Origin of the sequence: Salinarimonas soli (assembly GCF_008386575.1) — a bacterium.
Lineage (GTDB): Bacteria > Pseudomonadota > Alphaproteobacteria > Rhizobiales > Beijerinckiaceae > Salinarimonas_A > Salinarimonas_A soli.
Genome location: NZ_VUOA01000040.1, coordinates 159054 through 215807, shown reverse-complemented (window position 1 = coordinate 215807; position 56754 = coordinate 159054). Strand labels below are relative to the sequence as shown.

49 protein-coding genes (2 of these 49 running past the window's edge) are annotated in these 56754 nt (G+C 71.0%); 32 read left to right on the top strand and 17 right to left on the bottom strand.

From position 1 onward, the window contains the following. From F0L46_RS22330 to F0L46_RS22290, 9 genes are all read right to left on the bottom strand, one after another. Nucleotides 1-773, bottom strand: the start of a protein-coding gene (locus F0L46_RS22330; RefSeq protein WP_149821736.1) for a hypothetical protein. The gene continues 1087 nt to the left of window position 1, outside the view; 773 of the gene's 1860 nt are visible here — the first part of the coding sequence; it begins with the start codon at nt 771-773; the stop codon falls past the left edge of the window. A gap of 59 nt (nt 774-832) precedes the next feature. Next, nucleotides 833-1291 carry a glycine zipper domain-containing protein gene (locus tag F0L46_RS22325; protein WP_149821734.1) on the bottom strand — a complete coding sequence of 153 codons (459 nt, stop codon included), beginning with the start codon at nt 1289-1291 and terminating at the stop codon, nt 833-835. Nucleotides 1292-1415: 124 nt separating this feature from the next. Then, nucleotides 1416-2309: a hypothetical protein gene (locus F0L46_RS22320; RefSeq protein WP_149821732.1), complete on the bottom strand. Its 894-nt coding sequence runs from the start codon at nt 2307-2309 to the stop codon at nt 1416-1418. Nucleotides 2310-2340: 31 nt separating this feature from the next. After that, nucleotides 2341-3147: an OmpA family protein gene (locus F0L46_RS22315; RefSeq protein WP_149821730.1), complete on the bottom strand. Its 807-nt coding sequence runs from the start codon at nt 3145-3147 to the stop codon at nt 2341-2343. Nucleotides 3148-3240: 93 nt separating this feature from the next. Then, nucleotides 3241-4188 carry a hypothetical protein gene (locus F0L46_RS22310; RefSeq protein WP_149821728.1) on the bottom strand — a complete coding sequence of 316 codons (948 nt, stop codon included), beginning with the start codon at nt 4186-4188 and terminating at the stop codon, nt 3241-3243. Between the two features lie 26 nt (nt 4189-4214). Further along, nucleotides 4215-4820, bottom strand: coding sequence for an OmpA family protein (locus F0L46_RS22305; RefSeq protein WP_149821726.1), 606 nt, complete (start codon nt 4818-4820; stop codon nt 4215-4217). Nucleotides 4821-4975: 155 nt separating this feature from the next. Continuing rightward, nucleotides 4976-6280: an HlyD family type I secretion periplasmic adaptor subunit gene (locus tag F0L46_RS22300; RefSeq protein WP_149821724.1), complete on the bottom strand. Its 1305-nt coding sequence runs from the start codon at nt 6278-6280 to the stop codon at nt 4976-4978. Then, a complete protein-coding gene (locus tag F0L46_RS22295; protein WP_240540106.1) occupies nt 6277-8094 on the bottom strand; it encodes a type I secretion system permease/ATPase in 1818 nt (605 codons plus the stop codon). Before F0L46_RS22295 ends, F0L46_RS22300 begins: the two co-directional genes overlap by 4 nt. A gap of 280 nt (nt 8095-8374) precedes the next feature. Continuing rightward, nucleotides 8375-9886, bottom strand: coding sequence for an ATP-binding protein (locus F0L46_RS22290; protein ID WP_149821721.1), 1512 nt, complete (start codon nt 9884-9886; stop codon nt 8375-8377). A gap of 201 nt (nt 9887-10087) precedes the next feature. Here F0L46_RS22290 and F0L46_RS22285 point away from each other — a divergent pair, with 201 nt between their 5' ends. The 8 genes from F0L46_RS22285 (at nt 10088) to F0L46_RS22250 (ending at nt 21026) form a co-directional block, all read left to right on the top strand. Next, the gene (locus F0L46_RS22285; protein ID WP_149821719.1) at nt 10088-11326 is read left to right on the top strand and encodes an aspartate kinase; all 1239 of its coding nucleotides are present in this window, start codon (nt 10088-10090) and stop codon (nt 11324-11326) included. A gap of 323 nt (nt 11327-11649) precedes the next feature. Continuing rightward, on the top strand, nt 11650-12507 hold the full coding sequence (locus F0L46_RS22280) for a leishmanolysin-related zinc metalloendopeptidase (protein ID WP_149821717.1): 858 nt from the start codon (nt 11650-11652) through the stop codon (nt 12505-12507). A 180-nt stretch (nt 12508-12687) separates the two neighbouring features. Next, the gene (locus F0L46_RS22275; RefSeq protein ID WP_149821715.1) at nt 12688-12999 is read left to right on the top strand and encodes a hypothetical protein; all 312 of its coding nucleotides are present in this window, start codon (nt 12688-12690) and stop codon (nt 12997-12999) included. Next, nucleotides 12996-14954, top strand: coding sequence for a S41 family peptidase (locus F0L46_RS22270; RefSeq protein WP_149821713.1), 1959 nt, complete (start codon nt 12996-12998; stop codon nt 14952-14954). Before F0L46_RS22275 ends, F0L46_RS22270 begins: the two co-directional genes overlap by 4 nt. A gap of 386 nt (nt 14955-15340) precedes the next feature. Next, entirely contained in the window at nt 15341-17608 is a 2268-nt protein-coding gene (gene ptsP, locus F0L46_RS22265) for a phosphoenolpyruvate--protein phosphotransferase (protein ID WP_149821711.1), read from the top strand. A gap of 6 nt (nt 17609-17614) precedes the next feature. Then, nucleotides 17615-18700 (top strand): peptide chain release factor 1, encoded by a 1086-nt coding sequence (gene prfA, locus F0L46_RS22260; RefSeq protein WP_149821709.1) that lies wholly within the window; start codon nt 17615-17617, stop codon nt 18698-18700. After that, the gene (prmC, locus tag F0L46_RS22255; protein WP_188312088.1) at nt 18697-19572 is read left to right on the top strand and encodes a peptide chain release factor N(5)-glutamine methyltransferase; all 876 of its coding nucleotides are present in this window, start codon (nt 18697-18699) and stop codon (nt 19570-19572) included. The genes prfA and prmC overlap by 4 nt, the downstream gene beginning before the upstream one ends. Nucleotides 19573-19955: 383 nt before the next feature. Beyond that, nucleotides 19956-21026, top strand: coding sequence for a DUF4167 domain-containing protein (locus tag F0L46_RS22250; protein ID WP_149821706.1), 1071 nt, complete (start codon nt 19956-19958; stop codon nt 21024-21026). Between the two features lie 91 nt (nt 21027-21117). Here F0L46_RS22250 and F0L46_RS22245 read toward each other — a convergent pair whose 3' ends face one another. The 3 genes from F0L46_RS22245 to F0L46_RS22235 all read right to left on the bottom strand — a co-directional run bounded on the left by F0L46_RS22245 (nt 21118) and on the right by F0L46_RS22235 (nt 22446). After that, a complete protein-coding gene (locus F0L46_RS22245; RefSeq protein ID WP_149821704.1) occupies nt 21118-21333 on the bottom strand; it encodes a hypothetical protein in 216 nt (71 codons plus the stop codon). A 13-nt stretch (nt 21334-21346) separates the two neighbouring features. Then, on the bottom strand, nt 21347-21535 hold the full coding sequence (locus F0L46_RS22240) for a hypothetical protein (protein WP_149821702.1): 189 nt from the start codon (nt 21533-21535) through the stop codon (nt 21347-21349). Between the two features lie 119 nt (nt 21536-21654). Continuing rightward, complete coding sequence (locus tag F0L46_RS22235; RefSeq protein ID WP_240540105.1) at nt 21655-22446, bottom strand: MOSC domain-containing protein; 792 nt, start codon at nt 22444-22446, stop codon at nt 21655-21657. A gap of 209 nt (nt 22447-22655) precedes the next feature. Here F0L46_RS22235 and F0L46_RS22230 point away from each other — a divergent pair, with 209 nt between their 5' ends. The 7 genes from F0L46_RS22230 (at nt 22656) to hrpB (ending at nt 32001) form a co-directional block, all read left to right on the top strand. Next, nucleotides 22656-24215: an ABC transporter ATP-binding protein gene (locus F0L46_RS22230; protein ID WP_149821700.1), complete on the top strand. Its 1560-nt coding sequence runs from the start codon at nt 22656-22658 to the stop codon at nt 24213-24215. Continuing rightward, nucleotides 24205-25281, top strand: coding sequence for an ABC transporter permease (locus F0L46_RS22225; protein ID WP_149821698.1), 1077 nt, complete (start codon nt 24205-24207; stop codon nt 25279-25281). Before F0L46_RS22230 ends, F0L46_RS22225 begins: the two co-directional genes overlap by 11 nt. Beyond that, nucleotides 25278-26207 (top strand): ABC transporter permease, encoded by a 930-nt coding sequence (locus F0L46_RS22220; RefSeq protein ID WP_149821696.1) that lies wholly within the window; start codon nt 25278-25280, stop codon nt 26205-26207. Before F0L46_RS22225 ends, F0L46_RS22220 begins: the two co-directional genes overlap by 4 nt. 31 nt (nt 26208-26238) lie before the next feature. Beyond that, the gene (locus tag F0L46_RS22215) at nt 26239-27327 is read left to right on the top strand and encodes a BMP family ABC transporter substrate-binding protein (RefSeq protein WP_149821694.1); all 1089 of its coding nucleotides are present in this window, start codon (nt 26239-26241) and stop codon (nt 27325-27327) included. A gap of 55 nt (nt 27328-27382) precedes the next feature. After that, nucleotides 27383-28249, top strand: a complete 867-nt coding sequence (locus F0L46_RS22210; protein ID WP_149821692.1) for an Nmad3 family putative nucleotide modification protein — start codon at nt 27383-27385, stop codon at nt 28247-28249. A 63-nt stretch (nt 28250-28312) separates the two neighbouring features. Beyond that, nucleotides 28313-29359: a GMP reductase gene (locus tag F0L46_RS22205; protein WP_149821690.1), complete on the top strand. Its 1047-nt coding sequence runs from the start codon at nt 28313-28315 to the stop codon at nt 29357-29359. Between the two features lie 170 nt (nt 29360-29529). Continuing rightward, a complete protein-coding gene (gene hrpB, locus F0L46_RS22200; RefSeq protein WP_149821688.1) occupies nt 29530-32001 on the top strand; it encodes an ATP-dependent helicase HrpB in 2472 nt (823 codons plus the stop codon). Between the two features lie 306 nt (nt 32002-32307). Here the strand turns inward: hrpB and F0L46_RS22195 are convergent, their stop codons facing one another. Beyond that, on the bottom strand, nt 32308-32685 hold the full coding sequence (locus tag F0L46_RS22195; protein WP_149821686.1) for a methylglyoxal synthase: 378 nt from the start codon (nt 32683-32685) through the stop codon (nt 32308-32310). 132 nt (nt 32686-32817) lie between these two features. On the opposite strand from F0L46_RS22195, the gene F0L46_RS22190 reads away from it, so the two are divergent. From F0L46_RS22190 to F0L46_RS22180, 3 genes are all read left to right on the top strand, one after another. Next, nucleotides 32818-33546, top strand: a complete 729-nt coding sequence (locus F0L46_RS22190) for a metallophosphoesterase family protein (RefSeq protein WP_149821684.1) — start codon at nt 32818-32820, stop codon at nt 33544-33546. 154 nt (nt 33547-33700) lie between these two features. Continuing rightward, the gene (locus F0L46_RS22185; RefSeq protein ID WP_240540104.1) at nt 33701-34273 is read left to right on the top strand and encodes a LemA family protein; all 573 of its coding nucleotides are present in this window, start codon (nt 33701-33703) and stop codon (nt 34271-34273) included. Between the two features lie 31 nt (nt 34274-34304). After that, nucleotides 34305-35363 carry a M48 family metallopeptidase gene (locus F0L46_RS22180; RefSeq protein WP_149821682.1) on the top strand — a complete coding sequence of 353 codons (1059 nt, stop codon included), beginning with the start codon at nt 34305-34307 and terminating at the stop codon, nt 35361-35363. Nucleotides 35364-35542: 179 nt separating this feature from the next. On the opposite strand, the gene F0L46_RS22175 is transcribed toward F0L46_RS22180, so the two are convergent. Continuing rightward, nucleotides 35543-36712: a M20 aminoacylase family protein gene (locus tag F0L46_RS22175; RefSeq protein ID WP_149821680.1), complete on the bottom strand. Its 1170-nt coding sequence runs from the start codon at nt 36710-36712 to the stop codon at nt 35543-35545. A 309-nt stretch (nt 36713-37021) separates the two neighbouring features. Between F0L46_RS22175 and F0L46_RS22170 the strand changes: the two genes are divergently transcribed. From F0L46_RS22170 to F0L46_RS22160, 3 genes are all read left to right on the top strand, one after another. Beyond that, a complete protein-coding gene (locus F0L46_RS22170) occupies nt 37022-38623 on the top strand; it encodes an ABC transporter substrate-binding protein (RefSeq protein ID WP_149821678.1) in 1602 nt (533 codons plus the stop codon). A 111-nt stretch (nt 38624-38734) separates the two neighbouring features. After that, complete coding sequence (locus F0L46_RS22165; RefSeq protein WP_149821676.1) at nt 38735-39715, top strand: ABC transporter permease; 981 nt, start codon at nt 38735-38737, stop codon at nt 39713-39715. Nucleotides 39716-39722: 7 nt separating this feature from the next. Further along, nucleotides 39723-40673 (top strand): ABC transporter permease, encoded by a 951-nt coding sequence (locus tag F0L46_RS22160; RefSeq protein ID WP_149821674.1) that lies wholly within the window; start codon nt 39723-39725, stop codon nt 40671-40673. A 273-nt stretch (nt 40674-40946) separates the two neighbouring features. Here the strand turns inward: F0L46_RS22160 and F0L46_RS22155 are convergent, their stop codons facing one another. Next, entirely contained in the window at nt 40947-41189 is a 243-nt protein-coding gene (locus F0L46_RS22155; RefSeq protein WP_240540103.1) for a hypothetical protein, read from the bottom strand. Nucleotides 41190-41382: 193 nt separating this feature from the next. On the opposite strand from F0L46_RS22155, the gene F0L46_RS22150 reads away from it, so the two are divergent. The 5 genes from F0L46_RS22150 (at nt 41383) to F0L46_RS22130 (ending at nt 47370) form a co-directional block, all read left to right on the top strand. After that, nucleotides 41383-42978, top strand: coding sequence for an ABC transporter substrate-binding protein (locus F0L46_RS22150; protein WP_149821672.1), 1596 nt, complete (start codon nt 41383-41385; stop codon nt 42976-42978). A gap of 251 nt (nt 42979-43229) precedes the next feature. Next, nucleotides 43230-44213 carry an ABC transporter permease gene (locus F0L46_RS22145; RefSeq protein WP_149821669.1) on the top strand — a complete coding sequence of 328 codons (984 nt, stop codon included), beginning with the start codon at nt 43230-43232 and terminating at the stop codon, nt 44211-44213. Nucleotides 44214-44226: 13 nt separating this feature from the next. After that, a complete protein-coding gene (locus F0L46_RS22140) occupies nt 44227-45177 on the top strand; it encodes an ABC transporter permease (protein WP_149821667.1) in 951 nt (316 codons plus the stop codon). A gap of 29 nt (nt 45178-45206) precedes the next feature. Then, nucleotides 45207-46241: an ABC transporter ATP-binding protein gene (locus F0L46_RS22135; RefSeq protein WP_149821665.1), complete on the top strand. Its 1035-nt coding sequence runs from the start codon at nt 45207-45209 to the stop codon at nt 46239-46241. A gap of 124 nt (nt 46242-46365) precedes the next feature. Next, nucleotides 46366-47370: an ABC transporter ATP-binding protein gene (locus F0L46_RS22130; RefSeq protein ID WP_149821663.1), complete on the top strand. Its 1005-nt coding sequence runs from the start codon at nt 46366-46368 to the stop codon at nt 47368-47370. Between the two features lie 246 nt (nt 47371-47616). On the opposite strand, the gene F0L46_RS22125 is transcribed toward F0L46_RS22130, so the two are convergent. Beyond that, on the bottom strand, nt 47617-48840 hold the full coding sequence (locus F0L46_RS22125; RefSeq protein WP_149821661.1) for a peptide ABC transporter permease: 1224 nt from the start codon (nt 48838-48840) through the stop codon (nt 47617-47619). A gap of 185 nt (nt 48841-49025) precedes the next feature. On the opposite strand from F0L46_RS22125, the gene F0L46_RS22120 reads away from it, so the two are divergent. Then, the gene (locus F0L46_RS22120; RefSeq protein WP_149821659.1) at nt 49026-49493 is read left to right on the top strand and encodes a DUF1178 family protein; all 468 of its coding nucleotides are present in this window, start codon (nt 49026-49028) and stop codon (nt 49491-49493) included. Here F0L46_RS22120 and ubiG read toward each other — a convergent pair. Then, nucleotides 49490-50245, bottom strand: coding sequence for a bifunctional 2-polyprenyl-6-hydroxyphenol methylase/3-demethylubiquinol 3-O-methyltransferase UbiG (ubiG, locus tag F0L46_RS22115; protein WP_149821657.1), 756 nt, complete (start codon nt 50243-50245; stop codon nt 49490-49492). The two genes, F0L46_RS22120 and ubiG, sit on opposite strands and share 4 nt — an antisense overlap. 384 nt (nt 50246-50629) lie before the next feature. On the opposite strand from ubiG, the gene F0L46_RS22110 reads away from it, so the two are divergent. From F0L46_RS22110 to F0L46_RS22090, 5 genes are all read left to right on the top strand, one after another. After that, nucleotides 50630-51517: an SMP-30/gluconolactonase/LRE family protein gene (locus F0L46_RS22110; RefSeq protein WP_149821655.1), complete on the top strand. Its 888-nt coding sequence runs from the start codon at nt 50630-50632 to the stop codon at nt 51515-51517. After that, a complete protein-coding gene (locus tag F0L46_RS22105) occupies nt 51514-52542 on the top strand; it encodes an aldose epimerase family protein (protein WP_149821653.1) in 1029 nt (342 codons plus the stop codon). Before F0L46_RS22110 ends, F0L46_RS22105 begins: the two co-directional genes overlap by 4 nt. Nucleotides 52543-52645: 103 nt before the next feature. Further along, entirely contained in the window at nt 52646-55378 is a 2733-nt protein-coding gene (locus F0L46_RS22100; protein WP_149821651.1) for an ABC transporter substrate-binding protein, read from the top strand. Between the two features lie 52 nt (nt 55379-55430). Beyond that, on the top strand, nt 55431-56729 hold the full coding sequence (locus tag F0L46_RS22095) for an AmpG family muropeptide MFS transporter (protein ID WP_149821650.1): 1299 nt from the start codon (nt 55431-55433) through the stop codon (nt 56727-56729). Beyond that, nucleotides 56726-56754, top strand: the 5' end (the start) of a protein-coding gene (locus tag F0L46_RS22090; protein WP_149821649.1) for an aminotransferase. Its footprint extends 1144 nt past the window's final position; 29 of the gene's 1173 nt are visible here — the first part of the coding sequence; its start codon is at nt 56726-56728; the stop codon falls past the right edge of the window. Before F0L46_RS22095 ends, F0L46_RS22090 begins: the two co-directional genes overlap by 4 nt.

Below are 56754 nucleotides of genomic sequence, written 5' to 3'. Positions count from 1 at the left end.
GCGACCACGAAGTCGCGGCGCGCCACGTTGCCCGTCTCCTGGTCGGCGTCGCGAAGCCCCGTGCGCAGGAAGCGCTCGATGCGGCTCGCCATGGCCGGATCCGCCTCGCGCCCGCCGATCTCGGCGCGGCGCAGGAGAACCCGCACCTCGCCTGGGCGGCTTGCATGCAGCCCGTCCGCGTCGCGGCGCAGCAGGTCGCCCGCCGCCATCGTGAACAGGCGCTCGGGCGGATAGAACTGGCGCGGGATCATGTGGGGCGGGATCTGGATGCCCACGGCTTCCGTGCACTCGAAGGCGCCGATCACGGCCCGCAGGTCGAGCTGGTAGTCGAGCCCCCGGTTGGTGACGGTGGCGAAGATTTGGACGTCGACGCTCTCCAGGCGCTCGCGCACGATGCCCTGGACGTCGAGGGAGCGCCCCGATTCCTCGGCGACCTGGAGCACCTGGCCCAATTCGCCGAGGCTGAGGAGCCGCACGCCCGGCAGGCGGGCCACGTTCTCCTCGATGAGGTTGTTGAACACCACCCGGTCGTCGCCCGCGATGGCGCTGGTGCGCTCGTCGAGGCCGCGCGAGTAGACCCGCACGGCGCCCTGAGGCAGCCGGCAGCCCCGGCCGTCCGCCGCCTTGTCGGAGACGCGGCGCCACAATTCCCGCACCCCCGACCCGATCGGGTCGAGGGCCTCGTACCACGTGCCGGTCTGGGCCAGGGCGGCGGGAGCGCCGCCGACGAGGAGGGCCGCGGCGAGCGCGGTTCGGAACAGGGTCTTGCGCATGGTCCTCACCATCGGCGCCGGAGGGGTCCCGTCCCGGGCGGGGACGGGACGGCCGGGGATCAGAGCACCTCGGCCGAGGCGACCTGGCCGCTGGTGTCGCGCACCAGGCGGTATTCCTTAGTGGTCGTGGTGGTCTCGCCCGAGGGCTTGCGGGCGGTGGCGCGCACGACGCGGATCTCGTCCTTGCCGCGGCGATAGGTGCGCACGGGGCGGCTCGTGATCTGGGTGCCGTCGTTGTCGACGCGGGAGACGGCCTGGTTGCGCAGGGCGGCTTCCATGTTGGCCTGATCGATCGCCGCGCCGATGGCGAGGCCCGCCGCGCCGCCGATGAGCGCGCCCACCGCCGCGCCGCGCGCGTCGCCCGTGATGGCCGCGCCGAGCAGCCCCCCGGCGAGCACGCCCGTGCCGGCCGCGGCGGGCACCGCCGAGGGCTGGCCCGTGGCCGTGGTGCAGGCCGAGAGGGCGGTGGCGGCCGCGAGCATGAGGGCGCCGCGGCGGATCGTGTTCAGGTAAGGCATGTCGTCCCCTTGTCGTTGGTTTTCGGATCACGGGTGTCGCCGGCCGGAAGCGGCGGCCACGCTGCCGTCGCGAGGCCCCCGGGTGGCCAGCTTTCCGACACAATCGCTACCGGAACGCGGCCCCTCACGGTGTGCGATTTCTCACAACGGCAACGGTTCCGTCCGAGATTTGCGCGGGCGCCGCGGCGAGCCCGAGAAAGCCCAGCGCTTGGGCCACGTCGGCGGCGACGCGCTCGGGGGTGGTGCGGGCCTCGTACCAGATCGCGCCAGCGCCGTCGGGCAGGGCCATGCGCCGGTGCCGGTCGTAGCAGCGAAAGGCGCCAAAGAAAGGCTCCAGCCGCTCGATCTCGGCGGGCTCGAAGCCGCGCAGCTCGATCATGACGGTCGCGGGCGCGCCGCACTCGGCGGCCGCCGCGGGAGCCGGAGGCGCGGGACGCGGCGCGACCAGATCCTCGAGCCGGACGGAGAGCGTTCCGGCGAGCTCGCGCACGATGGGCCGGGCCTGGTCGCCCAGGCGCTCGAGGAGGCAGTCGGGATCGCAGCCGCCGGGGATCCCCGGCAGGCGCTGGTCGGCCCCGGCGGAAAAGGCCGCGAGCACCCGTCCGTCGCGCACCCCGAGCATGCGGCCGGCGATGCGCATCTGCGGCTGGAGCAGGCCCGTCACGGAGGAGCGCCGGGCGGAGGCGTGGATGGTGAAGATCATCACCACGTCGAGGGGCGGCTCGCTCACCGCGCGGGCGATGTCGACGAGGGCAGCGTCCGTGCGCCGCCCGCCCGCCGGGTCCACGAAGGAGGCCGTGACGGCGGTCTCGTCGTAGAGGCGGAAGCGGCGCTCGCTCAGGGCCTCGTTGAGCTGGGCCACGATGCGGGCATAGAGCCGGTGGCCCCGGGGGACGCTGGTGGGCTCGCCGTCGCTGCCGAGCGCCAGCACGTTGACGCGGATCGGCGCCTGCGCGAGCGCCGGGCCGGCGAGGGCGATGGCGAGGGCGGCGAGGAGGAGGCGGGCGGCGCGGCGCATGGGGCGTTCCTGGAAGCGTGACCCCGCCGCGTCAGCGCCGGGGCCGGACGGGGATGCAGCCGACGATCGGGCCGCCGGGCTGGAAGTCGTCGAGGTCGTGGGTGGGCTGCACGCAACCCTCGGGCGCCGGGCGGACCGCGAGCACCCTGAGGCCCGCCTCGAAGGCGCGCGGATCGCCTACGGGATCGATCGTGGCGATGGGCAGGTCGTCGAGGGCCGAGGCGCCGCGGCGCACGAAACGGGCGGCGGGCTGCGAGCCGAGCGTGCGCAGCACCAGGGCGACCTCGATCCGGCGATGGCTCCCCGAGCGCGGCGGCTGGCCCTCGACGGGGCGCGCCGAGCCCCAGCCCGCCACGACGAGACGTCGCGGATCGATGCGGAAGGCCTCGACCAGATAGTCGCGCACGGCCCGCGCCCGCTCGTAGGAGAGCTCCAGGTTGCGGCTCTCGGAGGCGCCCGTGTCGGCGTGGCCCGCGACGAGGAAGCGCTCGCCCGCGAGCTCGGGCGCGCTCAGCGCCCGGCCGAGCGCACGAAGCTGGGCGCGGGACTCGTCGGAGAGCGCCCTGCCCTCCCCGCCGAAGAACACGGGAAAGCTCACCGCGCGCAGGAAATCGACCTGGTAGCGCGTGGTGACCCGGTCGGCCGTGACGTCCACCTCGCGCAGGGCCCGCGCCATGACGCGGCCCCGGGGCGGAGCGCCCGCCCGCTCGGCGGCGCCGTCGCCGAGCAGGCCGATGATCTCGGCGGTGGCGGGGTCGGCGGCGAACGGCTGGGCCGCGAGCGGCGTGCAGGCGAGAAGGAAGGCGACGAGGGCGGTCAAGCGACGACGCGAGGGCATCGCGGGTACTCCTGGGGAGGGCGCCGGGCGGCGCCGCAGATACACGGGACGGGCGGGGCCCCGTTCGGGCTCCGCCCCGTCGTGGCCGGCGCCTCAGCGCGTGACGGTCTTGCGGATGTCCACCGCGCCGCTGTTGTCGCCCATGGTGATGTTGCCGCGCACGCCCATGAAGTCGAGCATCTGGCGCAGGTTGCGCATCAGGCGAGCCTGGTCGGACCGGGTCTCGTACCAGTAGTCGGCGACGGAGCCGCCGACCCGGGTGGGGCGGTGGCTCTCGTAGCAGGCGAAGCGCACGAGAAGCTCCTCCACCTGGCTCACCTCCTCGGGCTGGAAGTCGCGCAGGCGGATCTGGTAGGCGGTGGGCAGGACGGGCGGGCAGGCCTCGCCGGAGGCGGACATCGGCACGCCGCCACCGGGCGCCGCCACGGCCATGGCCGGGGGCGCCCCCGGGGCCGGGATGCCGATGAAGGCGGTGAGGCGCTCGACGACGCCGCTCGCCACATCGGCCGAGATGAGGTCCGCCTCGGCGCCGACGCGCTCCAGGAGGCATTCGCGGTCGCAGTTCACGGGCAGCGGCGGCAGCTGGTAGCCGCCCGCTTCGAAGGCGGTGACGAACTGGCCCGAGCGGACGTTGAGCACGCGCGCCTCGACCCGCACCTCCGGCCGCGAGATCGCGCCCGAGGGGCTTTTGCGCGACGAGGCGTAGATCCGGTAGACCACCGCGGCGTCGATGGGCACGCGCACGGCGCGGGCGACCTCGATCAGCTCGGCTTCCGAGCGGCGCACCCGGTTCGTCGCCGCCACCTCGAGCCCGCTCGCGGTCTCGTCGTAGACCTGGTAGCCCTTGAGGTTGAGGGTCTCCATCATCCGGGCCTGGACCCGGTTGAAGATGCGGTTGAAGCGCGGCACGGCGTCGGTGTCGGTGTCGTCCGACATCACGAGGATGTTGACCCGCTTGACGGCGGTCTGCGCCTCGACGGGGCCCGCGAGGGCGCAGCCGAGGGCGAGGAGGGGAAGGGCGAGGAAGCGGAGGGAGCGCATGGCGGCGTGAATCCGATCTGGAGAGGTCAATAGCCCGCGACGGTGACCACGAGGGCCACCTCGACGCGCCGGTTCAGGCCCGAGGCGGGATCGCCCGGCACCCGGAGCGCCGTCGAGCCGTAGCCCGACACCAGCAGGCGGTCGGCGGGAATGCCGTAGAAGGCCACGAGATGGTCGCGCACCGCGAAGGCGCGGCGCAACGAGAGGTCCATGTTGTGGTCGAAGTCGCCGCGCGCGTCCGTGTGGCCCGCGACGAGGAAGCGATAGGGGCTGAGCTCGGGCGAGCGCAGGGCAGCGCCGAGCCCCGCGAGCTGGTCCGCCGCATACTCGCCGATCTCGGCGCTGTCGGTGGCGAAGCGGATCGCGAAATCACGGGTGCGGGAGGCGTCCACCGTGACCTGCACCCGCGCGCCGCGGTCTTGCGCGATCACCACGCGGGGACGCCGGGCGGGAGGCGCGGCCCGCACGGGCGCGGCGGCCGAGGCCCCGCCCATGGGGGCGGCAAGCGGCGGGCTCACGGGAGCGAGCGAGCGGATGATCGATGTCGCCTCGCGGTCGGTCTGCGCAAGGGCAGGCGTGGCGAGGCCGAGCACGCAGAGGCTTGCGAGCGCGAGGGCGGTCTTCGACGGCATGGCAGGTCATCCCCCAGAGCGCCCGCGGCTGGCCATCGCCGCCGCAGGCTGTCACGTCTGGGTTCTGGACGGGCCAGAGCCGGTTCCGGCGTGCGCGGGCGCACGCAGCGCGGCCGGACGGCGAAACGGGGCCGTTTCGACCGGCCCCGCCGCGCCTATTCCTCGCGGAAGGCGCGGTTGACCTGATCCATCAGGGGCTTCGTGAAGTAGTTGAGAGCGGTGCGGTCCGCCGTGCGCACGAAGGATTCCACGGGCATGCCGGGGGTCAGGGTGAGATCCTTGATCTTGGCCAGCTCCGAGGCGGGCAGGCTGATGCGGATCGTGTAATGACTCATGCCCGTGCGCTGGTCCGTGCTGACGTCGGCCGAGATGCGCGTGACCTCGCCGTATATCTCCGGCGTCGTGCGCTGGTTGAAGGCGGAGAGCCGCAGCACGGCCGATTGCCCGGGACGGATCTGGTCGATGTCCTGGGGGGCGACGCGCGCCTCGACGGTGAGCTCGTCGCTCTTGGGCACCACGAGCATCATCGGCTCGCCCGGCGAGACCACGCCGCCCACCGTGTGGACGGCGAGCTGGTGGACGCGGCCGGTCTGCGGCGATCGGACGTCGATGCGCTTCAATTGGTCCTCGGCCGTGACCTGGCGCTCCACGAGCTCGACCATCTTGGACTGGATGTCGCGCAGCTCCTTGGCCACCTCCGAGCGCAGCTCCTGGTCGACCTGGAGGATCTGCAGCTCGGTTTCCGTGATCTTGCCCTTGGCCTGGGCGCGGGCGGCGGCCAGGCGCCCCAGCTCGCCCTCGGTGCGCACCGCGTCGCGCTCGATAGCCGTGACGCGCTGGAGGGTCACGAGGTTCTTGCGGTGGAGATCGCGCACGCCCTCGATCTCGGTGGCGATGAGGACGTTCTCGCGCTGCCGGGCCTGGATCTGGGTGTCCATGCCGTCGATCTCGTCGCGAAGCTGCCCGACGCGCTCGCGCAGCTGGGATTTCTGGCCCGCGCGGCTGGCGCTGCGCAGGTCGAAGAGGGATTGCTCGCCGCGCATGGCGCGGCCCACGTCCGGGTTGGCGGCGCGCTCCAGGAGATCGGACGGGAAGGTGATCGCGCCCGCCCCGTCCCGCTCGGCCTCGAGGCGCGCCTGGCGGGCGACGAGCTCGTCGATGCTCTTTCGCACCACGGCGAGGTTGGCGCGGGTGACGGTCTCGTCGAGGCGCACGAGCACCTCGCCCTCCCGCACGAGCTGGCCCTCGCGCACGAGGAGCTCGGCCACGATGCCGCCCGTGGGGTGCTGGACCTTCTTGACGTTGGAGTCCACCACCACGACCCCCGGCGCGATCACGGCGCCCGAGAGCTGCGCGGTCGCGGCCCAGCCGCCGAGGCCGAAGACCACGGCCCCGAAGATCGTCGTGCCCGCCAGGATGTGGCGGCGGATGGAGCGCTGGGCTTGCGTCGGGGCGGTCATGCCTGCGGCTCCGTGCCGTCGTGGACGATCTTGAGGGCCGCGCCGCTCGCGGCGCCGGCCACGCCCGCGACCCGTTGCGGCTGCGGCTGCGGCGCGCCGGGTGCCGCGGGCATGGCCTGGGGACGCTTGAGAGTCTGGGTCAGCACCTCGTCGCGGGGGCCGAAGGCCTGGACCCTGCCCTCGTTCATGAGCATGACGAGATCGACGCCAGCGAGCGCGCTCGGGCGGTGGGCGATCACCACCACGGTGCCGCCGCGGGCCCGCACGCTGAGGATCGCCTGGGTGAGGGCCTGCTCGCCCTCGCTGTCGAGGTTTGAGTTCGGCTCGTCGAGCACCACGAAGAAGGGGTCGCCGTAAAGCGCCCGGGCCAGCGCCACGCGCTGGCGCTGGCCGGCCGAGAGCGCGCTGCCGTTCTCGCCGATGGGGGTCTCGTAACCCTCGGGCAGGCGCAAGATCAGGTCGTGCACGTTGGCGGCCTTGGCCGCCGCGATGATGGCTTCGGGCTCGGCCTCGGGATCGAAGCGCGCGATGTTCTGCGCCACCGTGCCGGCGAACAGCTCCACGCTCTGGGGCAGGTAGCCGATATGGGGGCCGAGGGCCACGGGATCCCATTGCTCGAGGGCGGCGCCGTCGAGGCGCACCCGCCCGCGGGCGGGCTCCCACACCCCGACGAGGACGCGGGCGAGGGACGACTTGCCCGAGCCGCTCGGCCCGATCACGCCGAGCGCGCTGCCGGCTTTCAGGGCGAAGGTGGCCTCGTGCACGACGATGCGGTTGCTGTCGGGGGGCACGCAGGCCACCCCCTCCACCGACACCGAGGCGGTGGGCCGGGGCAGGGCCATGGGTCGCTGGCCCCGCGGCGCGCCCTGGAGCAGGCGGTTGAGCTGGGCCCAGCTGGTGCGGGCGCCGATGAAGCCCTTCCAGTGGGCGATGGCGAGCTCCACGGGCGCGAGCGCCCGCGAGACCAGGATGGAGCTCGCGATCATCATGCCGGCGGAGGCCTGCCCCTGGATCACGAGATAGGCCGCGACGCCGAGCACGCCCGACTGCAGCACCATGCGCAGGATCTTGGAGATGGCCCCCAGGCCGCCCGCCACGTCCGCGGCGCGCTGCTGGCTCAGGCGGTGCTCGTCGTTGGCGTTCGACCAGGCGGCGGCGAGCCGCGGGGCCATGCCCATGGCCTGCACCACCTCCGCGTTGCGCCGCGCGCCCTCGGCCATGGTGTGGCGCTGGACGGCCGCGACCGTGGCGGCCTCGGCGGGCTTGCGGGTCAGGAACTCGGTCGCGAGGGTGAGGGAGACCAGGAGGATCGCGCCCCCGAGCGCCGTGACCCCGATCCAGAAATGGAACCCGAAGCAGATGAGCAGATAGAGCGGCATCCAGGGCAGGTCGAACAGGGCGGTGGGCCCGAGCCCCGACAGGAAGCCTCGCACCTGGTCGAGCTCGCGCACGGGCTGCTGCGACTCGCCGGGCCGCTTGCCCCGCAAGGGAAGGCGGACCAGCACCTCGAAGGCGCGGCGCCCGAGCGCCTCGTCGAGATGGTTGCCGACGCGCACGAGGATGCGGGCCCGGATGACATCGAGGAGGCCCTGCGACCCGAACAGCATCAGGGCCACGATCGAGAAGCCCACGAGGGTCGGCAGGCTGCGGCTCGGCAGCACGCGGTCGTAGATCTCGAGCATGTAGAACGAGCCGGTGAGCGCCAGCACGTTGAGAAGGCCGCTCATGACGGCGACCGCGATGAACGCTCCGCGGCAACGCTTCAGGGCGCCGAGGAGCTCGCTCTGCGCCTGGTTGGTGATACGCCTCGACACGCTTTTGCCCCCGAAATTCCCCGCGGGATCCGCCGCCGCATCGAACGGCACGGTCCGACTCCCGCCAGTCTAGCAATCCATCGGTGAAAATGAACTTGAGATGCACGCATCAGCCCATGCGCGCACAGGTATCCCGAACGTCGGCCCGCAGGGTATCCGGGTTCGTCCGCAGCGCGCCACCGGGCGGGCCCTTCGCGGGAGGATCCGGACCGGATTTCGCGGGGCCTGTGGCTCCCGTGTCACGTCCCGAAAAGCGTGGCTGGAGGGAGCGGACGTCGGCTCACTCGGCGGCGAAGAGGTCCGGGGGCGCGTCTGGCGGCGGCGCGGCCCGGGCGGGGTCGCCGGGCGCCGTCTCCCAGCCGAGCTCGGTGAGCGCGATGACCCGGTTGCCGCGAAAATCCGTCCGGCACACGAGGATGCCGCGGCTTTCCATGTAGGCGACGAGGCGGCGGGCGCGGCCCGGCGAGCGCGAGCCGCAGGCTCGCGCGATGTCGTCGTCCGAGGGACAGGGCGCCCCCTCCTGCGCGGCCCGGGCCAGCAGCAGGAACACGCCCTGGAGCTCCTCGGCGAGCCCCGCCGCGACGGCGGCCGCCCGCTCCCATTCGGGCTCCGCCGCCCGCTCGGCGCCGACGCCCGCGCGCGCCACCGCGAGGCGCCGGCGGAAGGCCGCGAGGTCGAGGGCTTCCCCCAGGCGCCGCATGCGGCAGCGCACGATGAAGTCCTGGTAGAGCACGGCGATGGAGCGGAACGCCGCGTCCGGATCGGCCAGGACGTCCGCCATGACGGCGTCGATCGCGGCGTCGCGCTCCTGCTGCGGCATCTCGGGCGGGGCCTCGGCGGCCGGCGCGGGGCGATGGCGGGCGAGCTGCGCCAGCACGTCGACCGTGGCGGGCGGCGCGGGCGTGGGGCGGCGCGCGGGAGTGGGCCGGAGAGGCTCGGGCTCGCCCGGGGCGAAGATGAGGTCGCGGGCCGCCTCCACGGGCTGCTCGGGCAGGGGCATCAGGCGGGGGCTCGACGACCGGGCGGAGGTTTCCACGCGGCCGATCGTGACCGGGACGGGGCGCTTCGACAGGGCAGGCCCCAGCGCCACGAAGTGCCCGCGCGCCAGATCGCGGAACGTCTCGGCCTGGCGCCGGTCCATGCCGAGCAGGTCGGCGGCGCGGGCCATGTCGATGTCGAGGAAGGTGCGGCCCATGAGGAAGTTCGAGGCCTCGGCCGCCACGTTCTTGGCGAGCTTGGCGAGGCGCTGCGTCGCGATCACGCCGGCAAGCCCCCGCTTGCGCCCGCGGCACATGAGGTTCGTCATGGCGCCGAGCGAGGCCTTCCGCGCCTCGTCCGATACCTCGCCCGCGGCGGCGGGCGCGAAGAGCTGCGCCTCGTCCACCACCACGAGCATCGGGTACCAATGGTCGCGCTCGGACTCGAACATGCCCCCTAAGAAAGCCGCGGCCGCGTGCATCTGCTGCTCGGCGTCGAGGCCCTCGAGGTTGAGCACCACCGAGACCCGGTGCTGGCGCATGCGCGCGGCGATGCGCTGGAGGTCGGACCCTGAGCGCTCCGCGTCCACCACCACGTGGCCGAAGCGGTCGGCGAGCGTGACGAAGTCGCCTTCCGGGTCGACGATCGCCTGCTGGACGTGCGGCGCGCTCTGCTCCAGGAGTCGGCGCAGGAGGTGCGACTTGCCCGAGCCCGAGTTCCCCTGCACCAGGAGGCGGGTCGCGAGCAGCTCCTCCAGATCGACGAGGGCCGGCGCGCCGCCCGGCCCCGTCCCGATCTCGATTCCCACCTGCATCCCGGCCTCTGCTCCCCGCCTTCTTCCGGTGGTCTAACACACGGGCGGCCCGTCTGGTGCCGGACCCTGCGCCATGCTCCACAGATTCGTCGCCGCCGTCCCCATCGCCGTTCGTCGCGTTGACAATCCGCCGCCCCCTCGCCATGGATGCGCCCGCCCGTCCCGATCGCGGGCGTCATCCTCCCTGCCCTGGGTCGCTGAATGCCCCGTCTGGTGATGAAGTTCGGCGGCACGTCCGTCGCCAATGTCGAGCGCATCAGGAACGTCGCGCGCCATGTGAAGCGCGAGGTCGACGCGGGCTTCGACGTCGCCGTCGTGGTCTCGGCCATGGCGGGCAAGACGAACGAGCTCGTCGGCTGGTGCAAGGAGGCCGCGCCCCTCTACGACCAGGCCGAGTACGACGTGGTCGTGGCCTCGGGCGAGCAGGTGACCTCGGGGCTCCTCGCCCTCGCGCTCCAGGAGATCGGCATCCCAGCCCGCTCCTGGCAGGGCTGGCAGATCCCGATCCAGGCGTCGGAGGCCCACGGCAACGCCCGCATCGTGGACATCGACGGCACCGCAATTCTCAAGGACTTCGAGGAGCGCCGGGCGGTGGCGGTGGTGTCGGGCTTCCAGGGCGTGCACGCGCCGACGGGCCGTGTCGCGACGCTGGGGCGGGGCGGCTCGGACACCTCCGCCGTGGCGCTCGCCGCCGCCCTCAAGGCAGAACGCTGCGACATCTACACGGACGTGGACGGCGTCTACACCACGGATCCGCGCATCGTCACCAAGGCGCGCCGCCTCGACCGCGTCGCCTTCGAGGAGATGCTCGAGATGGCCAGCTTGGGCGCCAAGGTGCTCCAGGTGCGCTCGGTCGAGCTCGCCATGGTGCACGGCGTGCCCACTTACGTGCGCTCCTCCTTCGACGACCCCGAAAGCCCCAATCCCGGCACCCTCATCTGCGACGAGGAAGACATCGTGGAACAGCAGATCGTCACCGGCATCGCCTATTCGAAGGACGAGGCCCAGATCACGCTGCGCAACGTCTCGGACAAGCCGGGCGTCGCCGCCCTGATCTTCATGCCGCTGGCCGAGGCCAACATCAACGTCGACATGATCATCCAGGTCGTGTCCGACGACAGCGTCACCACGGACATCACCTTCACGGTGCCCTCCGCCGAGTTCGAGCGCGCCCGCACCATCCTGGAGCGCAACCGCGGCGACATCGGCTACGGGGCGCTCCAGGGCGCCACCGACGTGGTGAAGGTCTCGGCCATCGGGGTGGGCATGCGCTCGCACGCCGGCGTCGCGGCCCGCGCCTTCAAGGCGCTCGCCGAGAAGGGCATCAACATCCGCGCCATCACCACCTCCGAGATCAAGTTCTCGGTGCTCATCGAGTCCGCCTACACCGAGCTCGCGGTGAGGACGCTGCACTCGCTGTATGGGTTGGATCGGGCGTGACGGGACTGCGCCAACGCGGGGGACGCGTGTCTTTGGCGCTCAAGGAGGTGAGCAGAGGCAGGCGGAGGGTCACGCCGTCGTCGGAACCGGGCGCACTCCGCGCGCCCCTCGTGCATCGGGGTCCTGTTCGATGTGGAGAGCCCTGCCGCCCTGCTGCGCGGGCCTCGGCAGCGCCCGGGCGCCCAGATGCATCTAGTAGCGTTATTGATCGTTTCGACCATTTCAATCACGAATCACGATTGGAAATTACTCGCGATAGGTGATGACGTCAGGCGGTTCGCGTCGGTGCTTGCACAGCGCGGTGGACAGACGGAGAGACGATCATGGCCGTCATCGAGGAATACGTCGCCCGAGGTGGATCCTCGGCCGTAGACGCGGCAAGCGGGGCCGCACAAGCTGCGACAGCCTACACGATTGTGGTTCGCTTTCTTGGCGGCCTGACCGATCGGCAGAAAGCCGCATTCCGGGGAGCGGCGGACCGATGGACGCGGGCGATCGTGGGCGATCTGCCGAGCGTCAACGTCGATGGCGAGACGATTGATGACCTGCTCATCCTTGCCCAAGGCGCTCCCATCGACGGCCCGGGCCTAATCCTCGGGCAGGCGGGGCCGACGCGTTTGCGTCCGGCCAGCGCCGGCTCCGCCGCCTTCCTTCCAGCGAAGGGCGAGATGACCTTCGATACCGCAGACCTCGCGGCAATGGAGGCGGACGGACGTCTCGACGACGTGATCGCTCACGAGATGGGCCATGTCATCGGAATCGGGACGATCTGGACGCGCAAGAACGTTGTCAGGGACCTTGGTACGTCCAACCCTGTGTTCATCGGCCCGCATGCGATGGATGCCTACAGCCAGCTTCGCGGACTGCCAACCCCAACGCCGGTGCCGGTCGAGAACAAGGGGGGCCCGGGAACCGCGGGGGGGCACTGGCGGGATTCGGTGTTCGGCAACGAACTCATGACGGGGTTCGTCAATGGCCCCGGCAATCCGCTCAGCCGCATGACGATCCAGAGCCTTGCCGATCTCGGCTACGTGGTCGATCCCGGGGCAGCCGAGCCTTACGCCCTCCCCACCCATGTCGAGATGGCCGAGGCCGGCGTGCTCGGTGGGGCGCCTATGGCGACCAAAGGCATCGTCATCACCAACGTCGCGCAAATCCTGCCGGACGACAGCCTAGCATAAGGCGTCCATCCGCGACGTGCATGCCCGCTCGTCGGCGGCGACGTTTCGCGAGCGACGGAGAGCAGCACAGGCCGATGCCGCTGCATCTGGCAAGCAGCCCTGCATCCGGCGGCTGATGATCCCAGGGCGCCCGGTCCGCCAGGGAACGCTCGTGGCGTCCAGAACGGAAGGACCGGGCGAATGGTCGACGGCTTCAAGCGGCCGGAAGCGCAGGTCCTTCCGGAGACGTCTTTGGTAGCGGCGGGGAACATGCTCGTGCCCCCGCCCAATCAGTTCACGCACGAGCTAATCCGGACCGTGCCCTTCGACTACGGCGAGGGCACGGCCGACTCGGCTAAGCCCTTCGGCGGCGTGTTCGAAGTCGGCACGCCGGTTGTGCTGATGGTCCATGCCGGCGGATCGGATTGCTGGGTGGTTGACGGCCGAGGGCTCTACGTTCGGATCGCGTTCGACAGCTTGAAGCCGTACCAGAAGATGGGAGGACATCCATGACTGACGAGCCGAAATATGACGGCGGCGGGCGGTTGAGCGATATCGTGGCGGCCGCCGATGACAGTGTGAAAGCCGCGCTGTTGACAGGCAAAGGCATCAACGGCTTCCTGTCCGCAATTGATAAGCTGACGAAACCAGAAATGGAAATCATTGTCAGCCAAGCGATAAATCTCATCGAAAAGTTTTATGTTCACCTTCCGATGAAACGGGCGATGCATGCTGTCGACCCGCTTCAACGCCTCCGACTTCTCCGGCGCCGCATAAATCAAACTCCGAGCGAGATAGCGTTTCATCATGAAATGACAGACATTTTCATGGCATTACGTGATTTACATACAAATTACATTCTACCGATTCACTTTGCTAAGATGGTTGCATACGTACCGTTCAGGGTTGAGGCTTGCATAGAGAATGGTGAGCGTGCCTACATCGTCGCAGATCTCGCGCCGGGCTTCAATCACCCGACCTTCGTCAGAGGCGTCGAGATACTCTACTGGAACGGGATCCCCATAGAACGTGCCGTGGAGATTGCCGCCTCCCGGCATGCCGGGAGTAATCCAGCAGCCCGGCACTCACGCGGCGTCGCGGGCCTGACGAAGCGGGCTATGAACATCGCCCCGCCTCCAGATGAGGAATGGGTCACGATAGGATACAAGAGCCTCGCAGGCGACAGCCTGGAAACGCGGATCGACTGGACGATCAGTGGTCTGCCCGCCGAGACAGATGCTGCAACGCCGGAGTTGTCCGTCGAGGTTGCGGCGGCATTCGGTCTCGACCTGGAGGGTGACACGTTCCAGCGCATCAACAAGATGCTGTTCGCCCAGCAGGCCGTCAAGGCCAAGCGAGACATCGCGACCGCCCAGGCCGCGAGCGCCGCCGGCGGCTCGCTCCAAAGCACGCCCATCGTGGCAGGCACGGATTCGTTGTTGCCCGACATCTTCAAGGCGAGGGTCGTTGAGATCAACGGTCGGAAATACGGATATGTGCGCATCTTCACGTTCAACGTGAGCGACGACCGGCCGTTCGTGGACGAGTTCCGTCGCCTTATCGAACTGCCGGAGATGCCGCAGGATGGCTTGATCATCGACGTGAGAGGCAACGGGGGCGGGCTGATCTGGGCCGGGGAGCGGCTGCTGCAGCTCATGACGCCCAAAACGATCGAGCCGACCCGTTTTCAGTTTATCTATACGCCGGCATGCCTTGAATTATGTAGGAACGCCGCAGCATTCAAAGATTGGGCGCCGTCACTCGAACGCGCTTTGGAGACGGGAGCTTCCTTCTCGGCGGCTTTCCCCCTCACGCCGGTGGTACGATGCAACGACATCGGCCAGCGATATCACGGTCCCGTCGTCCTGATCACCGATGCGCGTTGCTACAGCACGACCGACATCTTCGCGGCCGGCTTTCGTGACCACGACATTGGAAAAATTCTGGGCGTCGATCCAAATACTGGGGCGGGCGGAGCGAATGTCTGGACGCTCAGTATCATCAATCAATTCTTCGCCGATGCGGGACTGTCCGCGCCCCTTGAGCCCCTTCCGAAGGAGGCCGACCTGCGTGTCGCCATTCGTCGGACGATCCGCGTCGGGCCGGAAGCCGGCACCGAGCTTGAGGATCTCGGCGTGACCCCGGATGAAACCCACGACCTCACCCGAAACGACATTCTAAGCGATAATGTTGATCTCGTCGCGCACGCCGCCCGCCTGATGGCTGGCAAGCCAGCTTACACATTCCGCGTGAACACGAGCCGGGTCGACGGCAAGCTGCAGGTCGACGTCGCAACAGAGAAGGTCGATTATGTGGACTTCTTTATCGACGGTCGGCCGATGTTGTCCCTGGACGTCGCTTCCGGCACCGTCCAGGGCCGGTTGGTCGCGAAGTCCGGTTCTAAAATCGATCTGAAGGGCTACTCGAAAGGGCAGTTGGTCTGCTCGAGGCGCTTGACGGCGCCATAGGCCTATCTCCGACAACGAGCCTGCGGAAATCAATGCGGGACCGCGGGGGCGGCTTTGTGCCCATCGCTGTCCTGCAGCCACAACCGCCGGGACATCCTGAGCGGCTGAATACCGGAGTACCGTCGTCCCGTTCCCTCTCATGACGGCGAGGAACGACGGGTCGGCGCGGCACAACGCCGCCGCTCGGCCCCGCCGACCCGATTGGCACGTATCAACCGCGCTCCATCACATCGCCCTGCGCACCCCACCCCCCACTCCGCCCTTGCCGTCCCGCCCCCCCACTCGCTATAGCCCTCCCACGAGCGCCGCCGTGCTGCACGACGGGGCCCGCTAGTTCATTGCTGAGGATCGGCCCCTTCCGGCCGGCGAAGGAGCGTCCCCTGCCCATGCGTGGTGCTCTCGGCGGTCCGCGCGTTCTCCTGCGCCGCCTCCGCGAGATCATGGCGGAGCCGGTGAACGCGCAGGCGCGTCTCGACCGCATCGTCGTGCTGATCGCCGGCAACATGGTGGCGGAGGTGTGCTCCGTCTACGTGATGCGGGCGGACGGCACGCTGGAGCTCTACGCCACGGAAGGCCTCAACCGCGAGGCGGTGCACCTCACCACCATGCGGGCGGGCGAAGGCCTGGTGGGCCTCATCGCCAAGGAGGCGACGCCTCTCGCGCTCGCCGACGCGCAAAGCCACCCGGCCTTCTCCTACAAGCCCGAGACGGGCGAGGAGATCTATCACGGCTTCTTAGGCGTCCCGATCCTGCGGGCGGGCGACACGCTCGGCGTGCTCGTCGTTCAGAACCGCGCGCGGCGCGGCTATAACGAGGAGGAGATCGAGGCGCTCCAGACCACCGCCATGGTGGTGGCCGAGATGATCGCCTCGGGCGAGCTCCAGGCCATCGCGACGCCGGGCGCCGACATCGCTGTGAAGCGCCCGCTCTCCCTCAAGGGCGTGATGCTCGCCGAAGGGGTGGGCTTAGGCCACGTGGTGCTGCACGAGCCCCGCGTGGTGGTGAAGAACCTCATCGCCGAGAACGTCGACCACGAGATCCGCCGCCTGGAGACGGCCATCGCCGAGGTGCGGGCCTCCATCGACGAGTTGATCGACCGGGGCGACGTGGTCCATGGCGGCGAGCACCGGGAGGTGCTGGAGACCTTCCGCATGTTCGCCCACGACCAGGGCTGGCTGCGGCGCATGCGCGAGGCGGTGCTCTCGGGGCTCACCGCCGAGGCGGCGGTGGAGCGCGTCCAGTCCGACAACCGGGCCCGGATGCTGCGCCAGACGGACCCTTACCTGCGCGACCGCCTGCACGACCTCGACGACCTCGCCAACCGCCTGCTGCGGCGGCTCTCGGGCCAGGATCTCGTGGCCCGGCGCGAGGCGCTGCCCGACAACGCCATCCTCGTCGCCCGCGCCATGGGCCCCGCAGCCCTCCTCGACTACGACCGCTCGCAGCTGCGCGGCCTCGTCCTGGAGGAGGGCGGGCCGACGAGCCACATTGCCATCGTGGCGCGGGCGCTCGGCATCCCGGCCGTGGGCGAGGTCGAGACCATCACCACCCTCGTCGAGGCGGGCGACGCCATCATCGTGGACGGGGTCGCGGGCGAGGTGCAGGTGCGCCCGAAGCCCGACGTGGAGGCGGCTTACGGCGAGAAGGCCCGGGTGCGGGCCCGGCGCCAGGAGCAGTACCGGCGCCTGCGCGAGGTGCCGAGCGTCACCCGCGACGGGGTCGCGATCGAGCTCCAGCTCAATGCGGGCCTCCTCGTCGACCTGTCGCATCTCCACGAGACGGGAGCCGAGGGCATCGGGCTGTTTCGCACCGAGATCCAGTTCATGGTCGCCGAGCGCATGCCCTCGACGGCCGAGCAGCAGAAGCTCTATCGCACGGTGCTCGACGCGGCGGGCGGCGCCTCGGTCACCTTCCGCACCCTCGACATCGGCGGCGACAAGATCCTGCCCTACATGCGGGCCGTGGAGGAGGAGAACCCGGCGCTGGGCTGGCGGGCGATCCGCATCGGCCTCGACCGGCCGGGCCTGCTGCGCAGCCAGATCCGCGCGCTCCTCAAGGCCGCGGCCGGGCGGCGGCTCAAGGTCATGTTCCCCATGGTGGCGACCGTGGACGAGTTCGCCCGCGCCAAGGCGCTCGCCGAGCGCGAGCGGGCCTATCTGGAGCGCCATGGCCACGCCCTGCCGACGCAGATCGAGCTCGGCGTCATGGTCGAGGTGCCCTCGCTCCTGTTCCAGATCGACGAGATCGCCCGGGCCGCCGACTTCCTGTCGGTGGGCTCCAACGACCTCATGCAGTTCCTCTTCGCGGCCGACCGAGAGAACCGGCAGGTGGCGCACCGCTTCGATTCCTTGAGCGTGCCGGCCCTGCGCGCCCTTCGGGTGGTGGCGCGGCACGCCGAGGCCGCAGGCTGCCCCGTCACGGTATGCGGCGAGATCGGCGGGCGCCCCCTCGACGCCATGGCCCTCATCGCGCTGGGCTTTCGCCGCTTCTCCATGTCGCCCGCCTCCATCGGCCCGGTGAAGGCCATGCTGCTGGCGCTCGATGCCGGCGCGGTCGCGAAGGCCGTGACGAGCGCCCTCGACCTCAAGGGCGACGACGCCACGCTCCGCCCGGTCCTCGCCGCCTTCGCCGCCCGCCACGACATCCCCGTCTAGCCCCCCATGACCACCGCCCCTCCGCCCGAGCGTCTCGACGCGATCCTGGCGCGCCACGCCGTCGCCACGGCCCAGCTCTCCGCCGGCCCCGACGCCGACACCTACGTGGCCCTCTCCCGTGAGCTCGCCGAGCTCGATCCGGTGGTCGCGGCGATCCAGGCCTATCGCGCCGCGGCCGACGAGCTCGCGGGTCTCGACGCCCTGCTCGCCGACCCCGCCACCGACGCCGAGATGCGCGCGCTTGTCGCCGACGAGCGGCCCGAGGCCGAGGAGCGGCTCGCGGGGGCCGCCGCGGGCCTGCGCCTCATGCTCATCCCCCGGGACGCCGCCGACGAGAAGAGCGCGATCCTCGAGGTCCGGGCCGGCACGGGCGGGGACGAGGCCTCCCTCTTCGCGGGCGATCTCTTCCGCATGTACGCGCGCTACGCCGAGCTGAAGGGCTGGCGCGTCGAGATCATGTCGGAGAGCGAGGGCACGGTGGGCGGCTACAAGGAGATCGTGGCCGAGATCAAGGGACGGGGCGTGTTCGCGCGGCTCAAGTTCGAGAGCGGCGTCCACCGGGTCCAGCGCGTGCCGGCCACCGAAGGATCGGGGCGCATCCACACCTCCGCCGCGACCGTCGCGGTCCTGCCCGAGGCCGAGGACGTCGACGTCCAGATCAACGAGGCCGACCTGAAGATCGACACGATGCGGGCGCAGGGCGCGGGCGGCCAGCACGTCAACAAGACCGAGTCGGCGATCCGCATCACCCACATCCCGACCGGCACCGTGGTCTTCGTCCAGGAGGAGCGCTCGCAGCACAAGAACCGCGCCCGGGCCCTGGCCCTGCTGCGCGCCCGCCTCTACGACGCCGAGCGCACCGCCAAGGACGCGGCCCGCGCCGCCGAGCGGCGCTCCCAGGTGGGCTCGGGGGACCGCTCCGAGCGCATCCGCACCTACAACTTCCCGCAAGGCCGCGTCACGGACCACCGCATCAACCTCACCCTGTACCGGCTGGAGGAGGTCCTGAGCGGCCTTGCCCTCGACGAGGTCGTCGACGCGCTGACCGCCGAGCATCAGGCGGAGCTGCTCGCCGCGCAGGACCAGGGGTGACGGGCGCCGCGCCGCCCGACGTCACGGCGGAGCTCGCCCGGGCCGAAGCCTTGAGCCGGGTGCGGTCGGCCTTCGCGGCGGCGGGGATCGCCGAGCCCGCCCTCGACGCCCGCATCCTGCTCCTCGACGCATCGGCGATCGACGCCACCGAGCTCGCGATCCGGCCCGAGCGGCCCGTGGGCGAGGCGGGCGCCGAGCGCATCCTCGCCCATGCCCGGCGCAGGCTCGCCGGCGAGCCCGTCTGGCGCATCCTGGGCGAGCGGGAGTTCTGGGGCCTGACCTTCTGGCTCTCCCCCGACACCCTGGTGCCCCGCCCCGACAGCGAGACGGCGGTCGAGGCGGCGCTCAGGGCCCTGCCCCGGCGCGACGCCCCCGCGCGGGTGCTCGATCTCGGGACGGGCACGGGCTGCCTTCTCGTCGCCGTCCTGCACGAGCGGCCCGAGGCCTTCGGCATCGGCCTCGACCGCTCGCCCGGGGCCGCCATGACGGCGCGCCGCAACGCGGTGCGAAACGGCGTCGGCGATCGCGCGGCCCTGATCGTCGGCGACTGGGCGGGGGCGCTCTCGGGCCGCTTCGACCTCGTGATCTCCAACCCGCCCTACATCCCGGCCCCCGATCTCGCGGGGCTGGCGCGCGAGGTGCGCGAGCACGATCCGCGGGCGGCGCTCGACGGCGGCGCCGACGGGCTCGACGCCTATCGGGCGATCCTCGCCGACGCGCCGCGCCTGCTCGCTCCCGGCGGCGCCCTGGTGCTGGAGATCGGGATCGGGCAGGCGGACGACGTGGGAGCCCTGGCCTTCGCCCGCGGCCTGCGCCTCGACGAGACCCGGGCCGATCTCGGCGGGATCCCCCGCGCCTTGACGTTTCGTTAGCCGAAAACCGCGAACCACCCTGGCAAACGGGCCACACCCATCCCATTTGAGCGGGGCGCCCCGAAAAAGCGCTTGGCGTGCGGCCGGGAAGCGGATAGGTTTGCCCTGGATATCGTCAAAAGTCCGGCGCGACGGCATTTCTCAAGCCCGCCCAAAGGACCATGCGATCTCAGCCGCTCGGATCGGGGCATAGCTTTCCGGCGGCGGAACGGAACCCGGCACTGAACCTCAAGGCCTGCGCCCATCCGCGCATGCCCGACGACAGGACGACGGAGATCCACGCGGACGGTGGGGTACGAACCCCCGTCCGACGAAGCCCGCTCGCACATGAACAGACATCCAGCGAGGGTCGAGTTAACGTGAGACCAGGACAGAACAGGCGTATGCGCGGCCGCAATCGCGGCAGCAAGGGTCCCAATCCGCTCACCCGGGCCTACGAGTCGAATGGCCCCGACGTGAAGGTGCGTGGCACGGCGCAGCACATCGTCGAGAAGTATTCGCAGCTCGCCCGGGACGCGCAGTCGAGCGGTGATCCGGTGGCGGCGGAGGCCTATCTCCAGCACGCCGAGCACTATATCCGCATCATCCTCACCGCCCAGGAACAGCTGCGCCAGCAATACGGCACCACGTTCCAGCGGCCCTTCGACGACGAGGACGACGGCGAGGAGGACAACGGCTTCCCCGTCGGCTACGGCACGCCCGAGCGGACCGGCCCCATCGGCGCCCCCGCCGACGACATGGATTTCGGCTCCCAGCCGCAGCCCTTCATGGGGAACTACGAGCCCCGCGGCAACGGCAATGGCGAGGACGGCCGGCGCGAGCGCTTCGACCGCGCCCCGCGCGGCGACCGTCCGGACCGCAACGAACGCTTCGACCGCGGCCCGCGCGCCGACCGTCCCGAGCGCGGGGACCGGCCCGACCGCCAGGATCGATCCGACCGTCCCGAGCGCGGGGACCGGGGAGATCGTCCCGAGCGTCAGGATCGTCCCGAGCGTGGGGACCGGCCGGAGCGCCAGGATCGTCAGGACCGCCCCGAGCGGGGCGAGCGCCCGGACCGCCGCGAGCGGTTCCGGGGCGGCGACCGGGACTACGCGCCCCGGGACGGCCAGCCCCGTGACGGTCAGCCGCGCGAGCCCCGGCCCGAGCGGGTCGAGATCGCCGCGGAAGGCGAGGCTCCGGCCCCGCGCCGCGAGGAGCGTGAGCCCCGCCGCGAGCGCGAGCCGCGTCGCGAGCGTCGCCCCGAGCCCGCCGACGAGGCCGGTGCGGGCCTGCCCGCCTTCCTGACGAACCCGGTTCCGCGTCCGGCTCCGGCCGCCGAGGCACCGGAGGCGGCGCCCGCCGATGCCGAGAACGCCGAGATCGTCGCGCGTCCCCGCCGCAAGCGGGCCCGCCCCCGGACGGGCGACGCCCCGGACGCCGGGGCCGAGACCCGGGATCCGACGCTCGCCGAGTGAACGGTCCGGACCGCGATGGCATGAGAAAGGAGGGCGAGAGCCCTCCTTTTTTCTTGAGCGGATGCCGGGGGACGGGCCGAGAGCCCGGGCCTCAGTGGCGGCCGAGCGGCGCGGCTTCGGGGGCGCAAGCCCTCATCTCGGCCTCGCGGGAGACGAGCTCGATCCCCGTGCGGACGTTCTTGAGCCGGTACTGGGGCTCCCCCGTCACGTCCTCGGGCATGAGGCGCACCACCTCGTACACCGCGTCGAACTCACGGATATAGACGGTCGGGATGACCGTCTGGCCAACCTGGAAACGATGGGGCATGGCTGGATCCGCTCTAATGGAGGTAGGTGCGCTCGCGCCGTTCCCGCACCCGCTCGTAGAGGGCGGGGATCGCCGGGTGGCTGGGATCGAGCTCCTTCAGGAGATCGGCCGCGGCTTCGATCTCGGCCGGCTCCCGACCCTGGGTGAGCTGCTCGACGGCGCGCTGCAACGCGGCAACGTAGATTGAAACGGCATCGGTCAACGGGCTCATCTCCCCCGAGATTCACCCAGGTTAAAATGCCGCAGGCCGTTCAGGGTTCGACCTGAGCCGTTGAAAATTCTACCATCTTGCGGGTACGGGCCGAGCGCCCCGTTGGGCGATCAGAACGGCAGGGCGGGCTGCGCCGCCGGCTCCACCGCGAGATGCGCGCCCTCGGCGATGCGCCCGCCCTGGAGCACCTTGCAATAGATGCCGCAATCCATGTGGCCGAAGCGGCGCATGAGGGTAGGCGGGATCGCAAGATCGCGCAGGCCCGTGGCGGGATCCACATCGGTCGCGGCGCAGCGCTGGATGCGCTTGACCACCTCGAGCCGCACGCCGCCCGGCCCCTCGATCGTGCGTCCCACGAGATCGAGCTCGGCCCAAGGCTCCAGGCCTTCCACATGCACGTTGCCGCGAAACCGCAGCGGGTCCACCGGCGCGCCGAACATGTCCTCCAAAGCCGCCACGCTCGCAAGATTGATGATGGACAGGTGGCCCTTGGTGGAATCGGTGAAGCGGAAGCCCTCCGGCGCCGCGAGCACGCGCGGCTCCCCGCGAAGCTCCCGGGCCGCGTAGCCCCGGAAGAACGCCTCGATCGCGGCGCGCCCCTCGGGCGTCGAGAGATCGCCTCGCGCCGCCTCGCGCCCGCCCTCCTCGACGACGAGGGTCGTGGTCTCGTCGAGGTAGCGGGTGCTCAGCCGGGCGAGCGACCCGTTCTTCATGAGCATCAGGAACTTGAACTTCGGCTGGAAGGCCGGCGCCTCGGGATCGAAGCCCGACGGGCCGTTCTCGATCGCGAACAGCCGGTCGCCCGGGAAGTAGGCCCCCGCCACGAGATCGGCGGCGCCCAGGCGCTCGGGCGAGAGGCCCTTGACGGGATAGCGATGGAGGGAGGCGATGCGCATTGTCATGCGCCCGGGTGTAATCCTGCCCACGGGACCCGGCAAGCCGCGTTCCAGCTCGTCGCCTCCCCTCACCCAAGGGAGGAGGGCGTGCGCATCGCCGCGGAACGCGCCCGAAAACGCCCATCCACAGCCCCGCGTCCACGCGGACCATGACAAGCGGGCCGGTTTAGGGGCAGAGTGGCGCCTCGTTGTGTTCCCACCGTCCGAGGAGCGGCATGGACCTGGGCGAGTCCGCCCCCGCACCCCGTCTGTCCCTGCGCGGCATCGTCAAGCGCTTTCCCGGCGTCGTCGCCAACGACGCCGTGAGCCTCGACGTGCGCCAGGGCGAGATCCATGGGCTCATCGGGGAGAACGGCGCGGGCAAGTCCACGCTCGTGAAGATCATCGACGGGGTGCTCCAGCCCGACGAGGGCGAGATCCTGTGGCAGGGCCGCCCCGTCACCATCCCCGACCCGCGCGCGGCGCGCCGGCTCGGGATCGGCATGGTGTTCCAGCACTTCTCGCTCTTCGAGGCGATGAGCGTGGTCGAGAACGTGGCGCTCGGCCTCGACGACCCGCCGCCGCGCAACCGGCTCGCGGCCGAGATCCGGGATGTGGCGGCGGATTACGGCCTGCCCCTCGACCCGGCCCGCGACGTCCACACCCTGTCGGTGGGGGAGCGCCAGCGCATCGAGATCGTGCGCGCGCTCCTCCAGAAGCCGCGCCTCCTCATCATGGACGAGCCCACCTCGGTGCTCACCCCGCAGGAGGTGGAGCGCCTGTTCGCCACGCTGCGGCGGCTCGCGGGCGAGGGCTGCTCGATCCTCTACATCAGCCACAAGCTCCAGGAGATCACGGCGCTGTGCGAGCGCGCCACGATCCTGCGCGGGGGCAAGGTGGTCGCGGCCTGCGACCCCCGGCGCGAGACCGCGGGGAGCATGGCGCAGATGATGATCGGTGCGGAGCTGCGCACGGTGGCGCGCCGCTCAGGTGCCGTCGTCGGCGCGCCCCGCCTCGTCGTCGAAGGCCTCGACCTGCCGGCCAGCGATCCGCACGGGGTCGCGCTGAAGGGGATCGGCTTCGAGGTGCGGGCGGGTGAGATCGTCGGCATCGCGGGCGTCGCCGGCAACGGCCAGGGCGAGCTCGAGCAGGCGCTCGCGGGCGAGCGGCCCGCGGCACGACCCGAGGCCATCCGCATCGACGGGCGCCCCGCCGGCCGGCTCGGCCCCGACGAGCGCCGCGCGGCGGGCCTGTGCTGCGTGCCCGAGGAGCGCAACGGCCACGGCGCCGTGCCGGGCTTCACCCTCGTGGAGAACGGGATCCTGAGCGCGCATCACCGGCGCGGCCTGGTCGGCGGCGGGCTCATCCGCCTGCGCAAGGCGCGCGCCTTCGCGGCCGAGATCGTGAGCGCCTTCGACGTGCGCACGCCCGGCGTGGACGCCGCGGCCTCAAGCCTGTCGGGAGGCAACCTGCAGAAATTCGTGGTCGGCCGGGAGATCCTCCAGGGTCCGGGCGTCCTCGTGGTGTCGCAGCCCACCTGGGGCGTGGACGCGGGCGCGGCCGCCGCGATCCACGCGGCCCTGATCCGGCTGGCGGGCGAGGGCGCCGCGATCCTCGTGATCTCGCAGGACCTCGACGAGCTCCTCATGCTGAGCGACCGCCTCGCCGTCATCAATGGCGGCGTGCTCTCGCCGCCCCGGCCCACCGACGCCATGAGCGTCGAGGAGATCGGCCTGCTCATGGGCGGCGTGCACGGGGTCGATCCCGCGCCCGCGGAGGCGGCGCATGGCGTTTAGGATCGAGCCCAGGCGGGCGCCGCCGGCCTCCCTGTTCTACCTCACCCCCGTCCTCGCCGTGGCGGTCACGGTGGTGCTCGGGGCGCTCCTCTTCGCGGCTCTCGGCTACGCGCCGGGCGCGACGCTCTACCACTTCTTCGTCTCGCCCCTCACCACGGTGAACGGCCTCGCCGAGCTCGTCCTCAAGGCCACGCCGCTCGCGATGATCGGCGTCGGGCTCGCGGCGGGCTTCCGGGCCAATGTCTGGAACATCGGCGCGGAGGGCCAGCTCACCCTCGGCGCCATTGCGGGCGGCATGACGGCGCTGGAGCTCATCGATGTCGACGCGCCCTGGGTCCTGCCGCTGATGGCGCTCGCCGGGGTCGCGGGCGGGATGGCTTGGGCCGCGATCCCCGCCTTCCTCAAGGTGCGCTTCGACGTGAGCGAGATCCTCACCTCCCTCATGCTCACCTACGTGGCGGGCCTCCTGCTCGCCCTCCTCGTCCATGGCCCCTTGAAGGACCCGACGGGCTACGGCTTCCCCCAGTCCGCGATGTTCGCCCCCTCCGCCAACCTGCCGATGCTCGTCAACGGCACGCGGCTCAACGCGGGGGCGTTGGTGGGGCTCGCGGTCGTGCTCGGCGCCTGGCTCGTGCTGGCCCGCACCATCGTCGGCTTCCAGATCCGGGTGGTGGGCGAGGCGCCGGCGGCGGCGCGCTATGCGGGCTTCAGCGCCCCCCGGATCGTGTGGCTCACGCTTCTCGCGGGCGGCGGGCTCGCGGGGCTCGCGGGCGTCTTCGAGGTGGCGGGGCCGATCGGCCAGCTCGTGCCGAGCATCAGCCCCGGCTACGGCTTCACGGCGATCATCGTGGCCTTCCTCGGCCGCCTCCATCCGGTGGGGATCCTGCTCGCCGCCCTCCTCATGGCCCTGTCCTATATCGGCGGCGAGAACGCTCAGGTCGCGGTGAACCTGCCCCGGGCCGCCACGGGGGTGTTCCAGGGGCTCCTCCTCTTCGTGCTGCTCGCCTCCGATTTCCTCGTCCGTTACCGGATCCGGCTCGCCAGGCCGGCAAGGGCCGCCCCATGAACCCCGACGTCCTCGTCGCCGTGTTCCTCACGGTGATCACCGCCTCGACGCCCCTGCTCCTCGCGGCGCTCGGCGAGCTCGTCACGGAGCGCGCGGGCGTGCTCAATCTCGGCGTCGAGGGCATGATGCTCATGGGCGCCGTGGTGGGCTTCGCCGTGACCCTGACCACGGGCCAGTGGGGGCTCGGCGTGCTCGCCGCCGCGCTCGCGGGCGCCGGCCTCGCCCTCGTCTTCGGGGTGCTCACCCTCACCCTCGTGGCGAACCAGGTCGCGACGGGGCTGGCGCTGACGATCTTCGGCATCGGCGTGAGCTCGCTCATCGGGGCGGGCTTCGTGGGCAAGCCGCTTCCGCCGCTGCCCCGCCTCGCGGTGCCGGGCCTGTCCGACCTGCCCGTCGTGGGCCGCCTCCTGTTCGGGCAGGATCTCCTCGTCTATCTCTCGCTCGTGATGACGGGGGTCGTGGCCTTCGTCCTCAACCGGACGCGGATCGGGCTCGTCCTGCGGGCGGTGGGGCAATCGGACGTGTCGGCCCACGCCATCGGCTATCCCGTGATCCGCATCCGCTACGGCGCCGTTCTGTTCGGCGGGGTGATGAGCGGGCTTGCGGGCGCCTATCTCTCCCTCGCCTACACGCCCCTCTGGGTGCAGGAGATGACCGCGGGCCGCGGCTGGATCGCGCTCGCCATCGTGGTCTTCGCCGCCTGGCGGCCGGGCCGGGCGCTGGTGGGCGCCTACCTGTTCGGCGGCATCACCATCCTCCAGCTCTATGCCCAAGGGGCGGGCTGGCTCCCGGTGCCGTCGCAGATCTTCTCGATGCTACCCTATCTTGCAACGATCCTCGTCCTCGTGATCATCTCCGCCGGGCCTTGGCGCCGGCGGCTCGATGCGCCAGCATGCCTGGGCAAACCGTTCAGGCCCGCGGCCTGACGCAACAACCACCAGAAGGGAACGATCGACTATGGCCAACATCATCACCCGACGCGGCTTCCTGGCCGGGACGGCCGGCATCGGCGCCGGGCTGTCGCTCGGCGTCAACGGCGCCCTGGCGCAGGCCCAGGGGCCGCTCGGCGTCGGCTTCATCTATGTCGGCCCCGTGGGCGACCACGGCTGGTCCTTCACCCACGACGTCGGCCGCAAGCACCTGGAGCAGACGCTCGGGGCCAAGGTGAAGACCACCTTCGTCGAGAACGTGGCCGAGGGCCCCGACGCCGAGCGCGTGATCCGCCAGCTCGCCACCTCGGGCAACGGGCTGATCTTCACCACCTCCTTCGGCTTCATGAACCCGACGGAGCGCGTGGCGCGCCAGTTCCCGAACCTGAAGTTCGAGCACGCGACGGGCTACAAGAGCGCGCCCAATCTCGCGACCTACAACGCCCGCTTCTACGAGGGCCGCGCCGTCATCGGCACCATCGCGGGCCACGTCTCGAAGAGCGGCATCGCGGGCTATGTCGGCTCGGTGCCGATCCCGGAGGTGGTGATGGGCATCAACGCCTTCACGCTCGCCGCCCGCAAGGTGAACCCGAACTTCACCACCCGCGTGGTGTGGGTGAACTCCTGGTACGACCCGGGCAAGGAGGCGGACGCCGCCAAGGCGCTCCTCGATCAGCGCGCCGACGTCCTGTCCCAGCACACCGACAGCCCCGCGCCCCTGCAGCAGGCCGAGGCCCGCGGCGCCTTCGGCTTCGGCCAGGCCAACGACATGAAGGCCTTCGCCCCGAAGGCCCAGCTCACCGCCATCGTGGACGACTGGGCCGACTACTACGTCTCGCGCGCCCAGGCGGCGCTGGACGGCTCCTGGAAGACGCACTCCGTCTGGTACGGCATGAAGGAGGGCATGGTGAAGATCGCGCCCTACGGACCCGGCGTCACCGACGCGGCGCGCGCCGCCGCCGAGCAGGTCAAGGCCGACATCATCAGCGGCAAGTCCCACCCCTTCATGGGTCCCATCAAGGACAACAAGGGCGTCGAGCGCGTTCCCGCCGGCAAGACCTTGACCGACGAGGAGCTCAACAAGATGGACTGGTACGTCGAAGGCGTGCAGGCCTGAGGCGGCTCGCGACATCCCCTCTCCCGGCCGGTCCGGGAGAGGGTTTCTCGGCCCGATGAGGCTCGTCCTCTCCCGCAAGGGCTTCGATTCCGCCGCGGGCGGCGTCGCCTCCCCCATCCTCCCCGATCGCCGCCTCGTCTCGCTGCCCATCCCCGGCGCCGGCGGGCGTGTCCCCTACGGCGCCATCGCCAGGGCGGGCGGGCTGGGTCCGGTGGTGGAGGATTTGACCCGGGGGCGGATCAGGGCGGACGCGAGCGCCCATCTCGATCCCGATCTCGACCCCTCCGCCCTGCCCCGCGCGCCCGGCTGGCGCCCGGCCTATGGCCAGACGGGAGCGACCGCGACGCATCTTGCAAGCCAAGGGATCGCCTCCGGCGACGTGTTCCTGTTCTACGGCTGGTTCAGGGAGGCTGCCCGGATGGACGGGCGCTGGCGCCATCTCAAGGGCGCGCCCGATCTCCATGTGGTGTTCGGCTGGCTCCAGGTCGGCGAGATCGTGCCCGTCGCCCGCGTGGGCCGCGAGGCGCTGCTACGCGAGAGACCCTGGCTCCACGACCATCCGCACCCGCATTTCCCGCCCGACGACCCCCGCAACGTGATCTTCGTGGCCTCCGACCGCCTCGTCCTGCCGGGCGTCGGCGACACCGGGCTGCCGGGGGCCGGCGAGGTGGAGGGGTTTCGCGAGGCCCTCGTCCTCACGGCGCCGGGCGCCCCCACCCGCAGCCTATGGCGGGTGCCGGACTGGTTCTCGCCGGAGCGGGGCGCGCCGCTCACCTACCATGCCGATCCGCGGCGCTGGCAAGCGGGACCCGACGGGCTTATATTGCGCAATGTCTGCCAGGGGCAGGACTTCGTCCTCGATTGCGCGGACCGGCCCGATGCGGGCCCCTGGCTTGCCCGTCTGCTGACCGCGCCTGCCTGACTCGCTCCCGAGGCTGCGCGCTGCCGGGCCGATCCGTCGGCCCGCTTCCTGCAAGGTGATCCCATGCGTATCGAGAACGAACCGAAGCTCGACTTCAAGGACGTGCTGATCCGGCCCAAGCGCTCGACGCTCTCGTCGCGCTCGGAGGTCGACATCAACCACACCTTCCGCTTCCTGCACACGGGCCGGACCTGGACGGGCTTCCCGCTCATCGCCGCCAACATGGACGTGACGGGCACGATCCCCATGGCACGCGCGCTCGCCGGCTTCGGCGCCATGGTGGCGCTGCACAAGTACTACCCGCCCGAGGATCTCATCGCGTTCTTCCGCGAGGGCGAGGGGGCCCGGAACACGTTCTACACGATCGGCACCAACGAGGCCGATTGGGAGAAGTTCGCCCTCGTGAAGCGCCAGGTCGCGGTGCCCTTCATCTGCCTCGACGTGGCCAACGGCTATACCGAGCGCTTCGTCGAGATGGTGGCGCAGGCCCGCGAGCAGAACCCGGATTCGGTGATCATGGCCGGCAACGTGGTGACCGGCGACATGACGGAAGCCCTGCTGCTCGCGGGCGCCGACATCGTCAAGGTGGGCATCGGCCCGGGCTCCGTGTGCACCACCCGCAAGATGACCGGGGTCGGCTATCCGCAGCTCTCGGCCGTCATCGAATGCGCCGACGCGGCGCACGGCCTCAAGGGCCAGGTCTGCGCCGACGGCGGCTGCACGGTGCCCGGCGACATCGCCAAGGCCTATGGCGGCGGCGCGGATTTCGTGATGCTCGGCGGCATGCTGGCGGGCCACGACGAGTGCGAGGGCGAAATCCGCCACGAGGAGCGCGGCGGCGAGCGCGTGCCCGTCTCCATGGTGTTCTACGGCATGTCCTCGGACACGGCGATGAACAAATATTCCGGCGGCGTCGCCAAGTACCGCGCCTCCGAGGGCAAGACCGTCGAGGTGCCCTATCGCGGCCCCGTGGACGCCACGATGCAGGAGATCACCGGCGGCGTGCGCTCGATGATGACCTATATCGGCGCGACGAAGCTCAAGGAGGTCCCCAAGCGCACCACCTTCGTGCGCGTGGGGGCGCAGCTCAACACGGTGTTCGGGGGGTAACCCCCCTCCCCCTTGTGGGGAGGGGCCGGGGGTGGGGGTCGGGACGCCAACCGCTGCCGGTCCAGAATGGGCTGTACGGGCCCGCGTGCGCCCCTCCCGATCCCCAGCTCCGACTTTCCGACCCCCACCCCTAACCCCCCCCCGCAAGGGGGAGGGGGACGCGGCCCGCCATGCCCTTCGACCAGCCTCTCCCCATCGACGACGCGCTCCCCGCCCTCACGGCGGCCCTACGCGCCTCCCCTCGTGCCGTCCTCGTCGCGCCGCCCGGCGCCGGCAAGACCACCCGCGTCCCTCTCGTCCTCCTCGACGAGCCCTGGGCGGCGGGGGGCAAGATCATCGTCCTGGAGCCCCGGCGGCTCGCCGCCCGCGCGGCGGCCGACCGCATGGCGCGCACGCTCGGCGAGGAGGTGGGCGGCACGGTGGGGATCCGGGTGCGGCTCGGCTCGAAGGTCTCCCGGCGCACCCGCATCGAGGTGGTGACGGAGGGCGTGTTCGCCCGCATGATCCTCGACGATCCAGAGCTCGCCGGCATCGCCGCGGTCCTCTTCGACGAGTACCACGAGCGCTCCCTCGACGCGGATCTCGGCCTCGCGCTGGCCCTCGACGCGCAAGGCGCCCTGCGCGAGGATCTGCGCATCCTGCCCATGTCCGCCACCCTCGACGGCGCCCGCGTGGCGGCGCTGCTCGGCGGCGCGCCCGTGGTGGAGAGCCAGGGCCGCGCCTTTCCCGTCGAGACCCGGTATCTCGGCCGCGACCCGAACCGGCGCATCGAGGACGGAATTTGCGACGCGGTGCTGCGGGCGCTCAAGGCCGAGCCCGGCTCCATCCTCGTCTTCCTCCCCGGCCAGGGCGAGATCCGCCGCGTCGCCGCGCTGCTCGCCGAGCGCATCACGGACCCGAGCGTGGACCTCGCACCCCTCTACGGCGCCCTGGAGCGGGGCGAGCAGGACCTCGCCGTGCAGCCAGCTAAGCCCGGTCGCCGCAAGGTGGTGCTCGCCACCTCCATCGCCGAGACCTCGCTTACCATCGAGGGCGTGCGGGTGGTGATCGATTCAGGCCTCGCCCGGGTGCCCGTCTACGAGCCCGATATCGGCCTCACGCGCCTCGAGACGGTGCGGGTGTCGCGCGCCTCCGCCGATCAGCGGCGCGGCCGCGCGGGGCGAACGCAAGCCGGCGTCTGCTACCGCCTGTGGGAGGAGGCGGCCACGGGCGCGATGGAGCCCTATCAGCGCCCCGAGATCCTTGCCGCCGACCTGAGCCCCCTTCTTCTCGATTGCGCGGCCTGGGGCGTGTCGGATCCAGGCACCCTGCCCTTCCTCGATCCCCCGCCCGCCCCCGCCCTCAAGGAGGCCCGCGCGCTTCTCGCCGAGATCGGCGCCCTCGACGGCGACGGGCGCATCACGGCGACGGGCCGGCGCCTTCGCGCCCTGCCGCTGCCGCCGCGCCTGGCCCGCATGGTGGTGACGGCGGCGGACCGGGGACGCGCGGCCGAGGCGGCCGAGCTCGCGGGGCTCCTCGTCGAGCGGGGGTTGGGCGGAGACGGCGCCGATCTCGTCGACCGCCTCGACCGCTTCCGCCGCGACCGCTCCCGCCGGGCCGAGGACATGCGCCGCATGGCGGCCGGATGGGCGAAGGCGGCGGAGGGCGCCCCGAGCTCGTCGGACGGAGGGCCTGAGGGGCCAGGCGCCCTGCTGGCCCTCGCCTATCCGGACCGCATCGCCAAGGCGCGGGGCAAGACGGGGGAGTTCGTGATGGCGAACGGGCGCGGCGGCGCCGTGGAGGCGCATGACCGGCTGGCCCGCGAGCCCTATCTCGCGGTGGCCGAGATCGCGGGCGGCGCGGCCTCCGCGCGCATCCTCGCGGCGGCGCCCATCACGCTGCCGGAGATCGAGACGGCGCTCGCCGACCGCATCGCCGCCGGCGACGAGCTCGCCTTCGACCGCGCCGCGGGCGCCTTGAGGGCGCGCCGGGTGCGCCGGCTCGGGGCGATCGCTTTCGAGGAGCGCCCGCTCCCCGTGCCAGCCACCGAGGAGGCCGCCCGCGTTCTCGCCCGGGGCCTCGCGGGGCTCGGGGTCGGACGGCTGCCCTGGTCCAAGGCGCTGGCGCAATGGCGCGAGCGGGTGATCTTCCTGCGACGCGCGGAAGGGGAGGACTGGCCCGACCTCTCCGACGAGGGGCTTGCCGGATCGATCGAGGACTGGCTCGGTCCCCACCTCGTCGGCAAGGCGTCCTTGTCGGACATCCCGGCCGATCTCCTGAACGACGCCGTGCGCGCGCTCCTCCCCTGGCCGCTGCAGCGCCGCCTCGACGCGGAGGCGCCCACCCATTTCGAGGCGCCGACCGACTCGCGCATTCCCATCGATTACGGCGCGGGCGACGAGCCCGTTCTCGCGATCCGGGTCCAGGAGCTGTTCGGCCTCGACCGCCACCCCACCATCGCGGGCGGCCGGGTGCCGCTCCTCCTGCACCTGCTCTCGCCCGCCCACCGCCCCATCCAGATCACCCGCGACCTGCCGGGCTTCTGGCGCGGCTCCTGGGCGGCCGTGCGCGCCGACATGCGCGGGCAATACCCGAAGCACCCCTGGCCCGAGGACCCGGTCACCGCCCCGCCGACCCGCCGCGCGAAGCCGCGGGGGACGTGAGGGCAGCTGATAGTCTGATCGAGCGCGGACGCCGATTTCCGGGTGCTCCGCAGTGGGTCCAGCCTCACGCCTGAGTTGAGCGTAAAGCCGCCCGCGCTGTCGCGCGGTACCCCACTCGTCGGCTTTCAGCCGACACTCTCCCCTGAGGGGAGAGAGGGTGCCTCGGCTCGCGAATGCCTGAACCTCGCCAGCACACCCAGGCGGCACCACCTCCCTCCCCTCAGGGGAGGGGCAGGGGTGGGGTAAGCCGCGCCAGCGGCTACCTCCGGAGATCGCAACGCGTCCAGGACAGGGCGGCGCTCCGGCTCAGCCGGCCAGCGAGCGGATCAGCCGCTCCGCCGTGGCGCGGTTCAGCGCCATGGGGATGTCGTAGACGACGGCGAGGCGGGTGAGCGCCTTCACGTCGACGTCGTGGGGATGCGGCGAGAGCGGGTCGATGAAGAAGATCAGGGCGTCGAGGCGCCCCTCCGCGATCATGGCGCCGAGCTGCTGGTCGCCGCCGAGGGGCCCGCTCTTCAGGCGCGTGACCTGGAGCCCGGGGCAGCGCTCCATGATGCGGGCGCCCGTGGTGCCCGTCGCCACGAGGGCGAGCGCGCCCAGGATCGCGGCATGCGTGGCGGCGAAGGCCGCCATGTCGGCCTTCTTGTCGTCGTGCGCCACGAGGCCGAGCGTGATCCGGGGCATGCCGATGACCTGACGGGGACGGGAGCCGGACCATAATCCGGGAGCCGCCCCGCCTTCCACCCCGATCGGGGCGAACCCGCACCGCCCGCCCGCGTTGCACGCCTGATCGAGGGCCGCGGCGCAGGAGGAGACATGGCCGAGGGTGAGGCGAACGGGACGTTGCGGGTGGCCTGCATCGGCGACATCCACGTCAAGGAGGACCACGCGGCTCCCTATCGCGAGCTGTTCGGCGAGATCTCGCGGGAGGCCGACGTGCTGGTGCTCGCGGGCGATCTCACGGATCTCGGCAAGCCCCGCGAGGCGGAGATCCTGGCCGAGGACCTCAGGGCCTGCTCCATCCCGGTCGTCGCGGTGCTCGGCAACCACGATTACGAATGCGGCTGCGTCGAAGAGGTGAGCCGGATCCTGCGCGCCGCGGGCGTGCGGCTCCTCGACGGGACGTCGTGCGAGATCGGCGGCGTGGGCTTCGTCGGGGTCAAGGGTTTTGGCGGCGGCTTCGGCCGGCGCATGCTCGGCGCCTTCGGCGAGCCCGCCATCAAGGGCTTCGTCCAGGAGGCGATGACCGAGGCCATGCGGCTCGAGAACGCCATGCGCTCGGTGCGGCAGGGCCGGGTGCTCGTGGTGCTCCACTATGCCCCGATCCCCGAGACCATCGAGGGCGAGCCGCCGGAGATCTTCCCCTTCCTCGGCTCGTCGCGGCTTGCCGAGACCATCGACCGCTTCAAGGTGAGCGCCATCGTCCACGGCCACGCTCACCGGGGCCGCTACGAGGGCCGTACGCCCGGCGGCGCGCCCGTCTACAACGTCGCCCGCCACATCGAGAAGCCCACGGGCAAGCCCTACACGGTCCTGGAGATCTGAACGCGCACCCACGAGCGCAAGCGCACACCTGCACTTATGACCCGTCCGACAGCCCCGGCGTGCGTCCGCGCACGGCCGATTCACCCGATCTCAACGACAAGCGGCCACACAATGGACCGGACCGGTCGCGCGGAACTGCGGGCCGGACGGGGATATGAGGTGGGCGGCGATGGAATGGGTGGCCTTGGGCGTTGCGGCGGTTCTCGTCCTCTACGCCGTCTCGACCTATAACGGCCTCGTCGCCCTGCGCGCCCGGGCGTCCCAGGCCTTCGCGGACGTGGACGTCCAGCTCAAGCAGCGCCACGACCTCATCCCCAACCTCGTCGAGACCGTGAAGGGCTACGCGGCCCACGAGCGCGGCACCCTCGACGCCGTGGTCCAGGCCCGCAACGCGGCCCTGACTGCGCAGGGGCCGGCGCAGCAGGCCGGGGCCGAGGCCGCCCTCAACGGCGCCGTCGGGCGCCTGCTCGCGCTCTCCGAGGCCTATCCGGACCTCAAGGCCAGCGCCAACTTCCAGGAGCTTCAGGCCGAGCTCTCCGCCGTGGAGGAAAAGCTTGCCGCCGCCCGCCGCTTCTTCAACAACGCGGTCGCGGAGTACAACGCGGCGATCCAGTCCTTCCCCGCGCTCCTGTTCTCCCGCTCCATGGGCTTCTCGCCCCGCGAGTTCTTCGACGTGGGCGAGGGCGAGCGCGCGCGCCTCGACGTGGCCCCGTCGGTGAAGTTCTGACGCGCCCGCCCCGGCATCCCGCGAGGGCCGCATGTCTCCCGTCTTCGGCCTCTACACCCACATCCACGCGAATCGCCGCAAGTCGGCGCTTCTCGTGGTGGGGCTCGGCCTCCTGGTCTATGGGCTCGTCTTCGGCGTGGCCCTCCTCCTGCGGGGCCTGGGCTGGTTCGGGACCGTGGACACCTTCACGGGCCACGTCGCCGCCGCGTCGCGCGACCTCCTCTGGGCCGCGCCCGCCGCCACGGCGCTCACGGCCCTATGGGTTTTCGTCGCCTACAAGGCGCATCAATGGATCATCGACGCGGTGACGGGCGCCCGCCCGGTGGAGCGCGCCGACGATCCCGCTCTCTACGCGCTGCTTGAGAACCTCTGCATCTCCCGCGGGATGAGCGTGCCCGCCTTGCGGATCATCAAGTCGGACGCCCTCAACGCCTTCGCCAGCGGCCTCGACGAACGCCATTATACGATCACCCTCACCCGCGGCATCGTCGCGGCGCTCGACGCGCGCGAGCTGGAGACGGTGCTCGCCCACGAGCTCACCCACATCCGCAACGAGGACGTCCGCCTCATGGTGGTGGCGGTGATCGTCACGGGCATCATCTCCTTCGTGGGCGAGATGATCTTCCGCGGCGGGCGCGACATGCGCGTCTCAGGCGGATCGTCGAGGTCCGAGGGCTCCGATCGCAAGCGGGGCGGCGGGGGCGCGCTGCCGGCGATCCTGCTGGCCATCCTCGTCATCGCGGTGGCCTGGTTCCTGTCCCAGGTGATCCGCTTCTCGCTCTCGCGCTCCCGCGAGTTCCTCGCCGACGCTGGCGCCGTCGAGCTGACCAAGAACCCGGACGCGCTGATCTCGGCGCTCCTGAAGATCCAGGGCCGGGGCGAGCTGGAGGGCGTGCCCTCCGGGATCATGGACATGTGCGTCGACAACCCGAACTCGGGCTTCGTCGACCTGTTCTCCAGCCATCCCTCGATCGAGGACCGGATCGAGGCCCTGGTGCTGCATGCGGGCGGGCGCCGGCCGCTGATCGCGGCGTCTGCGGCCGAGCCCACGCTGACCGCCGGCCCTTGGGGCGCGGTGCCGGAGACCTGAGCCGTCTCCTCTCCCCGCGGGCGGGGAGAGGGCTTCGCCCCCCCTTGCCGGGGGCGAGGCGAGCGAACGCATGTGAGCGGGGGTGAGGGGGAGTTTCAGGACTGAGCTCTTCCGTCCCCGCCCCCTCACCGTCGGGCTGCCGCCCTCGCCTCNNCCCCGCACGCGGGGAGAGGTAATTGCTAGCGCGCCGGCATGCCGGTCTCGATGATCTTGGCCCACAGCGAGGCGCCGTAGGGGGCGGTCTCGTCGTTGAAGTCGTAGGCCGGGTGGTGGACGCCCGCCGTGTCGCCGTTGCCGAGGAAGATGTAGGCGCCCGGCCGCGCGTTGAGCATGAAGGAGAAGTCCTCCGAGCCCATGAGCGGCGCGACCGTGGTGTCGACGCCGCCCGCGCCCGCCACCTCGCCCGCGACCCGCGCCATGAACGCGGTCTGGTCCGGGTGGTTGAAGGTCACCGGATAGCCGCGGTTGTAGTCGATGCGCGCCGTGGCGCCGAAGGCCGCGCAGGTCGCCGTCACGACCGCACGGATGCGCTCCTCGCACAGGTCGCGCACGGCCTCCGTGAGGGTGCGCACGGTGCCGAGCAGGGTGGCGGTCTGCGGGATGACGTTGAAGGTCTCGCCCGCCTTGACGCAGCAGGTGGAGATCACGGCGGATTCCAGCGGGTCGACGTTGCGCGCCACGATGGATTGCAGGGCGGTGATCACGTGGGCCGCCACCAGCACCGTGTCGACGCAGTCGTGCGGGCGGGCCGCGTGGCCGCCCTTGCCCTCGATCTCGATGACGAAGCGGTCGGCCGCCGCCATCATCGGGCCGGGGCGGATCGCGAAGGCGCCGACCGGGATGCCGGGCATGTTGTGGAGGCCGTAGACCTCCTGGATGCCGAAGCGCTCCATGAGCCCGTCCCGGCACATGGCGTCGCCGCCCCCGCCGCCCTCCTCCGCCGGCTGGAAGATCATGATCGCCGTGCCGTCGAAGTTGCGGGTCTCGGCGAGGTACTTCGCGGCGCCCATGAGCATGGCCGTGTGGCCGTCATGGCCGCAGGCGTGCATCTTGCCGGGCACCTTCGACTTGTAGGCGACGTCGGTCGCCTCCTCGATCGGCAGGGCGTCCATGTCGGCGCGAAGCCCGATCACCCGGCCGGACCCGGTGTCGCGGCCCTTGATCACGCCCACGACCCCGGTGCGGCCGATGCCGGTCACCACCTCGTCGCAGCCGAACTCCTTCAGCTTCTCGGCGACGATCCCCGCCGTGCGATGCACGTCGAACAGGAGCTCGGGGTTCTCGTGGAAGTCGCGGCGCCACGTGGCGATCTCGTCGGCCATGGCGGCGACGCGGTTGATGACGGGCATGACAGGTCCTCTTCAGGCCGCCGCGCGGACGACGGCCCGGGCGCGGGTGGAAGCCGCAGAGCAAACCGGGCCGCGCGCCCCGGGTCAACCCATTGCGCGGCGCGGCTTTCCCAAAATCGGCCAGGGCGGGGGCTCACGCCCGCGCAATGGCGTAAACCGAGGCCGGAAATGCCGCTGGACCGCGGGCTGCGGGCTTTTTATGGTACGCGGCCTGAGGGGGAAGCGGCGTTTTTGGCGTCCAAGATCGCGGTCTCCCGCAACAAATCACCCGCGAGCCAATCGCGGGGCCTTCCAGCGGAGAACGACCGAATGCTCAAGCGATCCCTTCTGCTCGCGGCCACCGCCGCGGCGTTCCTGTCGGCCACGGCCCTCGGGGCCGGCGCCGCCACGGTCCGCTACGCCAACCAGGGCGACCTCAAGTCCCTCGACCCCTACACGCTGAACGAGACCACGACGAACGCCCATCTCGGCAACGTCTACGAGGGCCTGACCTCCCGCGGCAAGGACCTCGCCATCGGCCCCGGCCTCGCCGAGCGCTGGGAGATGCTCGAGGGCGGCAAGCGCTGGATGTTCTATCTGCGCAAGGGCGTGAAGTTCCACAACGGCAACGACTTCACCGCCGACGACGTGCTGTTCTCCGCCGACCGGGTGCGCGCCCAGGGGTCGAACTTCCTCACCCGCGTGCCGAAGGACGCCAAGTTCACCAAGGTCGACGACTACACGGTCGAGGTGACCCTCCCCACCCCCAACCCGATCATGCACTACCAGTGGGACACCTGGTACATCATGGACAAGGAGTGGGCGGAGCAGAACAACGCCACCGCGCCGACCCCCGCCTCGGCCCAGACCCCGGGCCACGCGGCGCTCAACACCAACGGCACCGGCCCCTTCCGCATCGAGTCCCACCAGCCGGGCGTGCGCACCGTCTTCAAGGCGAACCCCACCTGGTGGAACGACGCCAAGAAGGAGCACAACATCACCGAGGTGATCTTCACCCCGATCGGCAACGACGCCACCCGCGTCGCCGCGCTGCTCTCGGGCGAGGTCGACATCATCGAGCCGGTTCCGATCCAGGACATCGCCCGCATCAACGCGAGCCCCAACGCCCGCACGCTCACGGGTCCCGAGGTCCGCACGATCTTCCTCAGCTTCGACCAGGTTCGCGACGAGCTCCTGAGCTCGAACGTCAAGGGCAAGAACCCCTTCAAGGACAAGCGCGTCCGCGAGGCGTTCTACAAGGCGATCGACATCGAGACGATCAAGAGCCGCGTCATGCGCAACCTCGCGACGCCCTCGGCCCTGATGATCGCGCCGGAGTTCTTCCCGCTCTCGAAGGAGTTCACCCGTCCGAAATACGATCCGGACGGCGCCAAGAAGCTTCTCGCCGAGGCCGGCTACCCGAACGGCTTCGAGGTGGGCATGAACTGCCCGACCGACCGCTACGTCAACGACGGCGAGATCTGCCAGGCGGCGGTGGGCATGCTCGCCCGCGTCGGCATTAAGATCAACCCGATCTTCGAGCCCAAGGCGCAGTACTTCGCCAAGGTGCTGAAGGCCGGCGGCTACCAGACCTCGTTCTACCTGCTGGGCTGGACGCCGGGCACGGGCGACCCCCACAACGTGCTCTACGACATCATGGGCTGCCGCGATAACCCGCAATCGACCCGCGGCGAGTCGAACCTCGGCGGCTATTGCAACAAGAAGCTCGACGAGCTCACCGACAAGATCCTCGTCGAGGCGGACGCGAGCAAGCGCACGGGGATGATCGCCGAGGCCTTCAAGATCGGCAACGAGGACTTCGGCTACATCCCGCTGCACCAGCAGGCGCTGGCCTGGGGCGTGTCGAAGAAGTTCTCGATCCCGCAGCGCGCCGACAACGAGATCCTGTTCTACTGGGCTCGTAAGGAGTAAGGCTTGCATCGGCGGCGGGTCCTCCCGCCGCCTCACCCATCTCGCGCATGGCCGGGCCTTCGCCCGGCCATGCCGCTTTTCAAGAACGCCGACGCCGCCCGAGAGACCGCCATGCTCGCTTTCACCATCCGGCGCGCCCTGCAGGCGCTGGGCGTCCTTCTCGCGGTGGGGATCATCGCCTTCGCGATGTTCCGCTTCGCCGGCGACCCCGTGAACCAGATCGTCTCGATCGACACCCCGGCCGCCGAGCGCGAGGAGGTGCGCCGGTCGCTGGGCCTCGACGACCCCGTGCCCGTGCAGTTCGGCCGCTACTTCCTGCGGGCCGCGCAGGGCAATTTCGGGATCTCCTACCAGTTCCGCCAGCCTGTGGCCCAGCTCCTCATCGACCGCATGCCCGCGACCCTGGAGCTTGCCTTCTGCGCCACGGTCTTCGCCCTGACCTTCGGCATCCTCATGGGCGTCTACTCGGCCCTCAGGCGCGACTCGCTTCTCTCCAAGCTCTTCCAGGCCGTCTCGCTCGTGGGCATCTCGTTGCCGACCTTCCTCATCGGCATCCTGCTCATCTATCTCTTCTCCGTGACCCTCGGCCTCCTGCCGTCCTACGGGCGCGGCGACACGGTGCGGCTCGGCTGGTGGACCTCGGGGCTCTTCACGCTGTCGGGGCTCAAGGCCCTGATCATGCCCTCCATCACGCTCGGCCTGTTCCAGATGACGCTCATCATGCGCCTCGTACGGGCCGAGATGCTCGAGGTCCTGCGCTCCGACTACATCCGCTTCGCCCGCGCCCGCGGCCTCAAGACCCGGGCGATCCATTTCGGCCATGCGCTCAAGAACACCCTCGTGCCGGTGATCACCATCGCGGGGCTCCAGCTCGGCGCCATCATCGCCTTCGCGATCATCACCGAGACCGTGTTCCAGTGGCCCGGCATGGGCCTGCTCTTCGTCCAGGCGGTGCAGAACGTCGACATCCCGATCATGGCGGCCTACCTGCTTCTCGTCGCCGCGATCTTCGTGACGATCAACCTGATCGTCGACATCCTCTACACGGTGGTCGACCCGCGCCTGCGCTCGACCCTGCGCCAGCCCGTTTGAGAGCGCCATGGCCGACGCCCGCACCACCACGCTTGCCGCAAAGCCCCCCGGCTTCCTCGCCCGCGCCCTCGACAGCGACGTCTGGGCGAGCTTCACCCGCTCGAAGCTCACCATGGCGGCGGCGGCCGTCACGATCCTGTTCTTCGCCGCCGCTCTGCTGGCGGGCCTGGTCTCCCCCCAGGATCCGTTCAACCCGGCGGAGCTGGAGCTGATCAACTCGCGCCTGCCCCCGATCTGGGACGCGGAAGGGCAGCGCCCCTTCATGCTCGGCACCGACGACCAGGGCCGGGACATGCTCTCGGCGATCCTCTACGGGCTGCGCATCTCGCTCCTCGTCGGATTCATGGGCGTGGCCTTCGCCGCGACGCTCGGGATCACGCTGGGCCTACTCGCGGGCTATCTCGGCGGGGTGACCGACACGCTCATCATGCGCATCGCCGACGTGCAGCTCACCTTCCCGGCGATCCTCATCGCGCTCCTCGTCGACGGCGTCGCGAAATCGGTGCTCGGCGGCCATCTCGATCCTGCCACCACCCTGTCGGTGCTCGTCTTCTCCATCGGGCTGAGCTTCTGGGTCCAGTACGCCCGCACCGTGCGCGGCTCGGTGCTCGTGGAGAAGAACAAGGACTACGTGGCGGCGGCCCGGCTCATCGGCCTGCCCGCTCCCGTGATCATGGCGCGCCACGTCCTGCCCAACGTGCTCGGCCCGGTCCTCGTCATCGCCACGATCAACCTGGCGCTCGCCATCATCACCGAGGCGACCCTGTCGTTCCTGGGTTCCGGCATGCCCGACACGATGCCCTCGCTCGGCACCCTGATCCGGATCGGCAACAACTACCTGTTCTCCGGCGAGTGGTGGATCGTCGCCTTCCCAGGGATCGCGCTCGCGCTCCTGGTGCTCGCGATCAATCTCGTGGGCGACTGGCTGCGCGACGCGCTCAACCCGCGCCTGCGCTGAGCCCCGCCGCGAGGCTCTGGGAGGCGCACGCGATCACGACCTGTCCTCCCCGGCCGGAAGCAGCCGCAGGGTTCTGGAGGGTAAGGGGATCCAGCGTCACTCTCGTCGCGAAGCGACGCTCTTTGCCCGTCCAGGGCCCTTCGCGGGCCAAGACGAGCCGCTACGCGGCAGCATTATCGCGCTGGATCCCCTTCCCCTCCGCCCTGACGGGCTCCGGCCGGGGATGACAGGGTGCGGGTGCGCGCCCCGTCCGCCGGTTCGCGAAAAGCCCGCTCAGCTCTCCGCCCGCAGGCTTTTCAGGAACTTGCGCGCGATCTCGCGCAGCGCCTCGTCGTCCCGGGTGCCGTCGTCGGCGTGGTCCCAGAGGTGGTCGAGGCTGCGCTCGAGCTCGTCGGGGAGCTCCGGGTGCTGGCGCACGATGAAGCGCAGCGAGTTGAAGAGGATATGCTCCACGGCCATCTCGCGGCGGCGGGCATCCGCGACGCTCAAGGCGTCGGTTGTCGGGGGCGTGCTCATGCCCCTCCAACGGCGCACCCGCCGCCGGGTTCGCCCGTCGCCCCTGGGGCAGGATGACGCCCGGGCGCGCAGCCCCTGCCGCCACAATGGCCAGGGTGCATCCGTAATCCCACTGACAAAGGCGCGAGAGGCCATTATGGTGTCGCCGCGGACGGGAACATAAGGGGAAAGCCCGCCGCATCAGGAGAGGACGATGTCGACGAAACGTTTCGCCCTGGCAGCCCTGCTCGCGGGCGCCACCTTCCTTACGGCCGTCTCGGTCGAGGCCCGCACCCTGCGCTGGGCGCGCTCCCAGGACGCCACGACGCTCGATCCGCATTCGGGCAACACGGGCCCCAACCACGTGATGGGGCACAACATCTACGAGCCCCTCGTCCTGCGCGCCTTCGACGGCAAGCTCCAGGGGGCGCTCGCCACCGAGTGGCGCGTCCTGCCGGACGATCCCTCGACGTGGGAGTTCAAGCTGCGCCCGAACGTGAAATTCCACAACGGCAACGCCTTCACGGCGGACGACGTGGTGTTCTCGTTGAAGCGCGCCATGCAGCCCGCCGCCGACATGAAGTCGCTGCTGGTCTCCGTCGAGGACGTCACGAAGGTGGACGACCTCACGGTGCGCATCAAGACGAAGGGCCCCAACGCGCTTCTCGTCAACAACCTGACCAACATGTTCATCATGGACAAGGAGTGGTCGGAGCAGAACAACGCGACCCAGGTCCAGGACCTCAAGTCCAAGACCGAGAACTTCGCCACCCGCAACGCCATGGGCACGGGCCCCTTCCAGCTCGTCTCCCGCGAGCCCGACCAGCGCACCGTGATGCGCCGGTTCGAGAACTATTGGGGCCGCGACGCCGTCCAGAACGACATCACCGAGATCGTCTACCGCCCGATCCCCGAGGCGGCGACCCGCGTGGCGGCTCTCCTGTCGGGCGAGGTCGACTGGGTGCAGGACCTGCCGCCTCAGGACATCGAGCGCCTGCGCACGGCGCAAGGGGTCCGCGTCAACACGGGGCCCGAGAACCGGCCGATCTTCCTCGGCATGAATGTCGGCGTGCCGGAGCTGCGCTCCTCCGACGTGAAGGGCAAGAATCCCTTCGCGGACGTGCGCGTGCGCCAGGCCGTCAACGGCGCGATCAACCGCGACGCGATCCAGCGGGTGGTGATGCGCGGCCAGTCGCAACCCGCCGGCATGATCGCCTCGCCCCTCGTGAACGGCTACACCAAGGAGCTCGACACCCCGCCGAAATACGACGTGGCGGCCGCCCGCAAGATGATCGCCGACGCGGGCTATCCCAACGGCTTCTCGACCACGCTCCACTGCACCAACGACCGCTACGTCAACGACGAGGGCATCTGCCAGGCGGTGGTGGGCATGCTGGGCCAGATCGGCATCAAGGCGACCCTCGTCGCGCAGTCGCTGCGCGTCCACTTCCCCGCCATCCAGCGCGGCGAGTACGACTTCTATCTCCTGGGCTGGGGCATCCCGACCTTCGACAGCCACTACGTCTTCAACGACCTCTACCGCACGAAGACGTCCTCCGCCGGCACCTGGAACGGCACGGGCTTCTCGGACCCCGAGCTCGACAAGAAGATCGACAGCCTGAACTCGGAGGTGGACCTCGCCAAGCGCAACGCCACCATCGCGGAGATCTGGAAGCAGGTGCAGGCGAGCAACGTCTACGCCCCGATCCACAACCAGTTCATTGCCTACGGCATGCGCAGCGACTTCGACATCCCGGTCGACGTGGAGAACACCCCCAAGGTGCGCTTCATCGAGAGCCGCCGCTCGTAAAGGCGGTGCCTCTCCCCCTCTCCCCCCGGTGCGGGGAGAGGGCCACGGCTGCGGAACGGCAGCCGGGGCAAGCGAACATCGGTGAGCGAGGGTGAGGGAGCCTGGACGGTCGAGCGTTTCGGTCGAAGCCCCCTCACCCTCGGGCTGCCGCCCTCGCCTCAGCCCCCCATGAAGGGGGCCTCGGCCCTCTCCCTGCCCGCAGGGAGAGGCGACGCGCCGCCCCGACGGACCCTCTTTTCAAGTTCACAGCGATGATCGCCTATCTCCTCAGAAGCCTCGTCCAGGCGGCGCTCGTCATGCTCGCCGTGGCGTTCATCGCCTTCTCGATGTTCCGCTTCGTCGGCGACCCCATCGCGAGCATCGTGGGCCAGGACGCCACGTTGAAGGACCGCCAGGAGCTGTCGCGGGCGCTGGGCCTCGACGATCCCATGCCCGTGCAGTTCGCCCGCTTCCTCGCCAACGCGGCGCAGGGCGATCTCGGCCTGTCCTACCGCCAGGGCCGCCCCGTGGCGGCGCTGCTCGGGGAGCGCCTGCCCGCCACCATCGAGCTTGCCCTGCTGTCCGCCCTCCTCGCCCTCGTGGTCGGCCTGACGCTCGGCGTCTACACCGCGATCCGGCGCAACGGCCTGCTCGCCAACGTCATCATGTCGGCCTCGCTCGTGGGGGTGAGCCTGCCCACCTTCCTCATCGGCATCGGGCTCATCTACATCTTCTCCGTCGAGCTGCGCTGGCTGCCGAGCTTCGGGCGCGGCGACGTGGTGCGCCTCGGCTGGTGGACCACGGGGCTTCTCACGGAATCCGGGCGCAAGTCCCTCGTCATGCCGGTGGTCACCCTCGCCTTCTTCCAGCTCACCCTCATCATGCGCCTCGTTCGCTCCGAGATGCTGGAGGTGATGCGCACCGAATACGTGCGCTTCGCCCGGGCGCGCGGCATCCCCGACCGGGTGATCCATTTCCGGCACGCGCTCCGCAACACGATGGTGCCCGTGGTCACCATCACGGGCCTGCAGCTCGGCTCCGTCATCGCCTTCGCCATCGTGACCGAGACCGTGTTCAACTGGCCGGGCCTCGGCGCCCTCTTCGTCCAGTCCGTGCAGGTGGTCGACGTGCCCGTGATGGCGGCCTACCTCATGTTCGTGGGCCTCGTCTTCGTGGTGGTGAACCTGCTCACCGATCTCGTCTATCTCATGCTCGACCCGCGCCTGCGCTCGGCGTCGGCCGCGCCGGCCCGCTAGGAGGGACCGTTCCATGCACGCCCCGGTCCCCGCGCCCGCAGCCCCGCCCAAGGGCCGCCTCGCCCGCTTCCTCGACTCGGACCTGTTCTATTCCTTCCGCACCTCGCCCATGGCGATCCTGGCCGGCACGGTCGCGGCGCTCATGACGCTGGCTGCCCTCCTCGCGGGCCTGCTCGCGCCGCAGAACGCCTTCGATCCCGCCGCCCTCAACCTCATGGACGGCTACACCAAGCCGCTGGAGCAGGGCCTGGGCTCGCAGGGCCTCTTCGTGCTGGGCGCCGACGCGCAGGGGCGCGACATCCTCTCGGCGATCCTGTTCGGCTCGCGCCTCTCCCTCGTCGTGGGGGTCGCCTCGGTGGCGTTCTCGCTCGTGCTCGGCGTCGGCCTCGGGCTTCTAGCGGGCTATGTGGGCGGGCGGATCGAGGCGCTCATCATGCGCATCGCGGACATCCAGCTCTCCTTTCCCGCGATCCTCATCGCGCTCCTCGTCTTCGGCGTCGCCCGCGGCCTCATCCCGCCGCACCGGCACGAGGAGATGGCGGTCGTGGTGCTCATCATCGCCATCGGCCTCTCCAACTGGGCCCAGTACGCCCGCACCGTGCGCGCCTCGACGCTCGTGGAGAAGAACAAGGACTACGTCCAGGCGGCGCGGCTGCTCGGCATCTCGCCGCTGCCCGTGATGCTCAAGCACCTCCTGCCCAACGTGGCCGGGCCCGTGCTCGTCATCGCCACGATCAACCTCGCGCTCGCCATCATCGAGGAGGCGACCCTGTCCTATCTCGGGGTGGGCGTGCCCGCGACGCAGCCGTCGCTCGGCACGCTGATCCGGTTCGGGCAGCAGTATCTTTTTTCGGGCGAATGGTGGATATTGCTGTTTCCGGCCCTCGCGCTCGTTCTTCTCGCCCTGTCGATCAACCTCCTCGGCGATTGGCTGCGCGACGCTCTCAACCCGAAGCTCAGATGAGGCGGCGGACCGCCGCCGGACCAGTCTCCATGAGTGAACCCGTTCTTTCCGTCCGTGACCTCCGGGTCGAGTTCGTCACCCGCCGGGGCATCCTGAAAGCCATCGACGGGGTCTCCTTCGACATCGCCAAGGGCGAGGTGCTCGGCGTGGTGGGCGAGTCCGGCGCCGGCAAGTCCGTCACGGGATCGGCCGTCATTGGCCTCATCGACCCGCCCGGGCGCATCGCCGGGGGCGAGGTGCGCCTGGGCGGCCAGCGCATCGACAACCTCTCGCCCGAGGCGATGCGCCGGGTGCGCGGCAAGCGCATCGGCATGATCTTCCAGGATCCGCTCACCAGCCTCAATCCGCTCTACCGGGTGGGCGAGCAGCTCGTCGAGACGATCCAGACCCACACGAACCTGTCGAACGCCGGCGCCCGCAAGCGCGCCATCGAGCTCCTGGCCGAGGTGGGCATCCCGGCGCCCGAGCGGCGGATCGACGGCTATCCCCACGAGTTCTCCGGCGGCATGCGCCAGCGCGTGGTGATCGCCCTCGCGCTCTGCGCCGAGCCCGAGCTCATCATCGCCGACGAGCCCACCACGGCTCTCGACGTCTCGGTCCAGGCGCAGATCATCTCGCTCCTCAAGCGGCTGGGCCGCGAGCACGGCACCGCCATCATGCTCGTCACCCACGACATGGGCGTCATCGCCGAGACCGCCGACCGGGTGGCCGTGATGTATTCCGGCCGCATCGCCGAGATCGGCCCCGTGCGCCAGGTGGTGCAGACCCCGCTCCATCCGTACGCCAAGGGCCTCATGGGCGCGATCCCGACCCTCGTGCAGAGCTCGGACGACCGGCTGGTGCAGATCCCGGGCTCCATGCCCCGCCTCTCGGCGATCCCGCCGGGCTGCCCCTTCCATCCCCGCTGCCCGCATGCCTGGGACCGCTGCTCGCGCGACCGGCCGGATCCGATCCAGCACGCCGAGCACCGCGTCGCCTGCCACCTCTACGACGCCAACGATCCCACCGCCAAAGCCCACATGATCCATACCCACGCCCCCCTCGAGGAAGGAGTCGCCTCGTGAGCGCCCGTCCCCTCGCTCAGGTCAAGGATCCCCGCTGCGTGCCCGACATGTTCAAGCCCCGGCTCGCCCGGTTACCTGCCGGCGGACCCCACGCCCACGCGCCCCTCGAGGAAGGAACCGCCTCGTGAGCAACGCTCCTTTCGTCGAGGTCAAGGACCTCCGACGCGTCTTCGACGTCTCCAAGCCCTGGCTCAACCGCGTGCTGGAGGGCGGCGAGAAGCAATATCTCAAGGCCGTCGACGGCATCTCCTTCGACATCGCCCGGGGCGAGACCTTCGCGCTGGTGGGCGAGTCGGGCTCGGGCAAGTCCACCGTGGCCCGCATGGTGGTGGGCCTCCTGCCGCCCTCGGGCGGCGGGGTGACCATCGACGGCGTCTCCATGGCCGACGCCGCCCAGGCCGCCGCGCGCCAGCGCTTGCGCCGGCGCATCCAGATGATCTTCCAGGATCCCTATGCGTCGCTGAACCCGCGCTGGCGGGTCGACCGGATCGTGGCGGAGCCCATCCGCGCCTTCGACCTCATCAAGGGCGAGCGCGAGATCGCGAACCGCGTGGGCGAGCTCCTGTCCCTCGTGGGCCTGCACCCCGACGACGGCAAGAAGTTCCCGCACGAGTTCTCGGGCGGCCAGCGCCAGCGCATCGCCATCGCCCGGGCGCTCGCCTCGAACGCGGAGTTCATCGTCTGCGACGAGCCGACCTCGGCCCTCGACGTGTCGGTCCAGGCGCAGATCCTCAACCTCATGCGCGACCTGCAGGACCGCCTGGGGCTGACCTATCTCTTCATCAGCCACAACCTCGCCGTGGTGCGCCACATGGCGAGCCGCATCGGCGTGATGTATCTGGGCCGGATCGTCGAGGTGTCGGGCGGGCGCGAGCTGTTCCAGGCGCCCAAGCACCCCTATACCCGCATGCTCCTCGACGCGGTGCCCGACATCGGCATGACGGGACGCCAGCGGGTGCCGGTGAACGGCGAGATCCCCAACCCCATCAACCCGCCCTCGGGCTGCCCGTTCAACCCGCGCTGCCCCTTCGCCAACGACCGCTGCCGCACGGAGCGCCCGCCCCTCGACGAGGGCGTGGCCTGCCATGCCGTGCACGAGCGGCGCATCGATGTGCCGGTCGCGGCCTGAGAGGCGGGCTCGGACGGAGGCCCCACCCTCGTCCCTGGCAGGCTGGCCCGTAAGCGATCCCCACCCTTTCCCCCTCGTCCTGAGGTGCCCGCCGCAGGCGGGCCTCGAAGGGCGCTCCAGGGATCTCCGGACGGCTGTGGCAAGGTCCTGCGTGCTTCGAGACGGCCTGCCATGCAGGCCTCCTCAGCATGAGGGAGACGGGAGCAAGACCTTCCGGTCCAGACTCTGAGGAGCGCCCCCGGCGCGTCAGCGCCGGGGCAGGCTGAACGCCGCCTTCGGCCGGCTGGTGCGGAACTGCCCGCGGTCCACCGCCACGAAGGCGAGCGCCACGATGAGGATCGTGGTGAACCACCACATCTGGGTTGTCGGCACCCCGGCGCAGGCGAGCGCGAAGCCCGTCGCGAAGGCCGCCATGGCGCCGGGCACGAGGCCCGCATGCGCCCGCCCCGCCGCGCGGATCGCGACATAGAGCAGGACCGCCGCCGCGAGGGCGCCCACGAGGCCTAGATCGTACCAGATCTCGAAGGGCAGCCCCGTCGGCGCGTTCGGCCGCACGAGGCCCGACAGGCGCCCGCGCGAGGCGGCCTCGAAGCCGCGCCCCGTCACGAGGCGGAGCGGATCGTCCGCCACCACCCGCCGCCAGACGGAAAGGCTCGCGAGCAGCGGATTGTTGGGCCGCAGCGCCAGAGCCGCGACGGGGCGCAGGATGAAGGGGACGAGGGGCGCGAGCGCCACGGTGGCGGCGACGGCGAGCGCCGTGATCCGCACGCCGAGCCCGGGGCTGATCGCCGTGACGGCGAAGGCGAGCCCGCCCGCCGCGAGCCCGACGAGCGGGAGCGAGACGGGCACCAGGAAGGCCGCCCCGACGACCGCGACGGCCAGCGCCAGCGCCTCCAGGTCTCGTCCGCGCGAGCGCAGCCACGCAAGCGCCGGCCACAGGACGAGCACGAGCACGATCACCCCGCGCTCCAGCCCCGACCCGTCCTCGTCGACGCTCCGGCCGATGGCGGCCTCGGACAAGGCGAGCCCGATCGCCGCGATCGCGGCCGCCCCCGCTCCGATCGGCGCGAGATAGAGGTTCGCCGAGCGCATCCGGCCAGGCATGGCCAGATACCCCGCAAGCACCATCGCGAGCGTCGCCGCCACGTTGAACGCCCGCTCGGCGGCGGTCGCCCGGAAGGGGGTCCAGGCCAGCGACAGCACCATCCAGGTCACGAGAAGCGCGCCGGCGAGCCCGCCGATGGAGCGCAGCACCCGGGTGAGATCGGGGCGAAGCCCGTCATGGTCGCCGTCGAGGAGCGCCGCGATGACGAGGAGCGCGATGCCGATGGGGGCGAGAACCACCACGGCGCGGCGCGCCACCATGGCGGTGAGCGGCACGGCGAGCACGAGGGTCGCGAAGCCGAGACGGCGCAGCAACGCGGCCGCGTCGGCGGCCGGGTCGACCTGGGAGGGGTGAGGGCGCGCCATGGGGGTCGGGACCGGAGGGGCTTTTCGGCAGCGCACCATAGAGGAGCCGGATCGGGCGCGCTGTAGAGCCGGAGCAACACCTGCCCCCGCTTCGGCGCCGCTGGCGCCGCTCCTGTGCCGCAGGCGCTTGCGCGGCCCCCCGGAGCGCCCATGTGTGGGACAGGTCCGCGACCCGGTCTTGTTCGATGATCCGCTACGCCCTGGCCTGCGATCAGGCCCACGCCTTCGAATCCTGGTTCCCCTCCGCCGCCGCCTTCGACGCGCAGGCGGCGCGGGATCTCGTGTCCTGCCCCGTCTGCGGCTCGGCCCGGGTCGAGAAGCAGATCATGGCTCCCTCCATCGGCCGCCGGGACAAGGCGGAGGCGCAGCCCGCCGCCATGGCGGCGCCCCAGCCCGACCCGCCCCAGCCGCTCGCCCTCCTCTCCGAGCCCGAGCGCGCGCTGCGAGCCCTCATCGCCGCCGTGCGCGAGCACGTGACGAAGACCGCCGAGAACGTCGGCGAGCGATTCGCCGACGAGGCGCGAAAAATCCATTACGGCGAGGCGGACGAGCGCTCGATCTATGGCCAGGCGAGCCCCGACGAGGTGCGGGCGCTTCTCGACGAGGGCGTGGAGATCCAGCCCCTGCCGGTGACGCCCGACGACCGCAACTAGGCGGCTTCGGCCGGCCCGCGCCGCGCCAGCATCATGTAGTTCACCGCCGTGTCGCGGCTCAGCGCCCAGCGGTCGGCGAGCGGGTTGTAGGTGACGCCCGGCGTCTCGGCGACCGTGAGCCCGCCCGCGGCGACCGCGTCCTCGAGCTCCTCCGGCGTCACGAACCGGCTCCAGTCGTGGGTGCCCCGGGGGAGCCAGCCCAGCACGTATTCGGCGCCCACGATCGCGAGCGCGAAGGCCCGCATCGTCCGGTTGATGGTCGCCAGGACGAGAAAGCCGCCGGGCGCGACCCCCGCGCAGCAGGCCCGCACGAAGGCGGGCACGTCGGGCACGTGCTCCACCACCTCCATGGCGAGCACCACGTCGAAGCGCTCGCCCGCCTCAACCACGGCCTCGACGGTCTGCGTCCGGTAATCGACCGCGACCCCCGCCGCCTCGGCATGCGTGCGGGCCACGGCGATGTTGGTGGGCGCGGGATCGAGGCCGACGACGCGCGCGCCGAGCCGCGCCAGCGGCTCGCTCAACACCCCGCCGCCGCAGCCGACATCGAGGATCGAGAGGCCCTCCAGGGGGCGCGCGGCGCGCGGATCGCGGGCGAACGCGCGGCAGGCGCCCTCGCGGACATAGCCGAGGCGCACGGGATTGAACTTGTGCAGGGGCTTCATGGGCCCCTTGGGATCCCACCAGTCCCGCGCCAGCCGCTCGAAGCGGGCGACCTCCGCCGGGTCGATCGTGGAGGAGCGCTCTTGCATGGTCGGCCTCACGTTGGGGATCCCACGCTTCCCTAGCACAGGTCGCCCGCCCCGCGCCTAGGCTCCCCGTGACGCAGCGGGGGTGCGGTGGAATGCCCGGATCGGGCCTGCTAGAGTAGGCATGAGGTGCCGCCGGCGCGGCATCTGAGTCCTGGGCCCCGGATCGGCGCTGCACCCCGTGCAGCTTGCCCGGGAAAGCGGGCGTTGGAGGTTCAGGCGACCGTCCTGCCACCCTCCACTGCTTTCCCGGACAAGTCCCGCGCCAGCGGGACGCAGATCCGGGACCCAGCGCAAGACGCTGCGGCGAAGCCGCTCCTCCTCGACGAAACGCCCGCCCGGGTCGGACGTTGTCGCTGGCTTGTCGCCCGTCGCAGGAAGGCCGTCATGACGAATCCCGCCGTGCACCCCCATCAGGCCCGCCCCGTCCTGGAGGCCGGCTGCGAGGTCGGGGAGGGGCCGGTGTGGGACGCGCGCCGGGGCGAGCTCCTCTTCGTCGACATCAAGAACCCCGCCGTCTGGCGCCTCGATCCGGAGAGCGGGCGCCATGCGCGGCAGCCGGTGCCCGAGCGCATCGGCTTCGTGGCGCTGACCGACGATCCGGACGTCGTCGTCGCGGGGTTCAAGTCGGGGTTGAAGCGCCTGCGCCTCTCGGACGGCGCGATCGAGCCGATCCTCTCGCCCGAACCGGACAGGCCGGGCAACCGCATCAACGACGGGCATGTGGGGCCCGACGGCAGCCTCTATTTCGGCACCATGGACGATGGCGAGGCGGAGCCCTCAGGCGCGTTCTACCGCTATGACGGCAGCGAGCTCGCGGTCTTCCAGGAGGGGATCGTGGTCACGAACGGGCCCGCCGTGAGCGCCGACGGTCAGAGCCTCTACGCCACAGACACCAAGGCCGGCACGATCTTCCGGCACGTCCTCACCGATGGTCGCCCGGGGGAGCGCCAGCGCTTCGCCCATCTCACCCCGGATGTCGGCCATCCGGACGGCATGGCGGTGGACGCGCAGGATCATGTCTGGGTCTGCCACTGGGGCGGAGGCCGCGTCACGCGCTTTGCCCCCGACGGATCGGTGGAGCGCATCGTGGAGATCCCCGCCGCCCAGGTCACGAAATGCGCCTTCGGCGGCCCGGACCTCGCCACCCTCTACGTCACGAGCGCCGCCATCGGCCGCGACCGGGCCGAGGACCCCGCCGCGGGCCACGTCTTCGCCGTCGACACCGACGGCATCCGCGGCCTGCCGGCCCATCTCCTCGGAGGCGCCCGATGAGCGTCCGTCTCTTCGGCACCCTGGAGGGCCGCGATGTCCACGAGGTGTCGCTGCGCTCGCCCGACGGCCTGGAGGCCCGGATCATCAGCTGGGGCGCGGTGATCCGCGATCTCGTGGTGCCCGGGCCCGGCGGACGACAGCGGGTGGTGCTCGGCTACGAGACCCTGGAGCACTATGTCGAGCACTCGCCCTATTTCGGCGCGGTGGTCGGGCGTTATGCCAACCGGATCGGCGGCGCGCGCTTCACCCTCGACGGCGAGACCCATCGCCTCGTGCCGAACGAGGGACCAAACCAGCTCCATGGCGGACCCCAGGGTTTCGGCCAGCGGGTCTGGACGCTCCTCCACCACGACGAGGGAAGCGCCGTGCTGGGCCTCGTCTCGGAGGATGGCGACATGGGCTATCCGGGGCGCCTGGTCGCCACCTGCAGCTACACCTTGAGCGCGCCTGCGACCCTGCGCATCACGCTGGAGGCCACCTGCGACCAGGCGACGCCCGTGAACCTCACCACCCATTCCTACTTCAACTTCGACGGCGGGCCCGACATCTGCGCCCACGCGCTGCGCATCGAGGCGGACCACATCACCCCCGTGGATGATGCCCTGATCCCCACGGGCGCGATCACCCCTGTCGCGCAGACCGCATTCGACTTCCGCGCCCTGCGACCGATCGGCGCGCCCGACGGCTGCACGACACGCTACGACCACAACTTCGTCCTGCGCCACGGCGGCGGCCCCCTCGCCCCCGCGGCGACGCTCGCCTCGGCGCGAAGCGGCGTCGCGATGGATCTGTGGACCACCGAGCCCGGCCTGCAATTCTACGGCGGCCACCTTCTCGACAGCCCCGTCCCGGGTTTGGAGGGCGCGCGCTACGCGATCCATGGCGGCCTGTGCCTCGAGCCGCAGCGTTTCCCCGACGGGCCCAACCACGGCCATTTTCCGCGGAGCATCCTGCGCCCGGGCGAGCTCTCGCGACAGGTGAGCGAGCTGCGCTTCCGCCCGATGAGGGAAGACGAGGGCGCCTGAACGGCGCGGCGACGTTCACCGCGTCCGCAAGGCCTGCTTTCCAAACGCATCCGGCACGACGATAGTAGGGCGGCATTTCGGCTCGAACCCGTTGCTGGACAAATTGCTTTTTTCGCGACCCGCCCCCAGGGCAGCCCCCGGGCCGCCGCCTCACCGGACCGCACGCCTCCGGCGCGGCGCGTCCGCCGCCGGGTGGCTCGCGGCCCTGTGCCTGTGGCTCGGCCTCGCCTGGCCCGCCCAGGCCCTCGACCGGGTGGTGCTCCAGCTGCAATGGGACCACCAGTTCCAGTTCGCGGGTTATTATGCGGCCCAGTGGCAGGGCTACTATCGCGAGGCCGGCATCGAGGTGGAGATCCGCTCCGCCTTCGGACCCGACGCCCCGATCCGGAGCCCTCCCGCCGAGATCGCCGCCGGCCGCGCCCAGTTCGGCGTGAGCAATGCCGGCGTGCTCCTCGCCCTCTCGGAGGGCGCGCCGATCTCCATCCTGGCCTCGATCTTCCAGCAGAGCGGCACCCGCGGCTGGTACCGGCCCGACATCCAGATCACCACCCCGGCCGACCTCCTGAAGCTCAGGATCGGCCGCGTGCGCGGCGCCTCGCTCCTCGACGTCGAGCTGCGCGCGCTCCTCGTCGCCGAGGGCCTCGACCCCCGCTCGATCAAAACCGTCGAGGTCGAGCCCGCCCGCCTGTGGGACGCGTTCCTCGCGGGCGAGTTCGACCTCCTGTTCGGCTACAGCCTCACGGTCCCGTGGGAGGCGAAGGAGCGGGGCGTGGGCGAGCTGCGCACCGTGCGCCCGAGCGATTACGGCGTGGCCTTCTACGGCGACAGCCTCATCGCCGACGCGCGCCTCGTCGCCGACAATCCCGACCTCGCGCGCCGCTTTCGCGACGCGTCCCTGCGGGGCTGGCAATACGCACTGGAGCACCGGCGGGAGATCGCGGAGCGCATCGCGCGCGACCTCCCCCGCATCCGTCCCCTCGTCGATCCGCTGGGCTACAACCTCGCCCAGACCGAGGGCGTGACGGAGCTCACTCTCCATCCCCTCGTCCAGGTGGGGCATACCAATCCCGGGCGCTGGGTGCGCATGCGCGACCACCTGGTCCAGGCGGGCGTGACCCCGCGCCCAGCTCCCGTCGAGGCGGCCCTGTTCGATCCAGAGGGCGAGCGGCGGCGGGCGCAGACCCAGCGCCAGCGCTGGCTCACCATCGGGGTCTCGGTCGCGGGCTTCGGCCTGGCCGGCGCGCTCATCGTCACGGGGCTGCTGCGGCACACCGTGGCCCGGCGCACGAGCGAATTGCGCCAGAGCGAGGCGCGGCTTCGCGCGATCCTCGACCATTCGCCCGAGAGCATCTTCGTGGTGCGCGTCACGCCCGACGGGGATTACGTCTACCAGATGGGCAATCCCGCCACCTCGCTCCTGTCGGGGGCGAGCGAGGCCCAGATGCGCGGGCGCTCCATGCGCGACTTCCTGCCGCCCGAGATGGTGCGGATGAACTTCCCCCATTACGACCGCTGCGTCGCCACGGGGGAGCCCGTCCAGTTCGACTATACCCGCCGCCATCCCCACGGCTCGCAGGAGCGCGAGACGATCCTCGTGCCGCTCAAGGACCTCGCCGGCCGGGTGATCCAGATCGTGGGCAATTCCCGCGACGTCACGGGGCGCAAGGAGCGCGAGGCGATCCTGCGCCAGGCGCAGAAGATGGAGGCGGTGGGCCAGCTCACCGGCGGCCTCGCGCACGACTTCAACAACCTGCTCACCGTCATCGTCGGCGGCATCGAGGGCATCCGGCGGGCGCCCCAGGATTCCGAGCGCATCGCGCGCTATGCGGGCCTCGTCCTGGAGGCTGCCCAGCGCGGCGCCAAGCTCACCCAGCAGCTCCTCGCCTTCTCCCGGCGCCAGGCGCTCCAGCCCAAGGTGATCGACGTCAACGCGCTCCTCACCGACTTCCAGCCCCTCATGGCGCGGGCCGCCGGCGAGGCGGTGGAGCTTTGCGTGGCCCCGGCCTTCGAGCCGGCCTGCGTCCGGCTCGACCCGTCGCAGTTCGAATCGGCGATCCTCAACCTCGTGGTCAATGCCCGCGACGCCATGCCCAACGGGGGCAGCGTCACGATCGAGGTCCAGCGCGTCGACCTGCGGGCGGGCAACGTCGCCAAGGCCGATCCGGGCCCCTATGTGGTGGTGTCCGTGACCGATACGGGCGAGGGCATGCCGGCCGACGTGCTGGAGCGGGTCTTCGAGCCGTTCTTCACCACGAAGGAGGTGGGCAAGGGCACGGGGCTCGGCCTCTCCCAGGTCTACGGCTTCGTGCGCCAGTCCGGCGGGCAGGTGCGGCTCGATTCGGTGGTCGCGCGCGGCACGCGGGTGCGGCTCTACCTGCCGGCCGAGACCGAGGCGCGGCCCGAGGCCGAGCGCCCGGCCGCCGCCCAGGCCGAGGGCGGGCACGAGACCATCCTCCTCGTGGAGGACCATGCCGAGGTCCGGGCCATGGCGGAGGGCATCCTCGCCGAGCTCGGTTACCGGGTGGTCCTCGCCCGGACCGCCGTGGAGGGCCTCGACATCCTCATGGCGGGGGAGCCCGTCGACCTCCTGTTCACCGACGTGGTGATGCCCGGCGGCATGAGCGGGCTGGAGCTCGCCGCCGAAGCGCGGCGCCTGCGCCCGGATCTCGCCATCCTCGCCACGTCCGGCCACCTGGGCGAGCGCGAGGAGGGCGCCCGGGACGTCGCGGCCCCGATCCTCCCGAAGCCCTACGACCGCGCCGACCTCGCCCGAGCCGTGCGCCGCGCCATCGACGAGCGCCGCGCCCCCTCGAAGCCCGCCGCCGCAGCCGAGTAGCGCCCCCAAAGCTCGCTTGCCAGAAACGCGCGAAGGTGAGACCTCTGCGGCCATGACCAAGCCCCGCCTCACCATCAAAAGCGTGCTCGCCGACCGCCGGGTTCTCCTGATGCTGGTCTTCGGCTTCTCGTCGGGCCTGCCGTTCCTCCTGGTGTTCAGCACCCTGTCGGCGTGGCTGCGGCTGGCGGGCGTGTCGCGCACCGAGATCGGGCTCCTGAGCTACGTGGCGCTCGCCTACACCTTCAAGTTCGCCTGGGCGCCGATCGTCGACGCCTTCGACGTGCCGGGGCTGTCGCGCCTTCTCGGGCGCAGGCGGGCCTGGATGGTCCTGGCCCAGCTCACCGTGGCGGCGGGGCTCGTCGGCATCGCCTTGAGCGACCCGGCGGTGAGCGTCACCATGACGGCGGCCTTCGCGCTCCTCGTCGCCTTCGCCTCCGCGACCCAGGACGTGGTGGTGGACGGCTGGCGCATCGACGCGGCTCCCACCGAGCGCCAGGGCATGATGGCGGCGGCCTACCAGCTCGGCTACCGGCTCTCCCTCATCGCGGCGGGCGCGGGCGCGCTCTACATCGCCGACCTCGCGGGCTGGCGCGAGGCCTATCTCGCCATGGCGGCGCTCGTCGCCGTCGGGCTCGTCGGCACCCTCGTCGCCCCCATCGTCGACCGGCGGGAGGGCGTCGAGGCGCCCAAGGGCTTCACCTTCGCCCATGCCGTGGTCGACCCTTTGCGCGACCTCCTCGACCGCAAGGGCTGGCGCATCGTCCTCATCCTGCTGCTCGTGGCGTTCTACCGCCTGCCCGACTTCGTGGCCGGCGTCATGGCGAACCCGCTCTATGTCGACATGAAGTTCTCGATGATCGAGATCGCCAACGTCTCGAAGCTCTACGGGGTCTGGATCGGCATCGCGGGGGCCTTCGCGGGCGGCTTCGCCCTCGCCCGCTTCGGCCTCCTGCCCTCCCTCGTCTTCGGGGCGCTGAGCTCGGCGGGCTCGAACCTCATGTTCGCCTGGCTCGCGCTGCGGGGCTACGATCTCACCCTGCTCACGGTCTCCATCAGCATCGACAACTTCGCCGGAGGCTTCGCGGGCACCGCGCTCATCGCCTACATGTCGGGCCTCACGGGGCCGGGCTTCGCGGCGACGCAATACGCCCTCCTGTCCTCGCTCTACGCCCTGCCGGGCAAGATCGTGGGCGGGCTGTCGGGCGTCATGGTGGACAGCTTCGGCTATCCCACCTTCTTCGTCCTCACCTCCCTCGTGGGCATCCCCGTGGCGATCCTCTGCCTCATCGTTGGGCGCGAGGGGGCAAGGCCCGAGGAACCCGCCGCCGAGCCCGCCGGAGCCCGCGCATGAGCCCCGCGATCAACCCGCTCGTCCG

What these genes read in the sequence shown, in the direction of transcription:
- F0L46_RS22110 (WP_149821655.1), top strand. Translation starts at nt 50,630, where the DNA reads ATGACGAATCCCGCCGTGCACCCCCATCAGGCCCGCCCCGTCCTGGAG.
- F0L46_RS22150 (WP_149821672.1), top strand. Translation starts at nt 41,383, where the DNA reads ATGTCGACGAAACGTTTCGCCCTGGCAGCCCTGCTCGCGGGCGCCACC.
- F0L46_RS22225 (WP_149821698.1), top strand. Translation starts at nt 24,205, where the DNA reads ATGGCGTTTAGGATCGAGCCCAGGCGGGCGCCGCCGGCCTCCCTGTTC.
- F0L46_RS22325 (WP_149821734.1), bottom strand. Translation starts at nt 1,291, where the DNA reads ATGCCTTACCTGAACACGATCCGCCGCGGCGCCCTCATGCTCGCGGCC.
- hrpB (WP_149821688.1), top strand. Translation starts at nt 29,530, where the DNA reads ATGCCCTTCGACCAGCCTCTCCCCATCGACGACGCGCTCCCCGCCCTC.
- F0L46_RS22190 (WP_149821684.1), top strand. Translation starts at nt 32,818, where the DNA reads ATGGCCGAGGGTGAGGCGAACGGGACGTTGCGGGTGGCCTGCATCGGC.
- F0L46_RS22270 (WP_149821713.1), top strand. Translation starts at nt 12,996, where the DNA reads ATGACTGACGAGCCGAAATATGACGGCGGCGGGCGGTTGAGCGATATC.
- F0L46_RS22185 (WP_240540104.1), top strand. Translation starts at nt 33,701, where the DNA reads ATGAGGTGGGCGGCGATGGAATGGGTGGCCTTGGGCGTTGCGGCGGTT.
- F0L46_RS22120 (WP_149821659.1), top strand. Translation starts at nt 49,026, where the DNA reads ATGATCCGCTACGCCCTGGCCTGCGATCAGGCCCACGCCTTCGAATCC.
- F0L46_RS22235 (WP_240540105.1), bottom strand. Translation starts at nt 22,446, where the DNA reads ATGACAATGCGCATCGCCTCCCTCCATCGCTATCCCGTCAAGGGCCTC.
- F0L46_RS22245 (WP_149821704.1), bottom strand. Translation starts at nt 21,333, where the DNA reads ATGCCCCATCGTTTCCAGGTTGGCCAGACGGTCATCCCGACCGTCTAT.
- ubiG (WP_149821657.1), bottom strand. Translation starts at nt 50,245, where the DNA reads ATGCAAGAGCGCTCCTCCACGATCGACCCGGCGGAGGTCGCCCGCTTC.
- F0L46_RS22230 (WP_149821700.1), top strand. Translation starts at nt 22,656, where the DNA reads ATGGACCTGGGCGAGTCCGCCCCCGCACCCCGTCTGTCCCTGCGCGGC.
- F0L46_RS22315 (WP_149821730.1), bottom strand. Translation starts at nt 3,147, where the DNA reads ATGCCCTCGCGTCGTCGCTTGACCGCCCTCGTCGCCTTCCTTCTCGCC.
- F0L46_RS22290 (WP_149821721.1), bottom strand. Translation starts at nt 9,886, where the DNA reads ATGCAGGTGGGAATCGAGATCGGGACGGGGCCGGGCGGCGCGCCGGCC.
- F0L46_RS22215 (WP_149821694.1), top strand. Translation starts at nt 26,239, where the DNA reads ATGGCCAACATCATCACCCGACGCGGCTTCCTGGCCGGGACGGCCGGC.
- F0L46_RS22160 (WP_149821674.1), top strand. Translation starts at nt 39,723, where the DNA reads ATGGCCGACGCCCGCACCACCACGCTTGCCGCAAAGCCCCCCGGCTTC.
- F0L46_RS22220 (WP_149821696.1), top strand. Translation starts at nt 25,278, where the DNA reads ATGAACCCCGACGTCCTCGTCGCCGTGTTCCTCACGGTGATCACCGCC.
- F0L46_RS22140 (WP_149821667.1), top strand. Translation starts at nt 44,227, where the DNA reads ATGCACGCCCCGGTCCCCGCGCCCGCAGCCCCGCCCAAGGGCCGCCTC.
- F0L46_RS22155 (WP_240540103.1), bottom strand. Translation starts at nt 41,189, where the DNA reads ATGAGCACGCCCCCGACAACCGACGCCTTGAGCGTCGCGGATGCCCGC.
- F0L46_RS22275 (WP_149821715.1), top strand. Translation starts at nt 12,688, where the DNA reads ATGGTCGACGGCTTCAAGCGGCCGGAAGCGCAGGTCCTTCCGGAGACG.
- F0L46_RS22300 (WP_149821724.1), bottom strand. Translation starts at nt 6,280, where the DNA reads ATGACCGCCCCGACGCAAGCCCAGCGCTCCATCCGCCGCCACATCCTG.
- F0L46_RS22205 (WP_149821690.1), top strand. Translation starts at nt 28,313, where the DNA reads ATGCGTATCGAGAACGAACCGAAGCTCGACTTCAAGGACGTGCTGATC.
- ptsP (WP_149821711.1), top strand. Translation starts at nt 15,341, where the DNA reads ATGCGTGGTGCTCTCGGCGGTCCGCGCGTTCTCCTGCGCCGCCTCCGC.
- F0L46_RS22320 (WP_149821732.1), bottom strand. Translation starts at nt 2,309, where the DNA reads ATGCGCCGCGCCGCCCGCCTCCTCCTCGCCGCCCTCGCCATCGCCCTC.
- F0L46_RS22195 (WP_149821686.1), bottom strand. Translation starts at nt 32,685, where the DNA reads ATGCCCCGGATCACGCTCGGCCTCGTGGCGCACGACGACAAGAAGGCC.
- F0L46_RS22170 (WP_149821678.1), top strand. Translation starts at nt 37,022, where the DNA reads ATGCTCAAGCGATCCCTTCTGCTCGCGGCCACCGCCGCGGCGTTCCTG.
- F0L46_RS22285 (WP_149821719.1), top strand. Translation starts at nt 10,088, where the DNA reads ATGCCCCGTCTGGTGATGAAGTTCGGCGGCACGTCCGTCGCCAATGTC.
- prfA (WP_149821709.1), top strand. Translation starts at nt 17,615, where the DNA reads ATGACCACCGCCCCTCCGCCCGAGCGTCTCGACGCGATCCTGGCGCGC.
- F0L46_RS22175 (WP_149821680.1), bottom strand. Translation starts at nt 36,712, where the DNA reads ATGCCCGTCATCAACCGCGTCGCCGCCATGGCCGACGAGATCGCCACG.
- F0L46_RS22250 (WP_149821706.1), top strand. Translation starts at nt 19,956, where the DNA reads ATGCGCGGCCGCAATCGCGGCAGCAAGGGTCCCAATCCGCTCACCCGG.
- F0L46_RS22210 (WP_149821692.1), top strand. Translation starts at nt 27,383, where the DNA reads ATGAGGCTCGTCCTCTCCCGCAAGGGCTTCGATTCCGCCGCGGGCGGC.
- F0L46_RS22280 (WP_149821717.1), top strand. Translation starts at nt 11,650, where the DNA reads ATGGCCGTCATCGAGGAATACGTCGCCCGAGGTGGATCCTCGGCCGTA.
- F0L46_RS22310 (WP_149821728.1), bottom strand. Translation starts at nt 4,188, where the DNA reads ATGCGCTCCCTCCGCTTCCTCGCCCTTCCCCTCCTCGCCCTCGGCTGC.
- F0L46_RS22125 (WP_149821661.1), bottom strand. Translation starts at nt 48,840, where the DNA reads ATGGCGCGCCCTCACCCCTCCCAGGTCGACCCGGCCGCCGACGCGGCC.
- F0L46_RS22165 (WP_149821676.1), top strand. Translation starts at nt 38,735, where the DNA reads ATGCTCGCTTTCACCATCCGGCGCGCCCTGCAGGCGCTGGGCGTCCTT.
- F0L46_RS22095 (WP_149821650.1), top strand. Translation starts at nt 55,431, where the DNA reads ATGACCAAGCCCCGCCTCACCATCAAAAGCGTGCTCGCCGACCGCCGG.
- F0L46_RS22105 (WP_149821653.1), top strand. Translation starts at nt 51,514, where the DNA reads ATGAGCGTCCGTCTCTTCGGCACCCTGGAGGGCCGCGATGTCCACGAG.
- F0L46_RS22305 (WP_149821726.1), bottom strand. Translation starts at nt 4,820, where the DNA reads ATGCCGTCGAAGACCGCCCTCGCGCTCGCAAGCCTCTGCGTGCTCGGC.
- F0L46_RS22180 (WP_149821682.1), top strand. Translation starts at nt 34,305, where the DNA reads ATGTCTCCCGTCTTCGGCCTCTACACCCACATCCACGCGAATCGCCGC.
- F0L46_RS22135 (WP_149821665.1), top strand. Translation starts at nt 45,207, where the DNA reads ATGAGTGAACCCGTTCTTTCCGTCCGTGACCTCCGGGTCGAGTTCGTC.
- F0L46_RS22145 (WP_149821669.1), top strand. Translation starts at nt 43,230, where the DNA reads ATGATCGCCTATCTCCTCAGAAGCCTCGTCCAGGCGGCGCTCGTCATG.